The organism is Sphingobacteriaceae bacterium (genome assembly GCA_016715905.1).
Classification (GTDB): Bacteria; Bacteroidota; Bacteroidia; order B-17B0; family Aurantibacillaceae; genus Aurantibacillus.
Window position 1 is genome coordinate 1 of record JADJXI010000001.1, and the last position, 46,735, is coordinate 46,735.

At 32.0% G+C, this 46,735-nt stretch carries 40 protein-coding genes and 4 pseudogenes; 7 read left to right on the forward strand and 37 right to left on the reverse strand.

Translation table 11 applies throughout. The features are described 5' to 3' along the window. Nucleotides 1–1,891 precede the first annotated feature (1,891 nt). Together IPM51_00005 and IPM51_00010 are read right to left on the reverse strand one after the other, a co-directional pair. Nucleotides 1,892–2,059, reverse strand: a complete 168-nt coding sequence (locus tag IPM51_00005) for a hypothetical protein (GenBank protein ID MBK9282693.1) — start codon at nt 2,057–2,059, stop codon at nt 1,892–1,894. Between the two features lie 358 nt (nt 2,060–2,417). Then, on the reverse strand, nt 2,418–2,597 hold the full coding sequence (locus tag IPM51_00010; protein MBK9282694.1) for a hypothetical protein: 180 nt from the start codon (nt 2,595–2,597) through the stop codon (nt 2,418–2,420). A 1,036-nt stretch (nt 2,598–3,633) separates the two neighbouring features. Between IPM51_00010 and IPM51_00015 the strand changes: the two genes are divergently transcribed. The 3 genes from IPM51_00015 (at nt 3,634) to IPM51_00025 (ending at nt 5,312) form a co-directional block, all read left to right on the forward strand. Beyond that, nucleotides 3,634–3,996 carry a hypothetical protein gene (locus IPM51_00015; protein MBK9282695.1) on the forward strand — a complete coding sequence of 121 codons (363 nt, stop codon included), beginning with the start codon at nt 3,634–3,636 and terminating at the stop codon, nt 3,994–3,996. A 607-nt stretch (nt 3,997–4,603) separates the two neighbouring features. Next, nucleotides 4,604–5,011, forward strand: coding sequence for a hypothetical protein (locus IPM51_00020; GenBank protein MBK9282696.1), 408 nt, complete (start codon nt 4,604–4,606; stop codon nt 5,009–5,011). 151 nt (nt 5,012–5,162) lie between these two features. Next, entirely contained in the window at nt 5,163–5,312 is a 150-nt protein-coding gene (locus IPM51_00025; GenBank protein ID MBK9282697.1) for a hypothetical protein, read from the forward strand. A 4-nt stretch (nt 5,313–5,316) separates the two neighbouring features. Here IPM51_00025 and IPM51_00030 read toward each other — a convergent pair. The 9 genes and pseudogenes from IPM51_00030 to IPM51_00070 all read right to left on the reverse strand — a co-directional run bounded on the left by IPM51_00030 (nt 5,317) and on the right by IPM51_00070 (nt 12,828). After that, a pseudogene (locus tag IPM51_00030) lies at nt 5,317–5,817 on the reverse strand (N-acetyltransferase). A 21-nt stretch (nt 5,818–5,838) separates the two neighbouring features. Continuing rightward, nucleotides 5,839–6,854, reverse strand: a pseudogene (locus tag IPM51_00035) (Gfo/Idh/MocA family oxidoreductase). Nucleotides 6,855–6,904: 50 nt separating this feature from the next. Continuing rightward, nucleotides 6,905–7,509, reverse strand: a pseudogene (locus IPM51_00040) (sugar transferase). Beyond that, nucleotides 7,506–7,805, reverse strand: a complete 300-nt coding sequence (locus IPM51_00045) for a hypothetical protein (GenBank protein MBK9282698.1) — start codon at nt 7,803–7,805, stop codon at nt 7,506–7,508. Before IPM51_00045 ends, IPM51_00040 begins: the two are co-directional and overlap by 4 nt. Further along, a complete protein-coding gene (locus IPM51_00050; protein MBK9282699.1) occupies nt 7,765–8,160 on the reverse strand; it encodes a hypothetical protein in 396 nt (131 codons plus the stop codon). Before IPM51_00050 ends, IPM51_00045 begins: the two co-directional genes overlap by 41 nt. 811 nt (nt 8,161–8,971) lie before the next feature. Then, nucleotides 8,972–9,439, reverse strand: coding sequence for a CpsD/CapB family tyrosine-protein kinase (locus IPM51_00055; GenBank protein MBK9282700.1), 468 nt, complete (start codon nt 9,437–9,439; stop codon nt 8,972–8,974). Next, nucleotides 9,421–10,956, reverse strand: a complete 1,536-nt coding sequence (locus IPM51_00060) for a hypothetical protein (protein MBK9282701.1) — start codon at nt 10,954–10,956, stop codon at nt 9,421–9,423. The genes IPM51_00055 and IPM51_00060 overlap by 19 nt, the downstream gene beginning before the upstream one ends. Nucleotides 10,957–10,982: 26 nt before the next feature. Beyond that, entirely contained in the window at nt 10,983–11,468 is a 486-nt protein-coding gene (locus tag IPM51_00065; protein MBK9282702.1) for an SLBB domain-containing protein, read from the reverse strand. A 236-nt stretch (nt 11,469–11,704) separates the two neighbouring features. Then, a pseudogene (locus tag IPM51_00070) lies at nt 11,705–12,828 on the reverse strand (DegT/DnrJ/EryC1/StrS family aminotransferase). A gap of 304 nt (nt 12,829–13,132) precedes the next feature. Between IPM51_00070 and IPM51_00075 the strand changes: the two are divergent. Continuing rightward, nucleotides 13,133–13,711, forward strand: coding sequence for a hypothetical protein (locus IPM51_00075; GenBank protein MBK9282703.1), 579 nt, complete (start codon nt 13,133–13,135; stop codon nt 13,709–13,711). Here the strand turns inward: IPM51_00075 and IPM51_00080 are convergent. The 23 genes from IPM51_00080 to IPM51_00190 all read right to left on the reverse strand — a co-directional run bounded on the left by IPM51_00080 (nt 13,627) and on the right by IPM51_00190 (nt 37,948). Next, nucleotides 13,627–14,607 carry a polysaccharide deacetylase family protein gene (locus IPM51_00080; GenBank protein MBK9282704.1) on the reverse strand — a complete coding sequence of 327 codons (981 nt, stop codon included), beginning with the start codon at nt 14,605–14,607 and terminating at the stop codon, nt 13,627–13,629. The two genes, IPM51_00075 and IPM51_00080, sit on opposite strands and share 85 nt — an antisense overlap. 87 nt (nt 14,608–14,694) lie before the next feature. Beyond that, nucleotides 14,695–15,879, reverse strand: coding sequence for a hypothetical protein (locus tag IPM51_00085; protein ID MBK9282705.1), 1,185 nt, complete (start codon nt 15,877–15,879; stop codon nt 14,695–14,697). Between the two features lie 73 nt (nt 15,880–15,952). Then, complete coding sequence (locus tag IPM51_00090) at nt 15,953–16,543, reverse strand: phosphatidylserine decarboxylase (protein MBK9282706.1); 591 nt, start codon at nt 16,541–16,543, stop codon at nt 15,953–15,955. A 415-nt stretch (nt 16,544–16,958) separates the two neighbouring features. Then, nucleotides 16,959–17,579 carry a glycosyltransferase gene (locus IPM51_00095; GenBank protein MBK9282707.1) on the reverse strand — a complete coding sequence of 207 codons (621 nt, stop codon included), beginning with the start codon at nt 17,577–17,579 and terminating at the stop codon, nt 16,959–16,961. Nucleotides 17,580–17,774: 195 nt separating this feature from the next. Beyond that, complete coding sequence (locus tag IPM51_00100; protein ID MBK9282708.1) at nt 17,775–18,131, reverse strand: hypothetical protein; 357 nt, start codon at nt 18,129–18,131, stop codon at nt 17,775–17,777. Nucleotides 18,132–18,154: 23 nt separating this feature from the next. Next, on the reverse strand, nt 18,155–19,135 hold the full coding sequence (locus IPM51_00105; GenBank protein ID MBK9282709.1) for a glycosyltransferase: 981 nt from the start codon (nt 19,133–19,135) through the stop codon (nt 18,155–18,157). Nucleotides 19,136–19,216: 81 nt separating this feature from the next. Then, nucleotides 19,217–20,572, reverse strand: a complete 1,356-nt coding sequence (locus IPM51_00110) for a phenylacetate--CoA ligase family protein (GenBank protein ID MBK9282710.1) — start codon at nt 20,570–20,572, stop codon at nt 19,217–19,219. Between the two features lie 69 nt (nt 20,573–20,641). Next, nucleotides 20,642–21,760, reverse strand: coding sequence for a hypothetical protein (locus IPM51_00115; GenBank protein MBK9282711.1), 1,119 nt, complete (start codon nt 21,758–21,760; stop codon nt 20,642–20,644). A 41-nt stretch (nt 21,761–21,801) separates the two neighbouring features. Then, on the reverse strand, nt 21,802–22,755 hold the full coding sequence (locus IPM51_00120) for a polysaccharide deacetylase family protein (GenBank protein MBK9282712.1): 954 nt from the start codon (nt 22,753–22,755) through the stop codon (nt 21,802–21,804). Nucleotides 22,756–22,906: 151 nt separating this feature from the next. Further along, a complete protein-coding gene (locus tag IPM51_00125) occupies nt 22,907–23,944 on the reverse strand; it encodes a glycosyltransferase (protein MBK9282713.1) in 1,038 nt (345 codons plus the stop codon). Nucleotides 23,945–24,063: 119 nt separating this feature from the next. Beyond that, nucleotides 24,064–25,209, reverse strand: a complete 1,146-nt coding sequence (locus tag IPM51_00130) for a hypothetical protein (protein MBK9282714.1) — start codon at nt 25,207–25,209, stop codon at nt 24,064–24,066. Further along, the gene (locus IPM51_00135; GenBank protein ID MBK9282715.1) at nt 25,206–26,573 is read right to left on the reverse strand and encodes an O-antigen ligase family protein; all 1,368 of its coding nucleotides are present in this window, start codon (nt 26,571–26,573) and stop codon (nt 25,206–25,208) included. Before IPM51_00135 ends, IPM51_00130 begins: the two co-directional genes overlap by 4 nt. Next, complete coding sequence (locus IPM51_00140; protein ID MBK9282716.1) at nt 26,570–28,402, reverse strand: heparinase II/III family protein; 1,833 nt, start codon at nt 28,400–28,402, stop codon at nt 26,570–26,572. The genes IPM51_00135 and IPM51_00140 overlap by 4 nt, the downstream gene beginning before the upstream one ends. A 30-nt stretch (nt 28,403–28,432) precedes the next feature. Further along, on the reverse strand, nt 28,433–28,900 hold the full coding sequence (locus tag IPM51_00145) for an asparagine synthase C-terminal domain-containing protein (protein MBK9282717.1): 468 nt from the start codon (nt 28,898–28,900) through the stop codon (nt 28,433–28,435). Beyond that, entirely contained in the window at nt 28,897–30,321 is a 1,425-nt protein-coding gene (gene asnB / locus IPM51_00150) for an asparagine synthase (glutamine-hydrolyzing) (GenBank protein MBK9282718.1), read from the reverse strand. Before asnB ends, IPM51_00145 begins: the two co-directional genes overlap by 4 nt. Before the next feature lie 28 nt (nt 30,322–30,349). After that, a complete protein-coding gene (locus IPM51_00155) occupies nt 30,350–31,279 on the reverse strand; it encodes a glycosyltransferase family 2 protein (GenBank protein MBK9282719.1) in 930 nt (309 codons plus the stop codon). 41 nt (nt 31,280–31,320) lie between these two features. Next, nucleotides 31,321–31,731 (reverse strand): hypothetical protein, encoded by a 411-nt coding sequence (locus tag IPM51_00160; GenBank protein MBK9282720.1) that lies wholly within the window; start codon nt 31,729–31,731, stop codon nt 31,321–31,323. Continuing rightward, the gene (locus tag IPM51_00165; GenBank protein MBK9282721.1) at nt 31,632–32,264 is read right to left on the reverse strand and encodes a glycosyltransferase family 2 protein; all 633 of its coding nucleotides are present in this window, start codon (nt 32,262–32,264) and stop codon (nt 31,632–31,634) included. The genes IPM51_00160 and IPM51_00165 overlap by 100 nt, the downstream gene beginning before the upstream one ends. A 61-nt stretch (nt 32,265–32,325) precedes the next feature. Next, a complete protein-coding gene (locus IPM51_00170; GenBank protein ID MBK9282722.1) occupies nt 32,326–32,781 on the reverse strand; it encodes a hypothetical protein in 456 nt (151 codons plus the stop codon). Beyond that, nucleotides 32,782–33,279: a glycosyltransferase family 2 protein gene (locus IPM51_00175; GenBank protein ID MBK9282723.1), complete on the reverse strand. Its 498-nt coding sequence runs from the start codon at nt 33,277–33,279 to the stop codon at nt 32,782–32,784. A gap of 23 nt (nt 33,280–33,302) precedes the next feature. Continuing rightward, nucleotides 33,303–35,387, reverse strand: a complete 2,085-nt coding sequence (locus IPM51_00180) for a hypothetical protein (GenBank protein MBK9282724.1) — start codon at nt 35,385–35,387, stop codon at nt 33,303–33,305. A gap of 21 nt (nt 35,388–35,408) precedes the next feature. After that, nucleotides 35,409–35,909, reverse strand: coding sequence for a hypothetical protein (locus IPM51_00185; protein MBK9282725.1), 501 nt, complete (start codon nt 35,907–35,909; stop codon nt 35,409–35,411). Further along, nucleotides 35,906–37,948, reverse strand: a complete 2,043-nt coding sequence (locus tag IPM51_00190) for a lipopolysaccharide biosynthesis protein (GenBank protein MBK9282726.1) — start codon at nt 37,946–37,948, stop codon at nt 35,906–35,908. Before IPM51_00190 ends, IPM51_00185 begins: the two co-directional genes overlap by 4 nt. 659 nt (nt 37,949–38,607) lie before the next feature. Here IPM51_00190 and IPM51_00195 point away from each other — a divergent pair. After that, the gene (locus IPM51_00195; protein MBK9282727.1) at nt 38,608–41,754 is read left to right on the forward strand and encodes a discoidin domain-containing protein; all 3,147 of its coding nucleotides are present in this window, start codon (nt 38,608–38,610) and stop codon (nt 41,752–41,754) included. Between the two features lie 257 nt (nt 41,755–42,011). Here the strand turns inward: IPM51_00195 and IPM51_00200 are convergent, their stop codons facing one another. Continuing rightward, nucleotides 42,012–43,238 carry a hypothetical protein gene (locus tag IPM51_00200; protein ID MBK9282728.1) on the reverse strand — a complete coding sequence of 409 codons (1,227 nt, stop codon included), beginning with the start codon at nt 43,236–43,238 and terminating at the stop codon, nt 42,012–42,014. A 724-nt stretch (nt 43,239–43,962) separates the two neighbouring features. Here IPM51_00200 and IPM51_00205 point away from each other — a divergent pair. Both IPM51_00205 and IPM51_00210 read left to right on the forward strand, forming a co-directional pair. Beyond that, entirely contained in the window at nt 43,963–44,718 is a 756-nt protein-coding gene (locus IPM51_00205) for a DUF5060 domain-containing protein (protein MBK9282729.1), read from the forward strand. Beyond that, nucleotides 44,715–45,572, forward strand: a complete 858-nt coding sequence (locus tag IPM51_00210; GenBank protein ID MBK9282730.1) for a DUF4038 domain-containing protein — start codon at nt 44,715–44,717, stop codon at nt 45,570–45,572. Before IPM51_00205 ends, IPM51_00210 begins: the two co-directional genes overlap by 4 nt. Nucleotides 45,573–45,655: 83 nt before the next feature. Here IPM51_00210 and IPM51_00215 read toward each other — a convergent pair whose 3' ends face one another. Next, nucleotides 45,656–46,252, reverse strand: coding sequence for a hypothetical protein (locus tag IPM51_00215; GenBank protein ID MBK9282731.1), 597 nt, complete (start codon nt 46,250–46,252; stop codon nt 45,656–45,658). A gap of 20 nt (nt 46,253–46,272) precedes the next feature. Continuing rightward, nucleotides 46,273–46,735, reverse strand: a 463-nt coding sequence (locus IPM51_00220; GenBank protein MBK9282732.1) for a hypothetical protein, incomplete at its 5' end; no start/stop codon positions are given.

Below are 46,735 nucleotides of genomic sequence, written 5' to 3' on the forward strand. Positions count from 1 at the left end.
TTATAGGCACTTTGATGGACACTTACTGGCACTCCTCAAAATCACTTGTTATCATGCTGAAGAATTCATCAGACATCTTATAAATAGTATTCTCTTCGAATACAATCTGAATTTTTTTAGGATCATCGGATTCTATCAATTTCCGTTTCTTCAGATTTTTTTACAATCTGAATTCTTGTGGTTTTTTGTAATGTTGTTATTCCATTCTGTTATAAACGCAACTGGAAGATATCTTTTCTGAATGAAGGTTTATAGTCAAAGGTTATTTCTGTCTGAAATCTCTTCGATAGTTTTTGAATTATTGAATCGGTGTCTAAATCTATTTCAGTAGTATTAACATTAAAAAGATTCTTCTCTTCACTTGTTATCGGAACCGAATGTTGTATTTCAGCCTTCTCTGTTTCCAGAGAATCAAAAATACTCCTTTAGTTCAGTTCTGATATAATGGACAAGCCTATCAACTACCGCTTGATTGTTAATTATTATCTATGTCATTGTCAAACTTTTTTAACTCCACTACAAAGAATTGGTCATTTGATTCATCAGTAGGAAGCTCCTCTTCTTTAGATAAAGCGACATTTCATTTGATAGTATGATTATATTCATATTATTCTTTACCATATACGGATCCTTGAACTTCTTATGAAACTAAAGCATATTTCTGACCGAACATTTTTTAATGTTTTGTACTGTGAAGCCTTATCCGAATTATTTTCTTCGACTATTAACAGTTTCTCTTCTGACCTCGTGAGAAATTCTGTCATTGCCGTTCCACTGATGTTGACAGCCGGATAGATCTCCATTGAATTTCAGAAAAAGTAGTCTTTCCAGTGCCTCGTAATCCGTGTGAAAAAAATATTAAGGTGGGAAGTTTAAAATTGCTATGGCAATAAACAGCTAAATACTTCTTGATAAAATCTTTACATGCTCCAAAAGTTCTGGCAAGATAATCTTCAATAAACTGGATGATCTTAATTTTTTCCGGAAGCATGGAATATTGAACTTCAATTACACCTTTCCAGTTTCACTTGATAATCATTCTTTCTAAGTTAGGAACATCCAAGATAATCCAATAACTAGCTAGATGTTTGATATGTTTTTGGAGCGTGTCTAGAATAAGCTTGCTTCACTTCATCTTTTAACCCATCCGATCAACTCTCTTTGTCTGCAGATTCTTTCTCCAACATGCTATGTTGAACTCATTCGCTGATTTTCTCAATGAAGAATTGTCTTTCACAATCCAATCTTGATAAATTTCCTTACCTTTACTCTAAGAAATCCTTTCTAGAATGTCAGCTTGAATATTTATTATACAAGCTTACTCGACTGTAGCAATAACTTCATCAACCGGCAGAGGTTCTACCCCGATTTCGGTTCCGTCCAAACGTAAAGCCAGGTTTATTGCAAATTCCGGATCAAATTTTTTATCAATCATAGTTCCAATTATGCTGGTTAGGCGGTGTTTCGATTTCCCTAACTCAGTCGATTCAATAATTTTGGGAACTTCCTAACGGTCTCTGCTTTTCTTATTCGTTGACGTTGAAAGATCAATGCCATCTACCTGAAGAGCTAAGCAACTTCGTTAACATATTACTTTATCCGGAAAAAAGTCGAAAGTGAGCATGGTTCTGGATACATCTGAAGTATTATCTGGCCGATCCCAAATCAGATCCGTATAACCTAGCATAGTGTTTATAAAGTTTTGAAAAGAAGATGGGATCTGTGATTGGTCTTTCTAATCTGAATATTACTTTAACTCCTCTTACCGCTTAAGGAAATAAAAGCATAAACTTCAGATTTGTTCTTTAATAGATTTTTCAGTTCAATGATATCGATGCTGAGCTTATCAAAATCTAGAAGAATAAATTCAGTGGCTAAGATTTTCATTTTTTCAGTAATTCTCTTGAATGTCTTCGATGTTGAAATATCCAAGTTCTTCAGCTTTACGTTCTTCTCTTCTTTCATCATCGGTTAATGTTTCTGAATTTGTTCTACAATTTTTCTTTACATTATAAGTGATTGTTTTATAAACCCACTTCGAAAGTAGCGGGTTCTTCATACAATGGGGATGTACCGTTTCCTCTGAAACAAATATATCTTTTATTTTCGGTAATTTGTTATTGCATCAATTTGTCCTTCATTTGTTATTAAATCTGTTTCCATTGTGATTGTGTTCCTTTGAATTAGAATTTGTAGAGTGTATCACAACTTTAAGACTTCTGATATTTTTGACCTGTAGGCCATAGAATTTACAGTCGAAGTCATGCTATAATATTTTTTTAACCAGATCTCTGAGTTTTGCATTATCTTCGAACTCAAAGATTGTTTGTTGGTTTGACCTACGGTGCCCCTTCAAGGAGCACCCGTTGGTTAATAAATAAGCAGATAAATAAAAATCTACATTTGTATAAGTATTCTTAAGCATTAGCGACCTCTTTATTTTCAGATACCTTCTGCTCAGTTCGCCAGTCTTTGGTGGTATTCCAGTTTGAAGTGCCGGGAATTATATGAAGCGGGCCTTCAAGTCTGCCAAACTGATTTCTAGTATCGCTAGATATTCGTTTGGTATAATCGCGATATGCTTGGATCCAGTGCATTGTATAAGCATCCGCATCACAAATATTGGGAGTATATTCCTTATTCCGCGCATAATATGATTCTATTAACTCTAATAGAGCTTGTGCTTTGGTTTTAGGACACTTGACCTATAATACTCTTCAAGCTATTTTTATAGATTTTTCAATTTTCGTCAACTCTTTCTTTGAATATGTTGAATAAATTAAATTTGTCAGAATTTGTTCTGAGCATTTGTATTCCTTTCTGAATTTATAGCTGCCTTTGATATTTTCTCATCAGCTGAGTCATTTTTTTAATTGTTCATCGGCTAGTGTTTCCCGAATAGCAGAATAAAGATCTGGATCTGAATCTTTAGAACTTCAACTTCATCCTTCATTCGCCGAATCTTTCAATTTTGGTAGAAGATATAATCTATTTAGGCTCTTAATCCACTTTTGAATCGTCCAAGAGCCTTTTATATTTAATTTCCTACGTGCTTCCTCCATAGAAGCTAATTGTCCATTTTCGAGCAAATCGAGCACTGTTTGCTTAATTGCTTATCGTATTTTATAGTTTCTTTTTCATTTTTTACTCCTTATTTTTAATCTTTGCCCACCCACCCACCTCTTACAGTTAATTCTATGCCTTTTTATTTTTATTGTCAAGAGTTATTTTCTTTAACCCTTCACCTCTATCATTCACCATCCTACCCCATTTATCTAGATTCTATGACTTTCAAAACTTAGTGTCCAATAGTTAATTTAACTAAGGTAAAAAAAATTTCTGAAAATGACGAAGATTAAACAAATAATTACTCACTGGGAAAATCCAAAAGGATATCAAGAACAGCTACATATTCATGAGACTGAAATTGATCATCCCTACACAGCTGGCAGTATAAACTTCCTTTAAGCCATAAAGCAAAGCTTATTCATGATATCTATAGTGATGTTACACTATTTAGTGAAAGAGGACTGGCAAAGTATTCAATTCCTATTGGTCATAATGGGATTTATTACTTAGTATTAAGAAAAATTATTGTTTGAAACAACTCATTGTTGAGCGGAGGAGGTGGTAATGGATATTTTTTACAGTTTAGACCCAAGTTCAAAAACAAAAGAAAAAAGAGAAATTAAAAATCCAAAATTAGAAGTGATCAATCTAAAAGAAGAAATTGGAAATGAAAAAATAAGAGAAAAGGAGTTAAAGGAAGAAATTAAAAAATATACTGTGAAAAACGATCGACTAATTTATTCGTTCTACAATCCTACAAGAAGAAGCTCAATCACTATTTCTTGCAAAATAATTGAAGATACAGATAATACTTATTCAAAATTTACTCAAATCCAGATGATTTATATTGGAGACAATACTTCATTAAACAAGCACAACCCCAACCAACTGGCACGCTGCAAACTATATCACCAGTTCGTGAATTGATGAATCAAGATCAGCTGGCTGAATACTTGCAAGTAAAGAAAAAACAATTCAAAATTGGACGGCTGAAAAAAAATTCCATTTGAAAAAATTCCCGAAACAAAAGAAGTTCGTTATAGGAAAGCAGATATTGATGAAATATTAAAACAAAAAAATAATAATACGAAAGAAAAAAAATCGTAAAATAATTTTCTATAATTTTTTCCAAAGATTACGGTGCACAAATTCTGCACACTTACTCCAGGAACACTAGGGAATTAGGGGGAATCTGAAGGATCACAAAATCACTAAAAAGTTCAAAATTTTTCAAATAACGCAATTTCCAATCGAATTCAAATTTGCCTTTTAGAATTCAAATCTCTCCACCCTGACTCTTTTTAACAAGACCGATTCGTCTCCTTCAATTTTCAAGCTATGAAATTAAACTTAACAATTAATTCTCACTGTAAGTCACTTTTTATCAAATTAATGAATCTTTTCATTTTTTTCTTTAAGTAATTTTATCTCCTAGCTAAACATTTCAAAACTTTTATTAGTTATGACCTTCCTAAGTACAAATCTCAGCTATTCTCAACCAGATTATAATATGAGTCTAATAAATGGTACGAGGATGAGTGAGAATGTAATTGAGTTTGATGTAACTATCAAAGGTTCTAATTCATCATTTAATCTAACCTCCTATCAATGTACTTTCTTATTTAATTACAATATTGCAAACGGTGGAGAATTATCGTTCACTTATATCGATGGAACTTCTCAGCTAAATAATCTGCCAACTTTTGGTATAGGAGTAAACACTGGTGATGGCGATCCAAAACTGACATTTGCATCCATGGCTGGGTCAGATCAGATTACGGAGTCTAATTTGCTAGTCGGTAGATTCAGATTAACTAATACCAATGCATTTGCAAATATTGACCCTAATATTACTTGGAATTTTGAGGGATTTGTGTCAACCATTTTGACCGGAGATAATTTTCAAAATATTACTGCTCCTAGTTTCCATTCAAGAATTTAACGCTTAGTACAGATTCACAAAAATCGGAAGTTCCAGCTGAGTATAATCTGGCACAAAATTATCCCAATCCCTTTAATCCTAGCACGAAAATAAAATTTTCACTAAAAGTTGAAAGTGAAGTGAAACTTGTAGTCTATAATTTATTGGGGAAATGATTCAAGAACTTGTTAATAATAAAATTACCGCCGGAAACCATGAATACACTTTTAACAGTGATGGATTACCAAGCGGCACATATATTTACAGACTTGAAGCAAATAATGAATTTGTCAGTACAAGAAAAATGATGTTATTGAAGTAGGTTATTAGTTTTCAGTAAAAGCTTTTTTCTTAAGGGGTTTTGCTGGAACTCCTGCCACGATCGTATTAGGAGCGACATCCTTTGTTACAACTGAACTCTGCACCGACAATCGCATTCTCTCCAACTGTTAAACCGCATAATATTGTTGAAGATGAACCAATTGAAGCTCCCTTTTAATGCGAGTTTCGACTACTTTCCAGTCACTCTCAGTTTGCATGGATCCATCGATATTTGTTGATCGAGGATACTTATCATTTATAAAAGTAACATTGTGCCCGATAAATACATTATCTTCTATATGAACACCCTCACAAATGAAAGTATGCGAGGAAATTTTACAGTTTTTTCCAATAGTGGCATTTTTCTGAATTTCAACAAAAGTACCAACCTTTGAGTAATCATCAATAGAACATCCATAAAGATTAACAAAATCGAATATCTTTACGTCTTTACCGAGCTTTACATTGTTAATATTTTCTTTTCCATTTATCGAGCTTAATTTTATTCTTTAATTAAATACTATGTTTTAAACCATCACTCTGCTGTTAATATCAAACAGCTGTCCTTTATTCTGCAATGAAAGATCCGCAACTTCCAAAATGCGCACAACATCTAAACCATCTTTTCCGCTTGTAAGAGGTTCTCGGTTTTCGTTAATGCTATTTAAAAATTCTTTTGCGGCAAGGTCAAGGGCTTCTGTTTGAATGACTTTTGGGAGTACATATCACCAAGTCTATACTGCACAAGTGCCTCGTGAATACTAGCGGTATTTTGATATCAACACCTGCATCATAAACTTTAATTTTTTCGAAATTCTCCATGTCATCAAATACAAGCATCTTTTGTCACCCTCCAACAATCATTCTTCGTATTTTAACTGGAGAGGTCCAGTTAACATGGAAGTGAGCAAAGCAATTTTCTTCAAAGTACAATGAAATGTGGGCAATATTTTCTTTTCCGTTGTAATTAGCAATTCCATTTGCAGATACGGTTGTAGGCTTCAAATGGTTTCAAAACATAGTTCATGATTGAAAGATCATGAGGTGCGAGGTCCCAAATAACATTTATATCCTTTTGAAAAAGTCCCAAATTTATTCGTACAGAATCGAAATGCAGTATCTTTCCAAGTTCACCTTTGGCAACTATCTCTTTCATTTTACGAACGGCGCCTGTGTAAACGAAAGTATGATCAACAAAAATTCTCAAATTTTTCTTATCAGCTAGTTCAAGTAAATCTTCAGCTTGCTGCGAAGTGGCGGTGAATGGCTTTTCTACCCAAATATGTTTGCCATGTTCAAGCGCTTGTTTTGCAAGAGTAAAATGGGCTTCAACTGGAGTTGCGATAACAATAGCATCAAGATCACTATGCAATAATTCTTCTAAGCTCTCAGTAACACCAATATTAGGCGATTTACTCTTAATAAATTCTAGTCTTTCAGCTCTTTTATCACAAGCTACTACTTTATCTACGGATTTTTGTCCAAGGAAATTTCTTACGAGGTTTGGTCCCCAATATCCTAATCCTATAATGCCGACTTTCATATTTTCTCCATCGTTATTCGAATATAATATCCCAACATGCCTGATTTTTCCTATTTACCACCGCGGGCAAACAAAATTACTGGTATTGTCTTCAAGAGTATTTGTAAATCCAGCCATGGTGACATATTATTAATATAATACAAATCTAATACCACAGAATCCTTAAATGATACATTGCTTCTTCCAGCAACTTGCCAGACGCCAGTACAACCTGGAATGACACTTAGTCTTCTTTTTGCCATTCTGCGTAATTTTCGTACTCGTAAGGTAGACATGGCCGCGGCCCCACAAGGCTCATTTCTCCTCGGATTACGTTAAATAATTGCGGTAATTCGTCAAGTGAGGTTTTTCGAATTATTTGACCGATTTTAGTCACTCTTTTGATGTTAATCACTTTCTGGCCAGGTCCATCCTGATTTTCCTTTTTCATGAATTCTATCATCATTTTAGCTCGTTCCTCATCCTCACCTTTGCTAACGTACATCGATCTAAACTTGTACATTTGAAAGGCTCGACCATTTCTTCCAATTCTTGTCTGGTAAAATAAAATTGGACCTTTAGAGGACATTTTGATTATGAAAGCAATAGTCAAAAAGACCGGGGACAAGAAAATGATTCCTAAAGCCGCCGATACAACATCAAAAAATCTTTTCATAAAAGATTTACAGTATTATTTATTCTCGGCGATACATCAACAACCGGGAATTCGGCATACTTTTCTGTGGATACCTTCTTTACAACGACATCAAATAATTCAGATGCAAGCCTAACGTTCAAATCAAGTGATTTACAAATATCGAGGATCTCTAATAGTCGTTCATAAGATATATTATCAATTACTATCAAAATCTCATCAACATCGTACTTATCAATTACAAATGGAATCTGAGCCACATTTCCAATAACAGTTTTATTTCCAACTATTGGTGTACCGATTTTTTTTATTATCATCAACGAATCCAACGATATTAATACCAATAGCATTTTCAAGTATTAATCTGGTTGCTAATAATTGGCCAGCCTTCCCCCCACCAACCAAAATAAGATTTCTTTTGAACTGCTTGTTCTTCAAAATGATATAAAATCTTCTATAAATCTCAACTCTTAATATGTAAGAATAAAATACTAGTACAATAATAAAAGTCAACAAGGTTAATCGTGAATCGGTAATCCAAGTTGATTTAATTAAAAACGATATTACAATAATTGTAATGAAGCCATAAAAAATTGAGTGTATAATGGCCGTTAGATGCGCAGCACGAGTGATGATGATATTTATTTTATATAGGCTGTTATACTGATATATAAATAAAAAACACCTACAGAAAGAAAAGCAAGCGAAATAGTACGTATATCAGGAAAAAATATTTGGAAGAGCGTTAAATTGTAATTAGTTCTTAAAATCAAGGCTGTAGTTAAGAATGAAATTAAGAATATAAACACATCGAAGACAAAAAGGTAATATTTAAATTTAGGGAACTTTACCATGCTAACGCAACTTCTTCAAATTTGTGCTTCAATGTTTAATTTAAATTTGGTTATTGTAGTTTGTCAAAAAAGTATGCCCTCACTCTAGAACATTATAATACGTTATCGCCAAAAAAACAAATTATCTTTTAGATTAATATTTAATAAATCTCACTATGAGATAAAGTGTTACTTTTTATGAAACACAATACATTTAGATGAGTATTACCCCTTCCCTCGCAATGATTATTCACAACAATTTATTTATGACATCGAATTAAATGCCATGTACAATATCCAATAATAATCTATTTTATCTTCCCCGAAAGTAAACAGACTACATTACAACTACTATCAGTAATTTAACTTATAAAAATTAACCTAAACGGGTACGGTCAGCCTAATTTTTCTCGGTACTTTTTTTGACCCGTTTTTATAACTTTCGGTGTAATGGTCGTAATATTTATAATATGAATGATAACCACTCTTATAATTAAAATTATTAAGCAGAACACCAGCAAAATTGATGTGCTCTTGTTTTAGTAAGTTAACAGATTCATTGAGCCAGTCGACCTCAGATGTATTGGCAGAAACCACTAACAAGCAAACATCAACAAACCGTGCTAAAATTTCAGAATCAGAAACTGCCATTATTGGAGGGAATCAATTATAACAATCTCATAATCGCTTCTCAGTTTTTCAACAAAAGATTTCATTACCGGAGAACCTAAAATTTCGGACGGATTAGATGGTATCGATCCTGCAGTAATAAAATCTAAATTTCTTACCTCAGATTTCTTAATGATTTTTTCATACTTAACCCGACCAAATAAATAGTCTAGAAATCCTTCAGTATCACTGTCACTGAATAAAGAGTATAACCTGGGCTTCCTGAGATCGCAATCAACAATAACGCTTTTCTTATTTGCCTGAGCAAAACTAGCGGCTAAATTGGTAGAAATTGTTGTTTTACCTTCACCAGGTGCAGAGGAGGTGATTAAAATGACTTTTGATCCTTTAGAAATATGTGAAAATTGCAGCCTGGTTCTTATAGTTCTAAAGGCCTCACTTGAAATTGAATCTGGTTTTTGAGCAACAATTAATTCTGGATTTTTAATCCCAAACTTTCTTCATCAGATATTTTGGGAATCCAAGCTAAAACGTTAATATTCTGTGATTCAATATCTTCCGGTGTTTTAATTGTTTTATCAAAATAATTTTTTACATACACGTATCCTAAGCTACAACCCAGCCCTATGAATAATCCCATGGCTATTATCATTATTCGATTTGGTTCTGATGGTTTACGAGACGGATTAGCTGTGTTCATAATTAAAACATTTCCAGGTGTAGCTTGCTCATTAAGCTGTGCCTCCTGATGTTTTGCAACAAGAGTGTTGTAAAGACTTTCATCAGCAAGTCTTCTTCTTTCCAATCTAGCATAATCAAGTGTACTGGTAGGGAGCTTATTAAAATCCTGTTCGTATCTATTAATAACATTTGTATAACTATTATACGATTCTAATAATGATTGGTAGGTTACTTCCTCTTCAAATGTCTTTTGGGATAAAACTTTTATTTCTTCAGGACTTGAAGATAATATCTGATTTCCATATTCCTTCAGACTTTTATCACGTTTGTCCTTCAGTGAATTTATTTTGGCATCAAGTTCTGCAACCAAAGTATTATTAGCATTTGCTGTCCTACTGCCGGCAAGTGCAATATCTCTTTGAGTCTGAAGGCTGGCAATTTCTTCATTAATTTTTTGCAGATAAGGTTCAGAAGTTTTATTAGCTAGGAAGTTGGAAATTGTGGGATCCTTTTTTTCCAATTCACTTTTATATTGACTTAATTTTTCCTTTGAAACAGACATATTAATCTTTGCCATGTTTTTCTGAGATTCAAACTCAGCAAGCTTTGAGATAAGTAATTGCGCTTGTGCATTAAGCTGAACACCGCCTTTTTCTAACTGATATTCCCTAATTGCATCTTCTGCAGCATAAAGTTCCTGTTGTTTTTCTTTTATCTGATTACCTAAAAATTCCTTTACAACTGTAATCTGTTTTCTATTTTCAAGAAGATTAAACTCTTGGTATTTTTTTGCAAAGGTGTTTGCTATTAAAGCCGCCTCCTGCGGCGATTGTGATTTCGCGGTTATTTCTATAAAATCCAGATCATTCATTTGCATTATTTTCGCGTTAGAAAATATATCACCTGCAACTTCACCTACCGACTTTAAAGATGTTCCCTCGCTTTGAAATAGACTATTATCAAATATTAAACTGAAATCATCTTTATTCTTCTTGACATTAAAGGTGTCGATGATTGATCTTGCTACTTGATCAATTATTGTTGAATTATAAATTGTCTGAATTTCATTAGCAATAAATCTATCATTACCTTGACCGCTTAAATTTGAAAAATCCCCAAAACCCTTACTGAGTATATTTCCACTCGGAGGTGAAATTTTTAAAGTTACAGCTGATGTATAAATATTGGGACTAATAATTGCGTAAATAGTTGTACCTATTAAAATTATTGCAGTAATAATTGCAATAATGGTAATATTACTTCTAAATAAATTAATGTAGTCTCTAAATGTGTTGGCACGAATATTCGAACTATTGTTTATCATAATATTTAAATTTGTATTATTTCCAATTATTTATAGTAATTTATTACTAAAACTAAATTAAGAATGGTTAGCGCAACCGAAAATATCTGCATACCGATGCTAAACCAATCAGTCCAAAAAAGTTTTGGACTTCCAGGAATTACCAAAATATCACTTGCTTGAAGTACAGGAGTAAATCTAGTTTTTGTGCTTAAATTACTTTCCCACATTATATCATTGTAACTGAATTTGATCATTTCCTCTTTGCCATTTTCCAGCGTTCGATAAATCCTTAAGTCCTCCAATTCCGAATCCCGATTTGGTCCTCCAGCAAAAGAAAGAAGATCACTTACAGTTGTATATTCAGGGACAATATATTTTCCTGGTCTTGAAACGTATCCCCAAACTGCGACTTTAATATTTACTGTTCCCGGATCGGAAAAATCATATAATCCAGAGCGGGCAAATGAGCCTCTTCCAAGTTCTGCATCCGTAATTTGGGCAGTAACATTAGAAGTTAAAATAATAACCAATAAATATTAGGAGGAAGTTAACTTTCAGATTCATTTTTTGTCTCTAGATTTTTTGTTTTTGATGGTTTTTACTATCATTCCTACATTTACCCTAATATAACAAAACCTGGAATATGTACTATTTAACAATCAACTTTTATGCTACTCTAAATTTATAAAAAAAAAGCTTTTATGGAAAGATTATTATCTATTCAAATGATCTAAAATCTCAAATTGAGATTTTAGATGTCTAAGAACTAATTAATCTTAAAAAAAGCCATAATTTTAGCGCTGACGTATTCTATTTGCTCATCAGTCAGCTCAGGATACATAGGTAAAGATAATCCGCATTCAGCAAGTTTTTCTGTTTGAGGAAAGTCCCCCTTCTTATATCCCAAATTTCTGAAACAAGGCTGTAAATGTAATGGTACAGGGTAGTGCAATCCAGTTGAAACGCCATACTCATTAAGAAATTTTGCCAAATCATCCCTTCTTTTAATTCCACCTTCATTAACTTGGATTACGAACAAATGATAAACATGTTTAGCATAGTCCATTTCTTTCGGCAAAGTTATTGAGGGAAAATCCTTTAAAAATTCATAATATTTCTTAGCTGCATGTCTCCTACCTTCGGTCCATTTATCAAGGTGCCTAAGTTTAACACCAAGTACCGCACCTTGTATACCTTCCATTCTGTAATTGTGCCCAAGCATTTCGTGATTGTATTTTTGAACGGCCCCATGGTCTCTAAGCATTTTAACTTTGTTTGCAACCTCCTCACTGTTTGTTGTAACCGCTCCGCCTTCACCATACGCTCCTAAATTCTTACCAGGATAAAAGCTGAAAGAAGCTGTGTCAGATAATCCCCCTATTCTTTTGCCCTTATACTCAGCAAAATGAGATTGTGCACAATCTTCAACTAAAAACAATTTATGTTTCTTTGCAACCTCTCTTAACGGATCTAAATCAGCAGGCTGACCATAAAGATGAACTGCAACAATCGCTTTAGTTTTGGGAGTAATAGCTGCTTCAACTTTTTTAGGATCTATATTGTAACTATCGGGTTCACAATCTATAAAGACAGGCATGGCACCGCAAAGAGTTGCTCCCCAAGCGGTTGCAATAAATGTGTTTGCCGGAATTATCACTTCATCGCCGGCTTTAATTCCTAATGCCCACAATGCGAGGTGATTTCCGTCTGTTCCCGAGCTAACACCGAGACAATGTTTAGCACCATGCTCTTTAGCAAACGCTGCTTCAAAATCAAAAACAGCCTTACCTAGAACGAACGCTGTATTATCTATTATATTTTGTATGGCAGGATCTATTTCATTTTTTATTGATTTGTATTGAATTTTAAATCTAGAAATGGTACTTGCATTTTTTAATTCCTCTCGACTTTAATTTTATGGTAATTTAATAATAACTGTAATATTGAGCGGTTACTTTATTTTTTCATTCCAAAATTACAGTTTATTCTCTGGCTAACAAAGCAATACTTATTTAGAGAATAATTATTTACGAAGTGGATTTCAATATGAGCAGTGACTTTGAGATTTTTTTTAAACATTTAATTTGAATTTGCTTTAATACTGCAATAATTTAAAAATAAGTTTACTTTTTGTTTACCTTTGAGATAAATTGAACCAACAGAATTTTACTTTCTATATACCTATAGGAACAAAATGAAGAAAGAAGAACTTAAGTATCGATTTATTGAGCTTAAGGCACTTGGATATACTTATGTTAAAATTTGCAAGGAACTCAATATTTCTAAACCAACCTCTATAAAATGGGGAAAATCACTATCTATAGAAATAAACAAGCAGCAGAAATATTTATTGTCTCATTTATTTTCGCAAAAGATTGTGGAGCAAGAACAAGGGTTATTGATTAGGCTAGAACAGTTCCGAAGAAGAAGGGATATGAATTTACCTAAAAGGATAACTGATAAAATTGATAAAAAAATTTTGCGAAGTTTAGAAAAAATTTTCACTAAGCAAATAACGGCAATACACTTGAAACTAAAGGATGACAATTTAATTAGCGCTACTTTCATTTTTAACGATGATGTGACATTAGAGAGTAAGAGAAAAGTTAAGCTATTTAGTAATATCACTGATATTACTGACACTATTACAAATGCTATTACCAGTTATTCTCCATCTAAATTTATTAATCAATTGTTTTCAAATTTATTCTTCCACCAGAGAGACATATCCTTGGGAAGACATTTCCATGTATTTTCAATCGTATTTAAATAATCCAGCAATTCTTCATAAAATTTCAAATGATTCTTGTTAATTAAATAATCCGGATGTGTTAGGGCTAATATCATCCCATTGTTTTTTAACAACCACTCAGCCTTCCTCTTCCAAATATTAATATCCTTAACTTTTAAAACATAAAACAAAGTGTGATCTTGCGGTAATGTGTATGGTAATTCCACAAATTTTCCTACAATAAAGGGCCAGATTGATCCAGTTCCACCCGGAAAAGGTTGGAAGGGATCATAGTCAAAACAAGAAGCATCGTACTTGATATCCAATTTTTGCAACCACATTAAATTTCGATGGACTTGCGGCGATCTGAATCCGACTGCATTATATTTTTTTATAGCCTCATTAATAAAGCTAGCCCTATAATTAAAAATTTTTTCAGAGTAATATAGTTTTCCATCATGATTGTATCCATGTATCCCGATCTCATGACCTGAATCTTGAATTAATTTTATAATTCCCTCATCTAGTTTGTACTTATAGGGAACAATATTCCAGGCAGATTTAAATCCGTACTTCTCTTCAAGTTCGAGCACATTAGGAATGAAATCAAAACCATTTTGTTCCTCAACGTCGTGCGTTAATATAAGAGCTGAAGCGAAACTCTGAGGATATAAATTCCTTACAAGTGTATTAAAATTGAACTTTTCCTTTAAATAGTCTATAAGATCTTCAGATATAAAATTTTCCTTATACTCGACTTTAGAATTGTACTTGCTTTGCAACCTTTGTCGAATCCTTAACGGTATAATTGGTCTGACTATACTGTAATAAAATTTTTTTCGAAGTGTAAAATTTAAATTATTGTTATTTTCTAATAGATAACCTTCAAGTATCAGGTCTCTTTCCTTTGAATAAAATGGTGATATTACATTTTGCATAAAAGTAAATTTAATCTGAGTAATATACTTTCAACCGCATGCTATAACTTTTTAATAAGTTATGTTAATGGCAATCATGATTAAGAGTTAATTTTTTAAAGTACGTTTATTGAATATTTTTTTAAAAAATAAAATGGGCGAGAACAATATTGTACTAATAAATGGTAAAGGATCACTGATACTAAACATACATTCAAACAAATTTTTTCTTGAATACTTAAATATTCGTTTTTCCCTAAACATTTGTGGTATATCTGTAAATAAATCCACCCAATAATAATCTATTTTATAATTCGTTGACGGTGAGACTTTATTCTTTAAGACAAACTGAATGTACTTCTCCACCAGATTTTGACCACATTGTGAAGAAAAATTAATGGATTTCCATGTTCGTGGATTCATTTCTATTATTTTGTAATTGTTATCTCTTTCATCCAAAATAAACTCTATTTCAGATATTCCTGTATAACGCAATTTTGCAAGAATATTTTGCGATATATCTAATATTTTTGCATCAAAAAAACTTTTAAGATAGGTCCCAGTACCAAATTGGTTCGGATGCTGTCTCAACTTTTCATATTGGAATAAGCCAATAATTTCTCCATCAATTGAAAACGCACATGAAGATTTTACCGGGTATTTGGATTTAATAATCTCCTGGATAATTAATTCATCTTTATTAAAATTACTATATATACTTTCTAAATCGCTCTGAGAAATTGTGTTAAGTTTGATTGCTTTTTCATCAATAAAATTCCTTAATTTATTCCCAACTCTGCTTTTCATTATATAATTATCAGTAAGATACGACTCTCGATCGATATCTTTGAGCAAATAAGTTGGAACCTTATTTTCGTCTTCTAATAAGCGATTAAATTCATATTTATCAAAAATTAGATGGTACGAATTGTTAGGTATATAATATTTTTTTGATAATTCATTTTTGTTAGTATAAATATAGTTTATGATATCTTCATTTATTCCCATTAAAATCGATGGATAACCAATAGGAAGACTTAATAATGCATTAGTTAATTCTTCATTTTTACTTGCCAGAGCTAAATTTTTTATGGTTCCATGTGAAATTTTTATATAATTCGATATATATTTTGAAAATCTAGAGCTGCTAAACACTTCATCATTTAAGACAAAAATTGGAAGTTTACAACTTCCGGCAGAATGAATAATTCCTAATCCTTGGGTATGATTACCAATTATAACCAATGATGGCAACTGTCTCTCACTTAGGTTATTTCGACTTCTGAAGAGCATGTGAAATATATATTTGTATTGATTATTATCTAGGAAGCGGGTGAAGGAAATATTTGGACTTAAAATTCATTTTTCAAACATCGTATTTACAAATAATAGTCTTACAGCCATACACTTGTTGACCAACTTTAACTCTAAAATTTAATTTTTCTGAAGCTATGAATAAATCAGCTTGAGAACCCCGTTCAATGAATGATATTTTTTGGCCAATGGACAATTCACTACCCTTATCAAAGAATTTAGTGATTTTATTTACGAATTTATCGGCAATGAGAATGAGCACACACGATATTTTTTCATTAACAATTTCAATTGTCATTCTCTCATTTATAAAATGAAATTTCCTAGAAAAAAGATTTACTGCTTTTCTTAAAAATGCGAAGTTAATATACTCCCAAAAATCCACCATTGGCAAATTAAACCCAGTTTGATAATGAAAAATAGATTGAACAGAGCCATTTATTGGTGAATAATTATAATGAACATCAAAAGGAGACATATAGATTCCTATAAGCCATCCATTTTTATTGCCAACAGAGGTTTTACTGATTTCATCAATTGCAATATTTTCCCCATTTTTTTTTGAAACTACAACGCCATTCTTAACCGGGTAAATATACATTACCCTTCCATCAGCCGGTGAAACAATTATTTTTCTTCTGATAGAGGAATTCTTTTCGGATCTCTGAAAAAAAAGATGTTTCTAAACCAGTAAAACCATATCAACAATAAAATAAAAATCGGTAACCATAGAAGAACTACGATCTGAAAGAATTCAAGATTGAAGAATTTTCCTATTAAGAAAAAAAATAGGAATGCAACTAATATTAGAAAGATAAGCTTTTTCAAGATATACCCGCTGATTATTGAGTTTTAGATTAATAATTGTGGATTATTATTTGGTGAAAATTAACATATTTTTTTCAATGTCTTTAAAGTAATCAGATACTTGTATTCATTACCTAAGAACAGTGAGCTTTGTTTAGTTATAAAAATTTTTATTATATGATATCTTATAAAGATATTCAGTAATAGTTATTTTTTCCATCTTTTCTATAAAAAGAAATAGTTGAACTATATTAGTCACGATCAATTATATCATTCATAATTTCTAAATATTTTTTTTCTTGCCTATTCCAATTATATTTTTCGAAAAATTTAAATGAATTATTTATTAATTCAGTTTTTCTTTTAGAATTTTTCGACAGGGTGATAATTTTATTTGCTAGCTCATTAATATCATCAGGAGAAACATATTCAACCATGTCATCAGAGAAATATTTTCGAATACCATATAAATCAGAGGTAATAACGGGAATCCCTATATAAACATACTCCAATAATTTGACCGGCAACATACACCTTTCATAAACAGGATTACTGCGCATACTAATTACGCCGATATCAAAATTCTCAATTTCAGCTTGCAATTGTTCAACCGGAATAAAATCCTTAAAAAAAACTATTTTGTTCAAAATGCCCTGCTTTTTACAATAATCTATTAATTCTGGTTTTTGTTCTCCGCCTCCAATTAAGGTCAGTGTTACATTGATATTCTTTGAAGCATTTTCGATAGCTTTAACCAAAATGTCTAAACCAAGTCGGTATGATATTGTTCCGTGATTTACAATTTTAATTGCATTATTTGAATCTTCCTTGTTCTTCCTCCTTTTGAAAAACTCTTCATTTGGTAAATTCAAAAGACAAAAAATTTATCCTTGGTAATTCCGTTACTTAATAGAAACTCTTGCTGTGAATGATCGGCACAAAATAAAACATCACAAAAAGCTACTGAAATTTTGGTTTGTAATTTCATGAGCTTAAAAGTGTACTTTCTTGCGATGAATTAAACTTAGTAAAAACACCTGCCATCATAATATCATGTAAATCAAGAATTATTTGACTCCCATTAACTTTGGAATAATAGCGCTAAAAACAAGGAAATCCGGTTGATTGTGAACATGGATGACGGGATATCTATTCTTGATATTATAAATGCTTAAGTAAAAAAAAGCTTTTAATAGAAAAAACAGATAAGAAAACAAATACAATTTTTTACTTTTCCCTTGATATTTTCGCCCTAAAAATTTAATAAATAGATTGTTTTTACTAAAGAAGTTAGAATATTTATCGAATAAGCAAAAAATGTGGACAGAATATCCTTCCTTCAAAAGAGAATTAACATAACCTTTTATTCTTGCATCATTAAAGTATTCAGCGTAGGCAACCATGCATATTTTATTGTTTCTCATCGAATTATGTTTTCTGTCATTATTCACTTTGTACTTAATACTGATTTATATACTTCTATTATTTTTTGAGCAATAACTTCATTTCTTAAATGATCTATTTTTTCCCGACCATTACTTCTTTTTTTACTCTCATAAATGATTCTTAACTTGTCAATAATTTCTCCTTCGGAAAAGTCCACAGTAAAGCAGTTGTATGCATCTTGCATAACCGTTTCTACATCACCCACTTTTGTAGAAATTATTGGAAGATTACATGCCATTGCCTCCTTAATCACGTTTGGAGATCCTTCCCAAAATGAAGACAACATCAGCACGTCTGATGTATTCATATATTCAACAACTTGATGTTGGCTTATTCCAAATGGTGTTATCAATTTTACACCATCATTTTCCTTTTTGAATGATTCAACTGCCTTTTTTGTTAGATTAAAATTTTTGACTGGTTGCTTTACATTACCTAAAAATAAAACAATGAAATCATTTTCTTTAAAACCTAAAATTTTTCTACTTTTATTCCTATCGATTGGTTTAAAGATATCGAAATCGATACCATTAGGAATAACGGATATTGGTACTTGAATAGGCAATAAATTTTTCATTTGTTCTGATTTTACTATTAAGTGATTCATCCTTTTTGCAACAAAAGATGATATGAATTTATCAATTTTACCTCTAGTTGTTAAAACGCCTTGAATATTGGGCGTACCTAATAAATCGCTCCCCATGAATGAGAGAACAATAGGTTTATTTGAAGAAGCAAAATATGTTGAGAAGCCACAATAACTGTAATGGGCATGTAATATGTCGTAATTATTTTCTGTAATGAGATTCCTAATCACTTGTATAGATTTAAAATATTCTAGTTTCGAATTGTAACTTTTAATTTCATAAACTCTACAATCAACTCCTTCTTTTTTCAGTGAATCAATTTGTGATTTGATAAAAGGTTGATGATGTGGTCGCTCTTTTGAAGACAATCCAGCAGCTATATGTAAAACTTTCAATTTGGTAATATTTTGCTCTTACGTATAAAGATCTAAAAAAGAATAGTAAAATTTAAAATAAATGAGTGCTCAATTAAGATCTTATAAATTTATTGATTTAATGTATTTGAATTTTCCATTATTCTCATTTTCTAATTTATTTAACGTGATAATCTCTACCTTTTCAAAGAATTTCATTAATGTGCTGTGAAGAACATTTCTTATCGAATTATCAATGCCACTTGCACTTTCGAGTCTTAATTCTATTTCTCCTACTTTTTCTTGACAAACCTGAAAACGTTGAATTTTATCAGTCAGAACATTTAGTTCATATAGGATATCGGTAAAAAACACACCATGAACTTTACTTCCATTTTTTAAAGCAATAGTATCAATAGTACGACCATCAACTGATTCCAGCAAAGGTTGATTAATACCACATGCACACTTAATTGATGAAAATGTAGCCATGTCTCCGTTTTCATATCTGATGAATGGCATTACTAAGTTATCTAAATCAGTCGCAATAACTCTCCCCATTTCTTGATTTGCAGCCGTATTATTGTCATTTAAAATTTCAATTATTACGTGTTCTAGATTGATATGTAATCCATTATTATGTGGACATTCGTAAGCTATAGCTGTAACCTCTCCACATCCATATTGGTTATAAATAGGGGCATTAAATGTTTTTTCTAAGTATTTTCTATGATGTGGTAGTAGAGTCTCTGAGGTACTAGATAAGACTTTAGGTCTAAGTCCTATTAATGAATTGGATTCAATGTAACTTGAGAAGTCCAATAGTGCAGATAAGTAGCCTTTGAGAACAACTGGTTTATACTTAATTAACTTCTTATAAATCTGTGACAAATCCTCTTTACTCATATTGAACGAATTGATTAGCAGATGATTTTGCAATAGGTTTTTTGTCAAATCGATAAATATATTTTTTAAAGGTTTAGTCAAAACCGTTCTTTCACCCCAAAAAGTGACAGTTTTATCATAATAATTTACACCTATCCACTCATACCATCTGTAATAGGACGCCCATGTAAATGATCTATTATACACATCTAAGAGAACTATAATTGGGGCACCGGTTGTACCCCCGGTTTTACCCTTTTTAACATATTTCATACTATGATTTCTAGCAACCAAATTCATATTTTCTTTTCTGACTATCTCCTTTGTAAGAATTGGTATTTTATTAATATCTTTTAATGATTTGATATCAGATGGTTTTAATTTAATAGTATTAAATAACTTTTCGTAGTATGGAACATTATTATATGAATATGAAATTAGTTTCTTTAATTTCTCCAAACGGTAATCTTGAATTCTAGATTCTTCCCAATATTGGCTTTCCCGTAAAAATTTTAAAGTTTCAAGAATGCTCGTCTTTTTTACATAATCCTGTAAGGGATATCCAAAATATTTTGCAGTATATTTTCTTAACATTTACAAACTCATAGAATACTCTATTGCTTTAAAATCCATATAGTAATATTTATTGGGTCCACAAAATTCCTAATTGAGCCCTTTTTTATTACTTGAACAAAACTCAATAACTTCATCAGTGTATTTTCCAAAGACAGTCGAACCGTTCATTTGAAAGAAATTTATTCCTGTCCAAAGATGATTTATCTCAATCAATTTAATATTATTTTCAAAATTTATTGTAAAATCAAATCCCATAACTCTTGAATGAATATTTTTTCTGGCAAGCTGGATAGTTAGTTGCTTCATTTCCTTCAATAAAGGAAATGTTTTAACCTGAGAAAAAACTATCCTATTGAATTCAAAGAATTTTTCTCCAAAATAGTTTGTAGCAAAATCATTTAATGTTGAGTCCTCGTTAATTCTGCAAGCTACACCACCAACATTTTGATCATCGATATAATTGCCTTCCTTGCCTATTCTTAAAACCGCATGCAAAGGAATAACTTCATCCGTTACGACAGACCTATAGGTAAATATTCTAATTGTATTGACTGAACTGGAATTAAATTGTGCAAGGAACTCACTTTGTCGAATATAATTTTGAATTACATAGTTATCTTTATAATGTATGTGCAAATAATCTACTGTCAAGTTATGATTTTGATTATCAGTAAAATTATTGTTTTTATTGAAGAATAATTGAATTTTTTTTCCTCCTCCCGAATCAGCAGATGGCTTAATCAAAATTTTTTGATACTTACTCAAGTATTGTTTTAACCGATTATCATCAAGAGTTAATAAATTATAAGCGTGATCATAAAAAACTCCATCAATATTCCTAATTATTGATTCCGGGAAAATATCCTTGTTATCGTAAAAAACTTCATAAAAATTTTTATCTCCAAAAGCTAATGCATGTTTTCTGTTATTTAATTTTTCCTCAATAATATTAAAGTATATATTTTCCGGGACGTAATGGATGTCGAAATTCTCTGTTATATGGCTGTAAACACGAAACCATTTAGGATTCACCTTTCTCTTTAGCTGTCCCCAATATTGCTGGTGCTTAGTTATCAAATCAGTATCCAAATCGGAGTTTTTTATTCCAAGATGTCTATAAACTTTATTTATGTGCCTCTTCCAAGTGATCTCGGCTTTTATATAAAGTAATTTTTCAAAAATATTCTTGATTACTTCTTTTATCATCGACTAATCATAAAATTGTTTTTAGTAATATTTTACGAAGCTCAAAGCTTATAACCAAGTAATTTGTAAATAGCATAAAAGTAGAATAATTCATTTTGATATTTGGGATTATCTAAAGCTATTCTATCAACTCTCCAGAATTTTTCTTTTTTGAAAATATTTTTATCTCCCCTAATACTGCTGGTTATGTAACCATGTTCCAAGGCGAGTTTTTCTGTTACATCATTCCACGCACCATATGGCCAACATATATGATTAACTTTTTTGCTCAATTCATTTTCAATCTTAAGCTTGGAGTCTGAAAGTTCTTTCCCGATTCTTAATAAATATTCTTCTTTTCTTTCCTTTTTATAGAGATTATTGCATTTCATTTTCAGTTCATCAGCTAGTGAGAAAAGCTCATCCTGCCAATTACTTTTTTTAAAAAAATTCTCACTACCGTTCTGGCTCACATAATTAATAATCTCATTAGTTAGTCCACCATTTTCTTCATACTTAATTGCAACATTACCTTTTTGTGATTCATAAATAGGATATCCCAAAGGAATTTTATTTCGCGGATTAGTGAAAAAATTGGGTTTATCCTCTGGAAACAAATTCCAATGGAGCCAGTCAATTTTAGTGTCAGGCGACACAAAATCTATAATTTTATCAGAGACAGAATATTGGGTGTGAGTTAAAGTATGCGATTGGAAGTCTATTACTCCAGATTTCTCCATTAATCGCATCTCTTCCCAATTAATAAAGCCATCATACTGATTCAACTCATCTAGCTTGATTTTGCCTGCCCAGTAGTCTTCTAAAGTTGGTCTTACTCTGTTATCGGTGTCATCAATAAAGTCCGGATTGACCCAAATAGTTGCTTTTAGATTGTATCTTTTTAACAAAGGGTAAGCAAATATAAAGTTATCTAAATAACCATCATCAAAATGAATTAATAAAGATTTGAACGGGAGTTTTGTTTCTCCTTTTAAATGATAATATAAATCATCCATAAAAAAAGTTTTTAATCCGAGAGTTTTAAAAAGTTGAATATGCTTTACAAATTTCTCTAAAAGCATTGTGACATAGGGATGTACCCAATTATCCTTTCGTTTATATTTTACCGAATGGTAATAAATAACTGGCACAGCATTCAGTTTCATACTAATTATTCAAGTTATTATAAAGTGAACTTAATGTAGAAACGATTTTTTCGTTATCCAAATACGCCCTTAAGTTTGTATTAACTTTATTTAACCTCATAGTTGCCATTGGGTAATTGTATTTTATTTCTTTTATTTTAACAGCAATTAATTTGGGATCTTGCTTATCGAAAAAGAAGAAATCATCATTAACGAATTCGGTCAATGCAGGAAGCTTATTACTCAAAACTGGGAGACCAGTGAGAATTGCCTCGGCTATTACATTTCCGAACGATTCATGAAGTGATGTAAAAATGAAAAGATTGCTTGAATAATAAAATTTCATTATTTCATCTGTATACATTAATATTTTAACAGCGGACCCTAAATTATTTTCGTTAATTTTTCTATTAATAGTTTCTTTTTCAGGGCCATCACCAACCAATAAAAAACCTATTTCATTATCATAATTTAATGTTTTTGCGACCTCTACTATCAAATCAATATTTTTCCCTTTATCAAATCTGCCGGTATACAGAACAGTAAATTTGTCTCCCTTTTTATAAACTCGATCTATATATTTTAACGCTTTAGTGTCAATCAGGTTTGGGATTACAGTAATTTGATTCTGAAGATTAAGTTTCTTCTTTATGACTTCTTTCGTGTGTAATGAATTAGCAATGATAACTACTTTTTTTTCAAGCAATTTCCAGATCAATTTATTTAATATTTTATTTGAAAATTTTGTGCCATGGAAATGGAAAAGAATTTTTCGTGCCCCAGCTAAAAATGTTACTAGTAGAATTGTACTTCCTGCATATTGAATATGAAAAATACTGTCCTTTTTATTCTTTACAAATCGGAAATAATTAAAGATAAAGGATAATTTATTCTTTTCCTTAAAGACATAACTATTATTGTATTTAAAACCGCTTTTAGTCTGTCTTAATATCGCAACAAGAGGATTGTAGCTCGTGAATATTTTTTCATACAATTGGGATATTTTTTCTAATCCGCCATAGTAGGCATCCCATTGAACAAAAATCAAATTATTTTTCATGGTTTATGGAGGGATAGTTTCTTTCGCTAGAAAAAAAGGAATAGAATAAAAAAGTAAATTAATAAGATAAAGATGTTAGCTTAATACCGGTAGTTTTTTATTGATTTTAGAAAATGAAGCTAGAGTTCTAGATTATGGACCATTTTAAGACGCTCAATCAATTTCACAAACAAGTTATCCCAGTGGTAGCTGTTCAATAATTCATCCGGTACATTATTAATTAAATCTTTTTTAAACTTTTCATCTAATTTTGTGAGAAAATCTTCGTAATTCCCGGCAAATGTTATATAATTTGCAATATTTTCTTTCATCAATGAATACATTTTCGTAGATATTACATGTTTTTTATGCGCCAAGTATTCATAAACTTTTACCGGATTTACGGAATCATTCACATCATGAATTTTAAATGTGTTAATGCAAACATCAAACGCATATATATATGAGGAAATTTCTTTTTGCGGTTTTCTGCCTAATAAATACACATTAGGATACTTCTTGAGCCTGTCTATTGGGAAATATCCTTCAATACCACCAACGAACACAAAATTATAATGAGGTCTTTTAGAAATTATATACTCTAATAAGCTCTCATCAATAAATTTAAACAATGTGCCGATGAATCCAACAATTGGCGTTTTTATATTTAGCATGTCTTCCGGGACATTTAATTGCAGCTTGTTAGCAAGATTGATGCTATGTCCGTTTGGAATCACAATCATTTCATTATTTGTTAATGGCTGATATTTCTCCTTTATTTTTAGTGCGGACACAATAGGAACATCTGTGAATTTCAAGGACTTTTGCAAGTATTTCATATGTTTTGAATATCTTTTTCTATTACCTACCAAAAGGGAATAACCAGGAATGTCATCGCAAAGATCAAATACTCTAATATTATTAAGTCTGGTTAAAAATGTACCGTGCTCCGGCCTTGTAAACCAAAAAATGAAATCGGAAATATTAAGTTGCTTCAAAAATCGTTTGGAATCATTTATAATTTTTAGATTATACAAAGACCTAGTAAAATTATTTAATGGAAAAGGAAATATGGCGGATGGTGTAATAATGTATAAATTATCATTTTCTTTTCTTATTGTAGTTTTGAAGGGTAAATTTCTATCATTCTTTTTCCTTCTTATAATAGAGTCACTATCCTCAACATAAAACACCATATGACCTCTATCTGATAATCGTTTAGCAAACTGCTGCTTTCTGAACCAAGGAGAATCCCAATAATGATTCCCCCAAAATAGTATATTCATGATAAGTCTTTTCTATGCTGTAAAACAGTTAGTGAGGCAACTAATCCAGTTGCATAGAATAAGATTGTAGCATCAACTAACCCGTCACCACCAGTTATATAATCTACAGACTTAATTATAATAAGCATAAAACAAAATACTGCGATTGCAGTTTTATTTGAATCAGAATTTATATGTTGATTTATTTTTCTTATAGACAAAAATATACCGGCAATAATCATAATTAAAAAGTACGTGATTCCCCCCAGTCCAAACGTGCTTAAAAGACTAAAATACGATCCATGCCCACCTGAAAATAACATGGCGCTGGTAAAGTCTTTAGCGCCTTCTTTTTCACCTTCTTCGGAAGAGTAAATATAACCTTGATATGTTACGATACCTTTACCAAATACAGGATTTTTCTGGAAGTTATCCAGATAATATTTCCAAGCTAATCCTCTCCACGCATCCTGTCCCATAAAATTACCCAGCTTAAATGTGGTCAGTCTATTAAATTGTCCTTCTAAGACTTTTTGGGGAGCGAATAGGGAAAAAAGAATAAAAAATATTCCACAGGTAACGACAAGATATATAAAATTCTTAGGGAGAAATAAAATTGAAAATAAAATAATAGAAAAAAATACTCCTGCCATTGTTGTTCTTCCTCCACTTAATAACACACAAAGCAATAGAATCATTAGAGAAATAAACTTCATTTTTTTTTCAAAAACGTAATAAGCAAATAAAGCTGGTACCCCGAAAGTTACTACTTCAGCCAATCCACCAAACCTATAAGCTATTCCACCATAACTCGTCATAGCGTTAGGGTCGTACCGAAAAGTACCGTAAAGTAATGGAATACTAAATGAAAAAAAGTAAGAAAAGATTCTTAGGATTCCTATTGAAACTGAAAAATACACTAATATTTTAAAAAATTTCTTAAAATCTAATTTTTCATAATATACGACTGCAAAAATAATAATTGTGAAAAAAAGTACTATATTATTAATAATATTAAAGTATAACCTTTTTGTCCCAGTCTTACTTAACGTATTAATCACTGGCTGATATAACATTTCATAGTTTACAAAGCTGATTATAGTCCAGGTAATTAATATCAAAATCGCAAAAATAAATATCTCAATTCCTTTGAATTTGATTATTTTAATCCTTTTTTCAATCGAATGGAGTGGAACTAGTTCATTAATTAGCATTAAAAATGTAACTATGGTCAACCATTCCACAAATGACAGGCTGGGAACAGATAAAAATTTTCCAAAACTGAACGGTAATAATGCTGAGAGAGATAATACAGTAAACTGATAAAACTTGTTTAGCTTTAAATAAATGACTATACCAATCAGTACGAGAATTATTGATATCATAATTTTGTATACAGCAGCAACTTTAAAAATTTATTTGAAGTGAATATCACACTTTTTGATTTTATTACTTTACCATAACATGGCGAATAATCATAATCCACTATTTTATATCCACCTGAATAATTAATATTCAGGTCAAAATTATTAAATTCAATTTTGTCCCTATGTTGATCAATTATTAACACATCTGGATGTAAATTGATTCTGGAAAAAAAACATCCTTCGTAAAAATCCTCAACACTTAAGACATTTTCTTTCAATTTAAATTCTCTACGACGATTTATTTTATCTCCTATTGAATTAATATTTACTTTGATTTCTTCGGAATTAATTTTTTCAAGTGCAAAGTCATGATATTTTCTTAACGACCAAAAATCATTTTCATTCCAATCGATTTTTTCATCCTCGGGAGTATATAACATGTTGTGATATGAGTAGGAACGAAATTTATCTCGTACACTTTTATTAGTAGTATAGGTAAAAGTTCCAGGATCAACAATAACCGGCTTTCCATTTATTGATAAAGTAAAACTACCGACATCCAAATGATTATGCCCGCCTTTACCATTTTGACCAATTGGAAAACAGGATAGCAAAAATGAAAAATTCGTGTTCTTTATAAAGTATGAGCCGCTTTCCTTAAAGCTAATTGAATGGTCTGTTTTTCTTGGAATTATCAATAATTCATCAATGTTTACTTTTTCAACTCGAGGTAAATAATTAAGAATAATATTGTCTCTATTTAAGCTTTGACTTCGAAATTTGTAATCAAATAAATGTTCCCCCAAGGAAAGTAAATATGAATGATCATGCTCACTTATATAGGGATTATTATCTGCAACACTAAAAACTATTAATCTTCCGCTGTCATTATCCCCAACTTGAGGGGCGTTACCACTTTTATCAATATAAGCAGAAGTATACTCAAACATTTTAAATAGCGTAGCATAAAACTCACCCGATAATTTAATATTTTGGGCTGAAGCTACGATGACAGAATACGCAAACATTTCAAGTACTAAGCGGTGATAAGGAATAGAACCTTCAAAATCTACTCCGTCTTCAGCTATCTGTTCCCGTATGCATCTCTCCAATCCATTAATTGCAGTATCAATCCACAGTTTAGATTTAGGATGAGCTTTTAGCGAAAGACCTAAAAAAAGAAGTCCAGAGTAACCTGCTGTGGTGTGATTAGTAGTCAAACCATTTTCATAAATTTCAGGGAATGAATGAATATATTCTGCATGCTGCAAAAGAGATTGGGACAGTGTCTTTTGGAAATCCTCGTCATTCTTTACAAGATTGGAGAAAAGATTAATTGAAACAATCCAATTAATTGATCTTATAGCGACTTCCATTGTGGATAACCAATTAACTCCATAGAGGAACGGATTTTCATTAATCCAATCAAGTACAAGCGACCTAAAAGTATTATAATAAATTTCATCTTTTGTTATTAAATATTTTTGCCCCAGACTAACTGCAAAGTAAAATCTTGAAAGTTCCCAAGGAAATTTAATATCGATGCCTTTATCAAACCACTGATCAATTTTGAGCTTATAAACCCTGGTTTTCGGATAGACAAATTCAGAAACATAATCTTTATGCCATTCAATTTTATCAAGATCAACCCTGTGACCAAAAATCGACCATGATAAATTTGGGAAAATGTTTACATTGTAGTTTTGAACACTGCTGATTGGCCAGATGTACGATACTTTAATTGGTTCAATTTTTAAATGTTCCAGTTTTTTTATTTTATAGGTATAAAGTAGTTTTTCAAGTCCAAATTTATAATTTTCAATTTTGAAAAATCGCTTAACTCTCAACTCTATTTCCTTAAGCAGTGATATAAGTTATCAAAACCATGTTTTATTCCAGAGCGCAAAATTTAAAAGTGACCATGTTTTACTCGCATCACTATTCTCACTTAACGAACGCTGAATAAATTCTTGATTAAATAGATGAGGTAATTTCCGGGTTTCGGACGTTATAATTCTTTCAGCAAACAATTTAAGCTTTGGTGTAAACATTTTAGCTGTAGAATCGCAAAATCCCATTTTCTTACGATAGATTATTTCTGGTGGTAATATTTTTTCGGCGGTTCTTTTTAAAATATACTTATGAATTCCATTATTAATTTTTAATTCAATGGGAATATTGAATGCAAGTTCTACAATCCGATAATCTAAAAATGGAACTCGTGGTTCAATAGAATTTGCCATACCAATTTTATCTACCCGTAAAAGCAATAGTTCGGGCAAACGATGCTTTAATTCAATGTATAATATTTTATGTGAAATATCTAACTGCTTTCCATTGCTCAAACTATAGAATTTATCGTAATGGTTTTTAAAATCCCGTAAGTATCTAAACCACTAAATTCGGTGGTTTGGAATAATTTTTTTTTGGCTTTTTCACCAAATACATGTGCAAGTGTCCAATAAAATTCTCTCCCTTCAGCAGCATTATAAATGTTATCTGGCCGACCTGGATCTAATAAATATGCTAAAGAAGTAAGCGGTTTCTTAACAATTGCCGGCAATGAAGAAAATCTATTCAGTTTTGTGTAGTACCTATATATTAAATCATCTAATCCTTCATATCCCAAAAACAATTCATCACTGCCCTCTCCAACCTGTACCACAATAGTTTTGTTATCTCTTGTTAATTTCGAGAGATGATTCAACGCAACAAAATCTTGAGTTGTAAGTGGTTCATCCAAAATCGAATAATTATTTAAAAAATATTCTTCAAAATTTTCATCGCTTATTGTTCTTGTAAAATGATTTGAATTAAACTTTTTAGCAACAATATGTGCATAGTTTTGCTCAGAATAAGGATTGTCACCGATTACATCAATCGAGTATGTGTCCACACTTTTCCCTGTTTGCTCAGTCATTAAAGCTGTAATTAAACTCGAATCAAGACCACCACTTAGAAATGCGCCGTACGGAACATCTGACATGGTTCTAAGCTTCACAGAATCTCTTAATATGTCTATCAGATATTCCGAATATTCATCTTCAGATTTTAGCACAGGCTGCTTTGACGTGTTCCATAGAGGATTCCACCATTCAATTATTTGTGGTTTATTGTTATTGGTTATCTTTAAATAATGACCGGCCGACACTTTAAATATATTCTTAAATAAAGTATACGGAGCAGGCGTTGAACCGAACGAAAAATAATGATATAATCCTTCCTCCGAAATTTGCTTTACTACATCAGGATGCTTAAAAAACGCTTTAATTTCTGATGCGAATAAAAGACTCTTTCCCGTTTCGACATAATAAAGTGGTTTGATCCCAACTCTATCACGAATAAGATATAAACATTTTTGTCGATCATCCCAAAGACCAATAGCGAACATTCCGTTAAATTTATTCAGGCAAGCTATTCCCCACTCTTGATATGCGTAGATAATAGTCTCCGTGTCAGTACCAGAGTGATACTTGTAGCCAAGATTTTCCAGCTCCTTCCTTATTTCAAGATGATTGTATATTTCCCCATTAAAAGTAATCCATATAGTCTGCTCAGTGTTTGACATCGGCTGCCTGCCGGCATCGCTTAGATCTATAATACTAAGTCTCCTATGGCCAAATCCAACTTTACTATCATCAGAAATCCATGAACCAAATCCATCTGGACCTCGATGAATCATTGTATCACGCATTTCGCTTAGCTGATGCTTAAGTTTTTCTTTATTCTGAGGTTCTTTATTTACTATACCAACAATTCCACACATTGATTTTCAGATTTATTTATTTTGAAAATTATAAGCCAATTGATACCGGATAAGTTTTATTTTTGCCATTTATCAAACCCTCAAATTTAGAGTAAATTCTATCATAAATTATTGAAGGAAGCAGACTTTTAATTTTATAACTAAGCAGTAATGCAAGTCTATTCAATCGGAAATGCTCTTTGGCAAGTTGTTTGTAGTAAAGGTTAAAGTTTTCATAGTGTTCCTGTTCTATATATTTTTTGCACAAATGAATTAACCAGGCATTCTTTTCATACCAGCCCATTTTATCAGAATGAAGCTCCAATAATCTCAGAATTCCTTGAATCATCTTCTCATTATCTTTAGTAAGCGATACCTGGGATTCCCTAACTTTTACTACCGGAACTGTACTAAAAAAAATTTGAGCGTTTCCTTTTAACCTAAAAAATAATTCTACTTCCTCAAGATTTGGCTGTGATGTGTCGAACAGCCCAGCCTCTAGCAATAAATCGCGTTTAACAAGCCATCTTACAGTATACCCAACTGAATTCGTTTTAAGCAAATAATCATAAATCTTTATCGTTTGTCCGGTTTTTGAAAATACAGAAAAACTCGATATAATAAAGTTGAACTTGAAACCGCTCTCTATGATGGGTTTCATTTGCTCTTCAATTCTAAATAATTCACAAATATCATCGTCGTCCATAAAAGCAATATAATCACCTTTTGCTATTCTAATTCCTAAATTTCGAGCAGCACTTACACCCTTTCCATCATTATTTATGAATCTAAAAAAACCATAATTACTCTGATATTCTTCTAATATATTTAAAGTGTCATCAGTCGAATGATCATTCACAACTATCACCTCAATATTCTTATAAGTCTGACTGACTACACTCTGCAGACATTCTTTCAGAATATTTGCTCTATTATGAGTAGGTATAATAAAAGATACCAGAGGTGAATTGTTATTCATAATTTTTTACGAATTCTACATTGAATGTACATTATGATATTTCATTTATTCTGAGGAATAAATTCACCTTCTTTATTCGGATGTGGAATCCCTTTAGAATATTTCTTATGATACAAATACTTTAGCAATGAAGGTGCTAACGTTATTGAAATATACTGAAGCAACGTCTTGACATTCATGCCATGTGAGAAAGACTTTTTAAGATAATTTTTTGCAATTGCAATATTTCCAATTAAGATGTAATAATTAGCAATTTCCTTACAAATCTCAAATAATAATTCAGTACTCAGATAATTTTTATGTTTTTTATATAAAATTTCCTTTGCAGCAATATAATTTTTTGCATTCTCAGTTAACTGATTGTGATTTCGAGTGACTCTGACCAAAGGCTCGTCAATAAATCTGTAATTATAATTTTTCGAAACTCTAATTGCAAGTTCGGTATCTTCCATTGCAAAAGACTTTCATCAAAATAACCGACTTCATTCAAAACACTTTTTTTTATGAGCACAGTTACATTTGCCGGGGTCAGGAAATACGTTCCATGGGTAAATGTCTTCCGGAAATCAACTGCATTAATATTATCCTTGGCAATTAATTTACCTGAGCTTGAATCAACAAATTCCATTTTACAGTAAACTGCCGCAACATCTGAATTTGATTTTATTAGAATTTGAACCTGTTTCGCAAGCTTATCAATATGCCATTCATCATCTGAATCCTGAAATGCAATCAACTCCCCGTCAGATATTTCTATTCCCTTATTTCTTGATTGCGATGGGCCGAGGTTTACCTCATTTCCAATATATTTTAATCTATCATCTTTAACTTCTGATATTTTTTGAGCTGTTCTATCCGTAGATGCATCATCAACTACAATCAATTCTAAGTTTTTGTAAGTCTGTTTCAGAACGCTATTTATGGATCTTTGTATTAGATTCTCCCGGTTGAAAACCGGAATTATGACTGTAACTTTTGGATTCAAACTCATTTATTTAGCAGACTGCAATTAAGTTCTTATTGAATGTATTAAGATGTTTATCCGCTCAAAAATCCTTACTGTTATCTTCAACCACTTTACCTTGCTGGGTCGGATGAGGAATTCCATTTTTATATTTTTTATTATAGGTATATTTTAATAGAAAAGGAGCTATTATAATTGCACTATACTGAGCAAGGGTTTTGAGTTCGAGTTTATGTTCAAGAGATTTTTTTATATACCCTTTTGCTTTTTTGTAATCCCCCTTCAGAATCCAATAATTAGCAAGAACTTTATATAACCCAAATAATATTTTATTACTTAGGAAATCTTTGTGTTTCTCGCAAATAATTTCATATGCAGAGAGATAATTTGCTGAGTTTCCCATAAGCGAGTCATGATTCCTTGCTACCTTAATCAATGGTTCTTTAACAAATGCATAATCATACTTCTTGGAAACTCTAATGGCCAATTCAGTATCTTCAGCAGCTCTAAGTCGTTCATCAAAATAACCGACCCTCATTTAAAACACTTTTTTAATTAGTACAGTTTGTGTGGCTGGAGTTTGAAGAAATCCTTCTGTATAAGATTTCCTGAAATTAATTTCAGTTAATTCAGTCCCAGTCTTTTCACCAGTAGTAATATCATAAAAATCCTGTCCGCAGTAAACAGCGGCAACTTGGGGCGGAGATGCAAGAAGAAGATTAACTTGCTTCTCAAGCTTATTATCATACCATACATCGTCAGAATCCTGAAAGGCTATAAGCTCACCCGTGGAAATCTCAATAGCCATGTTTCTTGCTTTGGAGACACCCATCCTCTGCCTGTTCTTTATATAAATTAATCTATTATCCTTAATTTCGTTTACTTTGTCTTCGGTATTATCATCTGAATCATCTACAATTATAAGCTCAATATTCTTATAAGACTGATTAAGTACGCTCCAGATAGATTTTTGGATTAAATGCTCACGATTATACGTAGGGATGATTACTGAGACTTTTGGATGCGAATGGTTCATTTAAATGTTATTATTTCTTAGGACTATTTCTCAGTTAAATTTTTAGTACCGGGAATTTTATAAAGTAATGTCTTCCCGTCAATACTTTTATTATATAAAAACTTCTGATACTTAATTAACATTGAGTCCAATTCTTTCACTCTCCACATGGTGTTTAATAATAACCAAACTCGCTGTTCACTCGTATCAATTAAGGTATTCAAATCCGAATAGCAATATAATAGCTTTGCGTTTGTCCATCTTTCCTTTGTGCCATTAGATACTGATTCTCCTGAGAATTCGATTCCTCGGTAATCGCGAAAAATATAATCTAATCTTTTTAAATAATACTCGCTGGGCTGCTCATTGGTTATGATGATGTCGCTTTCACTCGATTCATTATCTACCAAATCTGCAGGGGTTTCACTATCCCACCTTGGATAGTAATGTATAACCATCGGGAGATTTTGATTCGTTCTGAAATTTATTTCTTTGGAATCAATGTATACAAGATGCTTTAATTCAAAATCTTCAGAAACAATGAGTATGGGGACTACTGCAAAACTGAAAACCACTGTATTTATATATTTTCTTTTAAGAAAAACCCCAATAATAATTTTAAGACCTAATAAGGCCAAAAGCATAATCAATGGGTACAAAAAGAAAAAATAACGCGTATCGAAATAATTTAGATTTAATATGTTTTGCATCAACACAAGAACCAGTAAAAGAAAAAGAAGGAATCTAATTTTTAGCGTATGGCCGACGTAATAATTTTTAATAACGTAGAGGAATAAAGCTCCAATTAAAATTATGTAAATGGCAGTTGCGAACGGAATGGTTTCGCGGAAAAGCACAAAAGTTTCATAAAAATAAGGGTAGTTAAGTGAATCCTTGAAAACTAATTTCAAACCGTAAAGCACTCCTGATATTTGTTCATGGGGATAAAATTGATGCCATGTATTAGTCTTGAGTACAAATACGACCCAGAAAAACAGATTAATAATACTTGCAAGAATTAAATATCTACTAGCCCTAGAAGGAAAAAACTGCCAACCCCCACCTTCGATTTTCTTTCCGACAATTTTTAAATTATTTAATTCTAACCAACCAAGCATTAAGAATATTAATATAGAAACAATAAACAATCCCAGTAGATTAAGAAAAGATAAAGTCAGCAATAAACCAGAAGCTGTTAAGAATTGGATAGACTTAGACAGGTTTAATATTTTATAAAAGATAAAAAGATTAATGAATAAAAGAAATACTGTCAGGAAAAGCCATGTTGAGCTTGATAATGCACTTTGAATTAGCAGATTTGGCGTTCTAAGTATCTCAGTTGATTTTAGTGATTTCTGATAATCTATAACATCCGGCGGCAAAATATTATGCTGGAATAAAGTTCGGAAATTGAATGTGAGAAATATATAAGCAAAAATAAAAATTATTAAACACACAAAGATCTTTGACAAATACTGCTTATGATATTGAATTGAAAACGGACTAAAAGTCTGCTTCTCTCTATCCCAAAAGATCGGGAGGAAATTTAAAATAACTAAGAATATTGAGCCCTCATAAACGAAAATGCTGAAAAAACTAAGTATCCACAGCCACTTGAATGCCTTGTCATTAAATTCGAAAATGTATTTATAGAGGAAATATATGTACCAGACAAAAATAGTCTGAAACATTGTATACATTCTTGCGAAACGTGCAAACTCAGTTTCCCACACAGAAAAACAAAAAACAAAAACCAGAGCTGCGGCTAATGCCCGGCTCGATACTTTTTTTCCCAATAAATATATCCCCGGAATAGCTAAGAGATTTGCAAGAACAGGAATTATTCTTGATGCAAATTCGGCTTTTAATCCTATCAAAATAAGCAGTGCCGTCAAATATTGCTGCGGCAGTGCCCTCACATAATAACCTCCTGCATCCCATTGAGGCAAGCCATATTTCATGATATTTTCAGAAGATTTTACAATATAATATTCATCGACAGCAAGAGGCCAGGTACCAAGTCCCTTTAACCTGATGATGATACCAGCAATTATTGAAATAATCAAAAATATATAGAAATATAAATCACGCTTTTCTTTTATTCTAAGGGATGAAAGATTAAAATTCATAAGTCAAATATTAATAAATTATTATTTAGGTTTGAATTTACTTCGATATTTCATTTGAAATGTAAGTTTCAATTTATCTTCGCTCCAGAAAAGATATAATTTTTTAATTGAAAATATAAGCGAATGAAAATAGTATTTAGAGTAAGAAATGAATTTGGAAGTATGAAATATTAATGCTGCTATTCTTTTAGGATAAATGTGTATAGTACTTTGAATAATTAAAAACCTAGCATCTGACTTACGCAATACTGACCTTATACTTCTTTTCCTATCTCCACCAAAATCTTCTTTAGTCCAAAAACCGTGGTATAAAATGGAATTTGAAAAAGAATATGTTTTATGAATAAGATCTTTTTCAGTTAAGTATAACCAGTACAACGTATATTCAGTCCAAGGAATAGATGATGAAACCGATAATAAAAATTCAGCTGATTCATTTACTAAATTTCTTGATGCAATTTCATTAAAAAGTTCAATACAAATATCTTTGTATAAAATTTCGGGTGTAACGCCAATCATCATTGCATTTTTTTCAATGGAAACATCGCTTTTAATATTTTTTTGCTTGCAAGCCACCAATCATAATGCTTTGATGCAGCTTCCTGCTGAAAAATAGGTTTATCATTTGAGAACAGATCATTAAAAGAAGTTGGTTTGATAAGCACAACATCTGAATCCAACGTAATAAAATACCTTGTGTTAATAATCTTAGCCGCTACTAATTTTAGAATCTGCTGTTTGTGCCATCCTGACTCATCAGTTAAATCAGGGATTAATTCATCTTCAGTAACTATGCGAATAGAAAATCTGCAAACCTTTCTACAACACTTTTCAACCAACTCTTTATCATCTGGCGGGACTATTATTAGAAATTGAAGTGTTTCTTTGTCTATCCAAAATTTTTCAAATGAAGGTAATAATAGCAATCTTACACGATCAAGGTCGGATGATACTGACTTAGTGTCAATTCTAATAGGTAATACCGCAGTTAATCGAGCTTTAGAGAATGATTGATCTGATGCCGGAGTTAACACTTTTAATTCAACTGATTGCTCCTGATTAAATTTATAATAGAATTTTGTAAAAGGTATAGGTATGAATTTTCTATATTTTTCCAAAAGCCACTCAAACGTATCGCCCTTGATAGAAGCCGGCATAAACACTAGTGCTGAAAGGAACACAATCGCATTTATAAAAACAACAATAAGAAGTTTAATTTCGTTGTGATCACTATTTAAAAAAGTTTCAACTAGAAAAAATAGCAATAAATTAACGACCAACATTAGAACTAAGTTTGCCAAGCCAGGAACCATGGCTTTGAAAAATTCCTTCCACGTGGAAGCTATGATTCTAATTGAAAGCCAGCTTTGTGCTGCGAATAACCATAAACTAGCAATGAGAATTGATAAAGCAATCCCTTCAATTCCAAATTTAACGGCAAATAATGCACTGCCTCCTAATATTAGGAAATATATGAGCTGTTGAAAAGCTTCCACATAAACTTTACCAGTCGCCTGAGCCAAAGCACCGGAGTAAGGTAGAGAAGTCCTTAGAATACCTGCTAAACCCAATATCTGAAATGATGTTATCGCGCCTTCCCATTTTACACCGTAAAGCCCTTTTATAACGTATTCGGCAGTTACTATCATTGATATAAGTATTGGATACACAAAATATGAAACAGTCTTAATTGTTCTGAGATACGCCACTTTCAATTTTTGCGGATCATCTTGAACTGCAGCAAATGCAGGGAAGAGAACATTGTAAATTCCCCCCGTAATTTTTGTTAATGATTCCTTCATTAAATTAAGAGCTCTTGTGTATACACCCAACAAGTGAGAATTAAGTAATTTACCTATTATTAATAAATCCACATTAGAGGATGCATAAAAAATTAGATTGCTTAAACTAATACCGCCACCGAATCCAGCCAGATCTTTAAATTCTTGCTTTTTAATTAAAGGTTGGACATTTAGAGGTATTTTCAGCATAATGATTATAGCAGATATAACTGCAGATGCAATTCTGCCATACACTAGGCTCCACACACCAAAATCAAGAAAAGCCAGAGTTGAACTTATGAGACCATACCCGAGTACCATAGAGCTAAAATCAATTTTTAGGATATATTTAAAATCAAGTTCCCTTCTAATTTGACCGTAGCTAACCGTAACAAATCCCTGAATAATAAATATAGATGATAGACTTCGTATAATGGATACGAGCCTTTCCTCTTCATAAAATCCGGCGATATAAGGTGCTGAGAACCAAAATATAACATAGACAACGAAGCTTGAAATGACTGTGATGGTGGTTGCAACTCTTATATGCTCTTTCGTGAGATCTTTTATTCTTTGAACGGAAGATCCCATACCAAGTGTAACAAAAAGTTCTGCTAGCCCGATAAAAACATAGGTCATTCCTAAAAGACCAAAATCTTGAGGGGCAAGCAGACGTGCCAGTATAATGCCTACAACGATGTTAATAACCGCCATCAGGTTATTACCAATAAAGCTCCAATTCAATCCGGAAATTGTTTTATCTGTAAGGGTTTTGGACATTTAGGGAATTGTTGAATGATGAATTATGAGTGTTGAGTGTTTAATTCTGAATGATGAATTATGAGTGTTGAATGCTGAATTACAGGGCGATGTTTTATTGGATCAAAAAATCCGGGCACAGCTTCGCCACATCAGTCACATGAGAGAAAATTTTTTGTCCCTTATTTGAATTGACAGCTTAGTTGATTACTCAATTAGTTTTAACTGACTTTGGAAAAGTCGTAATGGATTCGACATCGTAATTCAAAAGAAGATTTTTCCATTTTTATTAATAATGTTTTTGGAGGATATTCAGTACAAAAATTTTGCATAGAAGACCTTTATAAACACTATTTCATTCGCCCTAAATATCACAAATATTATGCCTCAAAAAAATGCATTATGAAGAAATTTGAATAAAAAGGACTAAAAATGAAGCTCATAAAGTACCAAAATGATAAATTTTACCGGATCATGAGGTTACGTAATAGGTATTACAATAAAGGGGGATGGAATCTTTAATATTATTATTATATTTGTTCAAGCAGCCAAAGAACAAGTAAAAAAGTCAGGTAAATTTAACGATAATTTATTGAGACATAACTAATAAATAAAATGGATGAAATAAGACAAATGGCATATGGTTTGAACTTTTTAGTCCGCCCAAAGCGGAGCAAAATATGATTATCAAATTAAGAATGGATGTTGTTATGTATAGAATGAGAATAGCTATCTTTTTATCTTTCGCATGTTTAATTTCTCTCTTTCCGCAAACCACCTATTACGTATCCTCTTCTCAAGGTAATGACTCGAACAGCGGTACTTCCGAGAACTCACCTTGGAAAACCATTGGTAAATTAAATTCAAGAAGCTTTAATCCTGGTGATAATATTTTATTTAAAAGAGGAGATCAGTGGGCCGGTTCTGAATTAATTATTAAAAATAGTGGTACTTCTGAAAATAGAATTATTTTTAGTGCATATGGAAATGGCAAAAAACCAATATTAACGCTGAAAGCCGAAATTAACAAGACATGGAATCAATATAATTCAGAAGTTTGGTATATCACCACACCCATACAAGCCATTCCAATTGAAAGGATGTGGTTTAATGACCTGGAGAAGGAACAAGCAAAATCTCTCACAGGGGATAATTGGGACGGGACATTTGGAATTTGTCCGGAACATCCTTTCTATCATAACACTTCAGAAGGAAGACTCTATGTTTATTCAATTATGAATCCCAGCACATATTATAGCACAATAGAATATCAGGGTGGACTTTTGGATGAACAAATTGTAGAACATACTGTTCAACTTGTAGATGCCGATTATGTTACGCTAGATGGTTTAGATATTCAAGGCGGAGGATATGGTGCTTTGGGATTAGCCGGTTCAGACTATAGTTTAATTAAAAATTGTAATATAGGTAAATACAGCAGTAGAGCTGGAATATTTGCGAACTCGAGTAGAATAAGTAAACTTGCAAATGACCAGACTTCGGATCATGGAGAAATTAGCAATTGCATTATAGATAGCGACTGGAACTATACTCTTAAGTTTTATACCTCGTTAACCCCTTATGGTATTCTTATTGGCTTTGGTGCATCAAACTGGAGAATAAATGGGAATTACATTAAAGATTGGTGGTTTGGGATATATTCTGGCGGAGCGATAGGTCAAGTATCCCTTTATCATAAAATATTTTCTAACGAAATAGAATCTCCCAATTTTTCTTACGGTAAAGGTATTCAAGTCTACACTTGGAACGATCCAGAAACAGGTGTTTATGTATGGAGTGAGATTTACAATAATTACATACATAATATTCGTGGAGCAGGAATAGCATTGGGATCATCTGGTAATAAAGTATATTTTAATATAATTGACAGTGTAACTGTATCCGCGTGCCCGGAAAAGGGAGATCAAGATAATACAGGAATGGGTATTGAGATACAACATGAAGACTATAATGTCACCATGGATGATAATTATATATTTAATAATACTTTCTATCAATTAAATAGATCAGCACTAAATTGGAGTTATCCTTTTAGTTTCAATAACCTTTTTTTGAACATGCAGATGGTAAATCCACTCAATTTTGTGGCAATTAGTCAATCAAGTGCACTAAGGGATATAAAAAATAATTTATTCTTTAAGACCGGTTCAAGTGTATCATCATATTTTGTTTATTTATTTGACCCAAGTAAAGGGTACACAATAAATGGACTTAACGCCCTTGGGGGAACAGTTTCTGGAAATATTTATCCTGAAGGACATACACTACTGCAAATAATGAATTCAGATTTTACTTTACCGAACAGTAGCCCTGCATTAAACTCAGGAATTGACATTTCATCATTTGTTCCGGAAGGATTTACAGATAGAAATGGAAATGTTGTAAATAGAACAAAACCCGATATTGGTGCAGTTCAACATTTTACGGGAGATACATCTCCACCAACACTGGTAAGCGGTACATTATTGGATTCCACAAAATTATCACTCACATTTTCCGAACCGTTAAGTTCACTTGGGATTGCCACTTTACTAAATTATTCAGTATCTGATGGAGTTGTAGTCTACTCTGCGGAATTGAATGCTAATCAGACTACGATTGTACTTACTACTTCACCCCATACTTTTGGTCAAAATTATTCTTGCAGTGTTTATAATCTGCAAGACCAATCGGGTAATTTTCTATCTACGTCCAATAATTCAATAACGTACTTTAGCATATTTGATCGCCCTTCAGTTGGATATGTAAACAAATTAACAATTACTAAAGTTACAGCCTCAAATATGGATGAATCGCCGGAAAAAACGATTGATGGAGTGTATTATTCAAATGGAGGAGAAGCTGATTCACGCTGGAAAGCAACTCCGCTCCCTCAATGGTTAGTGTATGACTTGGGGGCAGTTAAACAAATAAGTATAACCAGAATCTCATTTTATGGTTTTCAACAAAACCGAATCTACAATTACAGCATTTCTGTTTCAAAAGATTCAGTAAATTGGATCGAAATTGTGAAAAATGCCGCTTCCTCAAATCAAGAATGGACTGTAAACATTTTTAATCCCGTTGAAGCGAAATATTTAAAATTAGAAATCACAGGCAATAATCAAAACGATTGGGCAACAGTCTGGGAAACTGAAATTTGGGGTTCATCTTCCGTGCAGGCTCCAATACAAATAAAACCAAAAGTATTTTTGCAAGGTGCTTACGAAAATGGTCAGATGCGTAATAACCTCCGTGGTTCAACCCTTATACCGCTAAATCAACCTTATACATCTGCCCCCTGGCATTACAATGGATACGAAAGTGTGCCAACAATTCCAAATGATGTAGTTGATTGGGTGTTAATCGAGCTGCGGAGCGATATTTCTTCCGCGGCTACAGCAAAAAGAGCAGCTTTTGTTAAAAAAGACGGGACTATTGTTGATTTAGATGGTCAAAGTCCAGTTAACGTTTATGGAATAAGCAGCGGGAGTTATTACTTAGTAATTGCACACAGAAACCATTTAAAAATAATGAGTGCAGATAAAGTTGCCTTAGCAGAATCTTCTGCGCTTTATGACTTTACTATTTCACCAAGCAAGTCTTATGGAAACGATCTGGCAAATCTTGGAGAAGGTAAATATGGTATGTATTCAGGCGATGCTGACGCAAATGGTATTGTAAATGTTCTTGATTACGGTATTGTTGGAAACATGCTTTTTCAAACCGGTTATTTAGCTGGTGATCTTGATTTGAATGGGTCTGCAAATGTTTTAGATTACGGAAAAGCTAACCAGAATTTATTAAAAGTTTCTAATGTGCCATAAGCAGTTTTAATACATATAAAGATAGTCTGTAAGATATATCATCAAAGATTAATGGCACTTACCTGGCTGATAAAGACTTAAGTGCCTATTTTATTTCATCCACTTCCAATATTTAAAATCTAATAATAATAGAAAAATTTAAGTGGATGAAACTATAATGAAGGTTGTATTTAGAAACAGTAGTTATTCTCTAACTAATCGTTGGTGTTAAAGCAGGCCTTATTATTCTATATTGCGAACACATTTCAATCTTTAGGCTATAAATTGAATCCACTTGTCTTATATAAGCTAAAATAGAAAATATAAAAAAGAGACACGAGGTAAAAGAATGTTAAAACAAGATTTTCAAGTAATTTTTTTTCCCTGAGCTCAGAATTAAATATGAGGAATATGAAAGGAACAGAAATAAATATATGTGTTGCCCCCAAAACTGTACTACTAGAGAAAGCAACTAAAAAACCTAAAATAGTATACTGCAAAAAAGAAGAAAAGTTATCATTAGCTTTTGAAATGATAACGACTACTAACATCATCCCTGCTGCTGCAAGTAAAAACATGCTTATTTCATAAGGAAATTGAAGATATTTTTGTAATTGCGTACATAACTGAGATGCTACTCCAGTGATTACATTTGTACCCTGGATTTCGGAATGTGCTGGCACCGAAAAGTAAATAATGGGTAAAAAAAATAGAAGGAGTAAATACTGAGACTTTAAGAACTTCTTTAAATTAAACATTACAATAAAGGTTCCTATTAAACCATAATTAGCTAAAACACCTGTTAGATGAATAAAACTAGGTGTCAATTTATGCTGTTGAAAATTTGGATGAGTCAATCCACCCCAAAATAAAAAAAGTATAATCGCGGGTAATAAACTTAAGGATTTATATAATATACCTCTTAAAAAAAATGCATAATCCAACTTATTTTTTATTAATTGATTTAATTCATGAAGAAATATGGAGAATATAATTATGAGCATCCACTGCTGACATAGTATTGACAATCCCCAGAAGATATGAGCTACAATGATTTTACTTTTTTTGATGCTGAAAAAATAAAAATATATGCCAATAACCGCGAATAATAATCCATAATTTCCCGAATAATAAACAAAAGAATTCCTCAGTAAGTATGGATTTGATACAAGTAATAAAACCAAAACTAAGGGATCGTTTCTTAAACCCAAAGAGATTTTATAAAAGTATATTATTAAAATAAGTAATATTAAGTAGTTTAATATTCTTAGTAAATATATAGAATCATTAATTTCATAAAGTATTGACCCCAAAACATATGGCAATGGTGTATATGCACTACTATAAGAAGAATTCCTATCAATGATATTTGAGACTGAGATATTGGCTACATTAGGATAGTGATAATATTTTTCATCACCCCAACAGGGTGTTAAAAAGATTGCGATAAAAGTTGATAATAATAATAGTATTAAGAGTATAAATGTTATTTTATTTATTTTCATGAGAAAATGAGTAATTAAGTGAGAAATATTGTAACAATTTGGATTTATTATTCAATTTATTTTTGATATGCAATAATTTTCTCATATCCGATATAAATGCATATAATTTTCTGTTAAAATAGTGATTAATGTACTTTAAATCATACTTACTTGTGAATTTAAATATGAAAAATCTGATATGGTTGATTGAGAGGCAACCGGTGAAAAATAAAAATGGGTTGAAATACTTTAAGTTATTTTTAATAACTTTCATTGTAGTGCTACTTCTTCTATATGTTGGTACGTGATAATAGTATAATTAGAAAAAAAATTGATACATTAGACAATCATTCGGTTGAATTGCACAATACTTCGGTTAAGATGATGGATCAAATATTACCTAATTTAAATACAAAATGACACGACACGGCAGATTTACCATTCAAGACTAAATGTTGCGATACCTAAGTATTACATAATATAATTGCAAATTTTGAAAGTGGTGAAGCAGGTGAATAAAGCGGTTTTTTAACAGTTGATTATGGAATCCGAATTGCTTTAATTATGTCAATTTCAATGGAATGTTTTATGCCACAGCTTATTCCTCAAACTCATTGGATTTGACTTAGTTTTATTGTCAATTTGATAGAGCAGCATGCGAAGTATTATTATTGAACTGGGACTGCTAAAAAAACATTTTACATAATAGCTGACAACAAAGACAGGGATTTCGTTTGGAGTAAATATGAAAAAGATCATTTTATTTGTGACCATATCATCTATAATTCTGTTTCTAGTATTCTCAGCAGAAATGTTTTATCTGGACAATGATAGTGCTCCCTTAAAGCATGATTTTGATAGTATGGACACTACGATTCCTCAAATAGAGTTATATTCTGTTTACGAAAGATCCTTTAATCAATCGGATTCTTATAAAAATCCGTATATTGATTTAGATGCAAATGTTATATTAACATCTCCCTCGGCTGCTGTAGTTACCTTACCGATGTTCTGGAATGGCGGAACTGAATGGAGATTTAGATTTAGTCCATATTCTTATGGAGTTTGGACATGGGTTATTAATTCAGACGATGCCGGATTAGATGGACAGAGTGGTTCATTTGAATGTATAACCTCAACCAACAAAGGTAGTTTAATTGCTGATGCTTCATATCCATATCATTTCAAATATCAAAATGGTGATAGAATTTGGTTTTTAGGCGACACTCAATGGAATTTATTCAGAACAATTCCTTATGATTCGTTGGACACAGAAACCGTAAAACAATATATTGATTTAAGAGCTTCACAAGGATATAATGTAGTCCACTTTGTTACTAATACAGACGAACAATGGCTTGATGTTGAACAAAACGATATGGACACGTTAAATCTAACATTTTTCCAAAATGGTGATGAGAGATTAAGTTATCTAAACAGTAAGGGAATTATTGGTGGATTATTGGTTTCATGGGCAAGTGAAAAAGGTGATGGTACTTGAGAGATTGGGAAAACTTTGGCAGTCAAGATGATAGAGTAAGGTACCTTAGATATATTGTTGGAAGATATTCTGCTTATAACATTTACTGGATTCTTGCAGGTGAATACGATGAAGCACCGAGCATAGATTTTAACAGCTTAGGAACTCAATTAGCAAGACATGATCCTCATGATAGAATGATAGCAGTTCACACAACTCATAGTTCGGAGGAATTTGCGGATGCTTCATGGAGCGGGTTTGGGGACTATCAACAAAGATATTATGATTTAGAAAATTTACATGCATTTGCATTAGCTTCTAGAGATCATAATAAACCTATTGTACAATCAGAGTATGCTTATTACTTATGTGATAGAGACAGTAATGGTCAAGTAGATTACTTAGACGAAATAATGCCGTGGACTCGCAGGCAAGCATGGAATATTGCAATGAGCGGAAGTTATTTTATTACAGGATTTGGTGCAACTGTGTTGGGCGGGTTAAGACACGATTGGGCTTTTACTGATATGAATCATCAAAGATATGATGATTGGGAAGAGCAGGTCGGTTATATAAAAACATTTTTTGAGGATTTGGAATACTGGAGGTTAACACCCAATGACGCTTTAATAACAAGTGGAACAGGGACTCATCACGCATTATATGAGGTCAATTCTGTTTACATTATTTATGCCTATAATGAGGTCATTTCATTTCAAGTTGATTTAAGTGATGCCGAAGGTTCATATGAGGGAAAACGGTTCGACCCAAGAACCGGTAATTCAACTTCGCTAGGTTCTTATATTGGAGGTGATACAATTACCATTTCTGTACCTGATACCAATGACTATTGTTATAAATTTACCAGAATTTAACTGGAACGTGGTTTATATTCGGAAAATGATTTTGTTAAGGTAGTCACAATTACCATAAAATCGCATTCACTTTGGCCTTAGTCTCAAAATCCATAATAAATTGAAAACGAGAATTCCTTTATTTGCTTATCATTAAACGAACCATCGTTTTGCTCACTGGATATATTTGTCGACTTAAATCTGGATTCAATATTCAGTTCGTGCAATAATTCATATTTCAAATTAAGACCAAAATATTTATAGTTATTTCTTAAGCCAAATAAAAAGTCGGGTTGATAATTATCTGTGTACTGATCACTATAATCCGAGCTCCCCCTTCGAATATATGCTCCCCAAAGATTCACTTCTAAGCCACGTATAATCCGATACTTCGTATCTATATAAATAAGGTCTGAGTTATGTCCTATCCAATGCCCCATTAAGAAAGATGAATTTGTATATGTTTGCCCAGGATCATGATGACCATACACAAATGGATTGATCCTCGTGTACTCTGCGGAAAAAGTTAAATTATCTACTGGTAAATCTGTAACGGATAATCCGAGTGTATATCCTAATTGGGTTCTTTGCCGCCGCTCCGTAGCACCGCCATAAGTCGTATTTATGAATAAAGAGCCGTTTATTCCGCCAATTGTCAACTCATCAATGAAAAGAGTTCCGTAAAAATGTGTATTACTCAAATGATCCTTCGAGCTGAGTGTTATAAATATTTGCTGGTTTGCATCGCCAGGTTTATTAATCTATCACTGATAAACTCATCAGCCAAGTAATAAAACATAATGGGCATTAAATATAAAATTTCCAGCTCATCACTGTAAACAACAGATTCACCAATCGAAATATCCAAACCCCTGAGTGGTGTTATGGTCAAAGAATGCCACGCAAGGTATTTGTCTCTATAAATATTTCTGTTATATGCCGCAAGATTAACGGAATCGATTATATTTGATGAGAGCCACGCATGGAAGTATTTAAAGCTAAACCAGTCTACCGGCTTTATGTCTAGGCGGATAAACGGAAAAGAAGGGGCCTTATTAGAGAGGACAAGATTGCCAAATTTAGCATAACCATATTCAATGAAATCTTTTGCAATTACCACATTTCCCCATCCCCAATCTGCTGATATTGATGACCTTACATCGGTGTAAGCTATATCTCTTCCG

What these genes read in the sequence shown, in the direction of transcription:
- IPM51_00005 (MBK9282693.1), bottom strand. Translation starts at nt 2,059, where the DNA reads ATGAAGAACCCGCTACTTTCGAAGTGGGTTTATAAAACAATCACTTAT.
- IPM51_00010 (MBK9282694.1), bottom strand. Translation starts at nt 2,597, where the DNA reads ATGCACTGGATCCAAGCATATCGCGATTATACCAAACGAATATCTAGC.
- IPM51_00015 (MBK9282695.1), top strand. Translation starts at nt 3,634, where the DNA reads ATGGATATTTTTTACAGTTTAGACCCAAGTTCAAAAACAAAAGAAAAA.
- IPM51_00020 (MBK9282696.1), top strand. Translation starts at nt 4,604, where the DNA reads ATGAGTGAGAATGTAATTGAGTTTGATGTAACTATCAAAGGTTCTAAT.
- IPM51_00025 (MBK9282697.1), top strand. Translation starts at nt 5,163, where the DNA reads ATGATTCAAGAACTTGTTAATAATAAAATTACCGCCGGAAACCATGAA.
- IPM51_00045 (MBK9282698.1), bottom strand. Translation starts at nt 7,805, where the DNA reads ATGATAATAAAAAAAATCGGTACACCAATAGTTGGAAATAAAACTGTT.
- IPM51_00060 (MBK9282701.1), bottom strand. Translation starts at nt 10,956, where the DNA reads ATGATAAACAATAGTTCGAATATTCGTGCCAACACATTTAGAGACTAC.
- IPM51_00075 (MBK9282703.1), top strand. Translation starts at nt 13,133, where the DNA reads ATGAAGAAAGAAGAACTTAAGTATCGATTTATTGAGCTTAAGGCACTT.
- IPM51_00080 (MBK9282704.1), bottom strand. Translation starts at nt 14,607, where the DNA reads ATGCAAAATGTAATATCACCATTTTATTCAAAGGAAAGAGACCTGATA.
- IPM51_00085 (MBK9282705.1), bottom strand. Translation starts at nt 15,879, where the DNA reads ATGCTCTTCAGAAGTCGAAATAACCTAAGTGAGAGACAGTTGCCATCA.
- IPM51_00100 (MBK9282708.1), bottom strand. Translation starts at nt 18,131, where the DNA reads ATGAGAAACAATAAAATATGCATGGTTGCCTACGCTGAATACTTTAAT.
- IPM51_00110 (MBK9282710.1), bottom strand. Translation starts at nt 20,572, where the DNA reads ATGTTAAGAAAATATACTGCAAAATATTTTGGATATCCCTTACAGGAT.
- IPM51_00115 (MBK9282711.1), bottom strand. Translation starts at nt 21,760, where the DNA reads ATGATAAAAGAAGTAATCAAGAATATTTTTGAAAAATTACTTTATATA.
- IPM51_00120 (MBK9282712.1), bottom strand. Translation starts at nt 22,755, where the DNA reads ATGGATGATTTATATTATCATTTAAAAGGAGAAACAAAACTCCCGTTC.
- IPM51_00125 (MBK9282713.1), bottom strand. Translation starts at nt 23,944, where the DNA reads ATGAAAAATAATTTGATTTTTGTTCAATGGGATGCCTACTATGGCGGA.
- IPM51_00130 (MBK9282714.1), bottom strand. Translation starts at nt 25,209, where the DNA reads ATGAATATACTATTTTGGGGGAATCATTATTGGGATTCTCCTTGGTTC.
- IPM51_00135 (MBK9282715.1), bottom strand. Translation starts at nt 26,573, where the DNA reads ATGATATCAATAATTCTCGTACTGATTGGTATAGTCATTTATTTAAAG.
- asnB (MBK9282718.1), bottom strand. Translation starts at nt 30,321, where the DNA reads ATGTGTGGAATTGTTGGTATAGTAAATAAAGAACCTCAGAATAAAGAA.
- IPM51_00155 (MBK9282719.1), bottom strand. Translation starts at nt 31,279, where the DNA reads ATGAATAACAATTCACCTCTGGTATCTTTTATTATACCTACTCATAAT.
- IPM51_00160 (MBK9282720.1), bottom strand. Translation starts at nt 31,731, where the DNA reads ATGGAAGATACCGAACTTGCAATTAGAGTTTCGAAAAATTATAATTAC.
- IPM51_00170 (MBK9282722.1), bottom strand. Translation starts at nt 32,781, where the DNA reads ATGAGGGTCGGTTATTTTGATGAACGACTTAGAGCTGCTGAAGATACT.
- IPM51_00175 (MBK9282723.1), bottom strand. Translation starts at nt 33,279, where the DNA reads ATGAACCATTCGCATCCAAAAGTCTCAGTAATCATCCCTACGTATAAT.
- IPM51_00180 (MBK9282724.1), bottom strand. Translation starts at nt 35,387, where the DNA reads ATGAATTTTAATCTTTCATCCCTTAGAATAAAAGAAAAGCGTGATTTA.
- IPM51_00185 (MBK9282725.1), bottom strand. Translation starts at nt 35,909, where the DNA reads ATGATGATTGGCGTTACACCCGAAATTTTATACAAAGATATTTGTATT.
- IPM51_00190 (MBK9282726.1), bottom strand. Translation starts at nt 37,948, where the DNA reads ATGTCCAAAACCCTTACAGATAAAACAATTTCCGGATTGAATTGGAGC.
- IPM51_00195 (MBK9282727.1), top strand. Translation starts at nt 38,608, where the DNA reads ATGATTATCAAATTAAGAATGGATGTTGTTATGTATAGAATGAGAATA.
- IPM51_00200 (MBK9282728.1), bottom strand. Translation starts at nt 43,238, where the DNA reads ATGAAAATAAATAAAATAACATTTATACTCTTAATACTATTATTATTA.
- IPM51_00205 (MBK9282729.1), top strand. Translation starts at nt 43,963, where the DNA reads ATGAAAAAGATCATTTTATTTGTGACCATATCATCTATAATTCTGTTT.